Here is a 57,671-nt window from a genome sequence, read left to right as displayed (position 1 = left end):
AACTAACTCTGTCACGAATACAAAAGAAAATATCAACAATATAGTGATAAATGCTGACTGAAAAATTCGGGATATATTTTTTCGTTTTTCATCAGTAAAATCTGTTGTGATAAATTTGATTCGTGTTCGCAAATTAGATGGACTCTTTCCAACAAAGTTCATGGATAATGCATGGTGTGCACATTGCCTGTAATGTACAGTCTTTGCAGTGGACACAATTAAATTGGCATATTGGATATGTTCTTTTCGGCTGCTGTTCTGCAGGATTGCCTGATCGTTGGAAACTTCCATAAAGAGTGTATACTCTTTTTTTAGAAGATAGATCAATGGATTCCACCAGTGAATACAGCAGACGACATCTACCAGTAACGTGATCCATAGATCATGTTTTTTATAATGCATGAGTTCGTGTTTGAAAACATATTCCAGTTCTGTGTCGGTAAAAGAAATATCCGGTAATAGTAATGTTGGTGTGCAAAGTCCGGTAATAGCCGGAGAAATAGTATCCGGCAGCACGGCAATGCGGATATTGTCAGTTGTATAGTGCGATGCCAGTTCATATAAGTGATGATACTCGGCAGTGTCTTTTACTTCAAATCCCTTTATATAGTTATTCAATCTTATCTTGCTGATCAATAGCCGGATTAATTGAATAACAGCACCAATAAAAACAATGCGATATAGGATATCTAAAATACTCCATCCATGAAATGGTGTGGTATCATATAGAAATCCGATTAACGTTGGCAAAATATGTTCTGATCGAAGTGTGTAAGTAAAAGGAAAATTCAAGGGAACTGCCATGCGCAGAAGAATCAATATGATTCCAATAAATACAAAGCGTTTTCCCTGTGCAAAAAATGTCTTTTTCCTATATAAAACATAATAAAAATACACGGTTAAAATCATACTTGTCGTCAGACAAGTAAGAAATGGTCCGAGAGAAAGTTCCATAAATTGCTTATTGCTCCTTTTTCAGTTCTTCTTTTTTCTTAGCAATTAACTGTTCTAATTGCTCTAATTCTTCGGCGTCCGTCTCCGCGTCTATCAATGAAGCGAAGAGAGCGAAGGGGGAAGATCCAACAATGTCTCTGAATGATTCATTGAAATATTCTTCTTTTGAAACACATGGTGTATAGCTTCGTGTCAATACGGTTCCGCTATATACAATATCTGCGACTTTGATATATTCTGCTTTCATCAGTGCCCGCAGACAAGCCTGTATGGTATTGATGTTCAAAGAAGGATTACTCTTTTCAATATCAGAGGCAATCATAGGGGTTGGACTGTTCCATAAGATCTTCATGATTTCCAGTTGCTTTTTAGTAAGCTTTTGCTTTTTAAATTTTTTCATCATGTCGTCCTCCTAAGTTGTTGCCTGTTCATACTATAACGCAAAAGAGAAATTAAGTCTATAGGTAAAAAGTAATAAAAATATAAAATAATAATTTATTGACAAATTAAAAAAAATAATGATACTGTAAACAAAACAAAAACGAATCCGAAAAATAAAGACAAAAGGAGAAAATGTTATGAAGAAAAGAATTGTATCGTTAGCATTAATTGGCGTATTGACAGGGGCATTAGTGTTTGGAGCATCTGTAAATTCCACAACGGTATATGCACAGGAATCAGATAATCAAGAAGTGCTTGAAAACGATAACGAAATATGTGACAATGAATCTGATGAAGATATTGTATTTAGCGCGGCTAAAGCTGCTGCAAATACATATACAAGAGAAGTATCAGAATACGATATGCTTAAAGCGGCTCAAAAAGCATCAAATGTTGAATTGAAAAATAATGGGTTTACAGAAGCGGATATTATAGCACTGAAAAAACCATTGAAAGGAAAAGAACACTATGGAAAAGTGACGTATACGATAAGCTGTTTAAAATTTACACCTAAAAAAGATCAAACGGATTTAAAAACAAAAATGACATGGTCATGGAGCAAGGAACCAGCGGCATTAGTAACAGATATTGCGGCTACGACAACCAGTGAAAATTTTACAAAGGATTCTTCAAGTGCTACGGTTAAATATTATAAATACGGACATAAAGACCAGGGGGTAACTTCTCAGAATGCAATTGTAAAAACTAAAGATGCTGGAAGAGGTGTATTTACACGAATTACAATGGGAAAAAACTGGGATACAGATAAAAAAAGATATAAAAATGTAGCTATGGCTGGCAGCATTACAACATCATGGAGTATTGGAAAAAAGGTAACACAGGTAGGTATTGCGTCAAATTATGGTCATATAGTTGTATCAGCTGCGCCAACTCCGTCAGTATCGTTCGGAGGAGGTGCGTCAATTAGTTTTGCTCCGAAATTGGTATGCAGAAGTGGAGATGAAGCATATAAAAAGGTAGTTCAAAAATAAAGAGGTGAAGAAAATGAAAGGATGGTTATTGCTAGTGGTATCGATTTTTACTGCTGGTATTGGAATGCTTGTAGTAGGACTCCCGGGTGGAGAATTAACAGATGCAGCATTGATGGGAGGCGCAATTATTGGTTTCTTGGCACCGTCAATTGTGTATTTGGGAAATCATCTGAAATAAAAATGTGCTATATTTATAATTTAATTGGTTATCACGTTAGCAGTGCTTTTGATCCTTGCTGGGATTAACCTGGCAAGAAACAGCACATTTCCATAATTATATAAAATGCACAAAAATCACAAAACTTCCCATTTTATGTCACAAAATGGGAAGTTTTGTGGTTACTATATATGTAGAGGTTATAAGCGGAGTATGCGCTGGGGAAACTAAGGTATGAAGAAGAATCGGAGGTACGTGTATATGTTAAAACCGGGATTAATACTTTTTTGTATAGCACTTATAACAGGAGGAATCGGATTCTTCATAGGAGGGGGAGCTTTCATGCTTCTTGGATATTTAACGCCGTTTTTGCTGTATATAGTTAATCATATAAAATAGTTGCAGTTGTGAGCTTTGGCATCACCTGCTTTTGTGCTGGATACACATTCGGCAAGGATAATCATAAACCACAAAAATAACCGCCCCAGTCTGACAAACTAAGCGGTTACTTTTGTAATCATAAGTATGCGGACTAACCGTCTATCGGGAGTCCACTTAAATATCCTGCCTCAAATGAGCGACAAACTGCTCGGTGAAACTCTGAATATATGGAACAGCAGCGCCGATTGCGACGGCGTCTTTTTTGCATTTGCCGGAGAGAATGTAAGTAACATTGCTGTCAAATGTGGAGCGTGCGGCTACCTTTTTGCGGATCAGGTCAAGGTCTTCATCGGTGAAATAAGATGCAATGTGTCCGCCCAGAATCACCGGCGTTTCCAGTACCATATGCAGGTTGTTGATCAGCACGGCAACGTCGGAGAGATAATGATCCAGACGAGTCAGGCAGTCGGTATCCCCGGCTGCTTTTTTCTCAAAAAAGTTATCCAGTTCCTGGTGAATGTCGTCGGCATCGGAGCCTAACAGAGCATGTCCGGAACAGTAACATTCGGCGCAGCCTTTCTTGCCACAGTAACAGGTAAGTCCATCCGGAACGAGTGTCATATGCTCGAAAGTACCACTTTTTCCTGTGGCGCCAACCTGCAGTTTTCCGTCAATCAGCACGGCGCCGCCCAGATGCTGCCCAAGAGAAATGTAGATGGCATCGCTCAGGTCGCGCTGCTCCCACAGCTCGCTGTAGCAGGCACATTCCGCATCATGGATCAGCTTACATGGGAAACGGAATGCATTTGCAAAAGTATCCAGACGTAACCCGGTACTGTTCAAAATTTCGCCGTAAGTAAAGCTTTTCCCGTCCGGGGAAATCAGTCCCTGTACACCAAGCCCAATGCCAAGCACCGTGTCTTCTTTGTAGTGATTGGTATTCATAAAGTTCCGCACGGTATCCTTCAGAGAAATGAAATAATCATCTGTCGGTGCAAAATCCAGAGAAATCTTCTCGCGTGCAATCACCTTTCCATATAAATTAAGTGCAACAATCGTCGCCCGGTGCGGCAGCAGTTCGATCCCGATCGCAATACGCGCAAGCGCTTCTACCTGATAGGCAACCGCACGGCGTCCGACCGTGGAATCCAGCCTTCCGCATGTCTTAATAAGAGAAGCATCCAGAAGTGTATTCAGATGCTGTGATACCGTTGGCAGGCTGATGCCAAGCTCATTTGCGATCATCTGCTTCGGGCAGGACGGATGCTGGTAAATAAATGAGTACACGTCCGACAAATTCTTTAATTTTATATCTGTAAGTGTGAAAAAATCCATAATCTAGTCCCCTATTCATCTGCAACTGTTTAAAACCTTTTACCCCAGCAATTCGCAAAATACACATAAATGTGTTCTTTCGCAGCTACGCAGCTATTTTACAAAATCAATTAATAAAAAGATATAAGATAAGTATACATAATAAAAGTACAATCGTCCAGAGACAGATTGAGATTGTAAGTGTTTCACAAATTCGAGGGTAAAAGATTGTGAAGTTTACAGTATTGTATATTTTCTTTAAATAGGCTATTCTATAAATACATTATATAAAATGATTTTATAAAATAAAATTATAAAATGATTCAAAACGTAAAAACACACTATAAATTAGGAGGAATCATCATGGGAATTATTGAGAAAATGAGACTGGATGGAAAGAAAGGTTTTGTAACAGGAGCAGCAAGAGGAATTGGTAAATGTACCGCAACTGCATTTGCAGAGGCAGGAGCTGATGTGGCAATCGTTGACCTTGATATCGAGGAAGCAAAGAAGACAGCGGCAGAACTGGCTGAGAAGACAGGTAGAAAAGTCATTGCGATCCAGACAGACTGCACGAACAAAGAGCAGGTTGACGAGATGGTAGAGACAGTTGTAAAGGAACTTGGCGGACTGGATTTCTGTCATAACAACGCAGGTATTTGCATCAACGCTCCGGCAGAAGAGATGACTTATGAGCAGTGGTCAAAGGTTATTAACATCAACCTGAACGGTATTTTCTTAACAGATATCGCAGCAGGAAAATATATGCTGGCTCACGGCGGCGGATCTATCATCAATACTGCATCCATGTCTGCACATATTGTTAATGTCCCACAGCCACAGTGTGCATACAATGCATCTAAAGCAGGTGTGATCCAGTTAACAAAATCTCTCGCGATCGAGTGGGCTAAACGTGGTGTGCGTGTGAACTGTATCAGCCCTGGATATATCGGCACAGAACTGACACTGAACTCTCCGACACTGATTCCGCTGATCGAGAAATGGAACGAGATGGCACCGCTTGGAAGAATGGGAAAACCGGAAGAATTAGAATCCATCTGTGTATATCTGGCAGGCGATACAAGCACATTTACAACCGGATCTGATTTCGTGATCGACGGAGCATTTACATGTTTCTAAACATAGAATATAGGAGAATACAGATATGAGTGGCACAAATAGCAGAGAAATTGACTTGTTTTTATAAGTCAGTTTCTCTGCCTATTTGCTCGTTTCAGATGATTTCGGCAGGGAGAAGATAAATTCTGTTCCGACACCTTCTGTGCTGATAACGTTGATATTTTCTCCATGAGCCTGTATGGCTTCTTTGACGATGGCAAGACCGAGTCCGGTTCCTTTCTTATCTTTGCCACGGGAAAGATCCGTTTTGTAAAAACGTTCCCAGATCTTATTCAGTGCATTTCGCGGAATACCGATACCGTAATCCTTGACAGACGTGTAAACTTTATCGCCACGCTCGGTTGTCTCGATCGTAATGGAAGAATCCTGATCACTGAATTTGATCGCATTATCGATCAGATTATAAAGAACCTGTTGGATCTTCCTCTTGTCGGCAAAGATATAGAGATGTTTGGTTGCAAAAAGAAGTTCAATCGAAATCTTTTTCTGGGTGCAGCGCCCTTCAAAGGATGCGGCTACGTTTTTGATTATCTCATGAATATCGAATGACACTTTATCTAACAGAAGATGTTCCGTATCAAATTCATTCAATGTCAGAAGATCGTGTGTCAAATCCGTCAGACGCTCTGTCTCAAATAAAATGATTTTCAGATATTTTCCCTGTAATTCCGGCGGGATCGTACCATCTGCCATCGCTTCCACATAGCCTTTGATGGAGGTCAGCGGAGAACGGAAATCATGGGAGACATTTGCAACAAATTTCTTCTGGTAGTCTTCCATATCACGGAGTTGGGAAGACATATAGTTGAGGGATGCGGAAAGGTATCCCATCTCGTCTTCGGTGTTGACAGGTATCTCGTAATCCAGATTGCCGGAAGCATACTGCTTGGCGGCTTCCGTGATCTTGCTGAGCGGCCGGTAAACGAAAAACTGGAACGCCAGCAGAATCATAAAGGACAGAATGTAGATGACGAGAAAGCACGTATAAGCTGCATTCAGAAGATAATGCTGTGTCTCGGAAACACTGCTCAAGTCTTTGTGGATGATCAAATATCCCTGAGAAGTATAGTTACTGTTCACCGGTGCAATGACCGTGAGTACATCTTCATTAAAGTAACCGTGGTAATCACTGACCTCATATTGGTTATTGCCAATTTCTGCCGGATCAAAGTTCGCAATTCTGGTCGGAGCGGAAGGAAAATCACCGGAGGATGCCGAGGTCAGCACTTTGCCGTTGCGGTCAACAAACCAGCATGCAGCATTCAGATGCGATTCGATACCGGACAGTTGCAGATGAACATCGTTGAGCGTAATATTTCCATAAAAATATTGCGGCAGGTAATTCGTTGCAATGATATTCGCTTCCTGATGAACGGAAGAACCGGTGCTGGCTGTCAGCGGATCACTGACTAAGCCAGAGCCGAGCGTTGCGATCGTAAAAAGGCTCAGGAAACCGAAAATGATATATACAATAACAAATTTCAAATATAATGTACTTTTCATGTAGTGCCTCTGTGGTTTATTTCTTATTTTACTTCAAATTTGTAACCAATACCCCAGACGGTAGCAAGTCCCCATGTAGCATGATCTTTGATCTTCTCGCGGAGACGTTTGATATGTACGTCTACTGTACGGGTATCGCCAATGTATTCATATCCCCAGATCTGATCCAGAAGCTGCTCTCTTGTGAACACCTGATTCGGAGAAGCAGCAAGGAAATAGAGAAGTTCCAGTTCCTTTGGCGGCATATCGACAGTCTGACCATCCACAATAACCGAATAGTTGGTAAGGTTAATGGAAATGCCCGGATATTCGACACGCTTACTTTTGTCTTCCACCGGAGATTCCATCTTCTGCCCCGGTTGGTAGCGACGGAGAACAGCTTTTACACGGGCAACCATTTCTTTGGAATCAAATGGTTTCATAATATAATCATCAGCGCCCATTTCCAGCCCAAGTACTTTGTCAAAAACCTCACCTTTGGCAGACAGCATAATGATCGGTGTGTTCGATCTTGCGCGGATCTCACGGCAGACCTGATAGCCGTCAATGCCCGGAAGCATGAGATCCAGAAGCATCAGATTCGGCTGGTAAGTGTCAAATGCGACAAGTGCTTCTTCACCGTCATGGACCATCATCGTGTCAAAACATTCTTTTGTTAAATATAAGGAAATCAGTTCGGCGATATTTTCATCATCGTCTACGATTAAAATTTTCTGTTTATTTACCATATAAAATAGTCTCCCTTCGTTCGCAGTGTTCTATCTGAGTTCTGCGATTGTAACTCCGGCGTCACCTTCTCCGAAAGCACCGAGCCGGAAGGATTTTACATGTTTTTGGCGCTTCAGGTATTTGTGGATGCCCTGACGCAGTGCACCGGTTCCTTTTCCGTGGACAATGCGGACAGAGCTTAAATGTGCAAGGCTCGCGTCATCCAGATATTTGTCCAGTTCAGCGACCGCTTCATCGACTGTCTTACCGAGTAAATTGATCTCAGTAGCAACGGTAAGTGATTTGTTCATCTTGATCTTGCCTTTGCCGGTACGCTTCGCTGTCTTTTGAAGATAGTTCGGCTTCTCATCGATGATCTCCAAATCGGAAATGTTTACTTTGGAGCGTAAAATTCCCATCTGTACATCCAGATTGCCCTTTGCATCCGGAAGAGATACAACCGAACCGGTAAGATTCATGCTCAGAACCTTAACCGATTCGCCAAGTTTGAAATCTGACGGTTTGTATTGTTTCTTCGGTTTCGCTGGTTCTGGTGTCATGCCGGAACGGGTTTTCGCCATCTTCTTGCGGAGACGTTCACGTTCTTTCTCCATCTCGGCGGCAGAAATATTCGCCTTGCCGAATTTGTGGAAATTTCGCATTGTCTCATCGGCAGTCTCTTTGGCATCTTCCAGAATAGCATGTGCTTTTTCATTTGCCTCACGTAAAATACGGTCTCGCTGGGCTTCTAACTTCTCCTGCTTCTGGGAGGTTTCCATTTTCAGACGTTCGATCTCACGCTTGTAAGCAGCGATCGTCTCACGCTCTTTGTCCAATGTCTTACGGCTCGTCTCCAGATTTGTCAGAATGTCCTCGAAAGATTCATCCTGTTCGGTCAGATGTGTCTTCGCATCTTCGATGATGTAATCCGGAATCCCCAGTCTGGAAGCGATAGCAAAAGCGTTACTCTTTCCAGGAATGCCGATCAGAAGCCTGTAGGTCGGGCGGAGCGTCTCAACGTCGAACTCACAGGACGCATTTTCCACGCCCGGCGTAGACAGTGCATAGACTTTCAGTTCGCTGTAATGCGTTGTTGCCATCGTGCGGATGCCGCGGCTGTGAAGATGATTCAAAATAGAAGTCGCAAGTGCTGCACCTTCGGTCGGATCGGTTCCGGCACCCAGCTCATCAAAAAGAACGAGAGAGTGTTCGTCTACCTGTTTTAAAAAGGAAACGATATTCGTCATATGAGAAGAGAATGTACTGAGGCTTTGCTCAATGCTCTGCTCGTCTCCGATATCGGCATATACATCATGAAATACAGCAAGCTCGGAACGGTCCAGTGCCGGAATGTGAAGCCCCGCCTGCCCCATCAGAGTAAAAAGTCCAACGGTCTTAAGCGAAACCGTCTTACCACCGGTATTCGGTCCGGTGACAATGAGGAGATCAAATGTATCCCCCAATGTAAGCGTGATCGGAACGACATTTTTCTTATCTAAAAGGGGATGTCTTCCTTCCCGGATGTGGATTCTTCCTTCCGTGTTAAAAATCGGCTGGCTCGCATTCATATCAAGTGCAAGTGCACCCTTTGCGAAAATAAAATCAAGCTGACGCAGGATTGTATAACAGGTGTGGATTTCCGTTGTATATTCGGCAGCGTCGGCACTCAGACGTGCCAGAACCTTCTGAATTTCTTCCTGCTCCTGCCCATATAATTCTTTTAAATCGTTATTCAGTTTTACGACAGCCATCGGTTCAATGAAAAGTGTAGAACCGGTTGCAGACTGATCGTGGATCATACCGGAAACCTGGCTGCGGTACTCGGCTTTGACCGGGATGCAATAGCGGTCGCCACGCATCGTAATGATCGGATCCTGTAAATAAGTGCGGAGAGATCCATTTACCATATTGGAAAGAGTGGCGTGTACTTTGTCATTGATTTGGTTCATTGCCCGGCGGACATGTTTTAATCCCGGACTGGCATCGTCACTGATTTCATCCTCGTCGATAACGCAGCGGCGGATCTCATTTACCAGAATGGTTACCGGATTGAGCTGTTCAAAATAGCCGTCCAGACAATCTTCCATCTCATCGGCATTGTCATGTCTGCCATAAGCTCTTGCACGACCGGCGGTCTCTAATAATTTGCAGATGCGGAGAAGTTCCCCGCTTCCGAGCACGCCGCCGATCTCTAGTCGGCGGATGGAATCGTTGACCGGATTGCAACCGCTAAAAGACGGGCGTCCCTTCTTCACGATCCTTGTAAAAGCGGCCGCAGTCTCATCCTGCGCGCTCCTGATGGCAGAAATGTCTGTCATCGGTTTCAGTCTTCTGCACAGTTCTTTTCCACTGAAAGAAGAGGCATGTTCTATTAATTGTTCGATAATTTTGTTATATTCCAGTTTTGCTAATGTTTTCTTATTCATAATTCTCACCTGGATATATTCTACCTTATTTGCAGGATAAAGAAAAGGATAAATATTGAACATTTGCAGGTGATACGCTATACTAGAAAAAGGATTGCGAAGGAGACGCGAGGACCTATGGATGAGCAAAAAAGACAGCAAGAAGAATCAGAAATGAACGAGACTCCGGAGTATTCTTTTTTACAGGAAGTCATCAAAGATGAAGTGGGTGGCACAGGAAAGCGGAAGAAGAGAATCCTGCGTAAGATAGGCGTGGGAATTTTTATCGGACTGGTTGCCTGCTTTACTTTTAGTGTGTTCAAACCATGGGTAGAGAGCAGAATATCTGGCAATCCGGATGAAGTGACGATTCCAAGAGACACGAAGCAGACTGCAGAAAATGAAGCAGACAGATCCGGGAAAGATGGAAACGGACAGAAGAAAGATAATTACAGCAAGTCTGTGAAGTCATTAAGTGATGTTGCGAAGAAAGGAAAGAGAAGTGTAGTATCGCTTCTTGTACTGACGGGTGCAACGATTGGCAATAAAGAGTTTGTCAGTGAGAGTCAGTCGGTATCCGGTGTCCTGATCGCAGACAACGGGCAGGAACTTCTGATTCTGGGACCGACGATGGAAGTGGGAGAAACACAGCAGATCCAGGCAACATTCTGTGATGGAAAAAAATATCAGGTTACAGAGAAGAAGAGCGATGCGAACCTAGAACTGACGATTTACGCAGTGAAGGAATCACAGCTGGAAGAAAAGACGGCAAAGAGCATCCGGCTTGCAGCGCTTGGCAGTTCCTATGAGGTGAAGAAGGGTGATACCACCGTATTGCTTGGTATGCTTTTCGGGCAGGGAGATGCAGTGGGATATGGTGTGCTGAGATCCAGTACCGAGAAAGCAGAGCGGGCTGATGGCACATATCATATTCTGGGAGCAGAGCTTGCCGGATTTACGGGAGGCAGTGGTATTATGTTTAACCGGCAGGAAGAAGTGATTGGAATTATCTGTGATGCGGCAGGCGAAGATGCGAAAGAAGAACTGATGCATGCATATGCGATTTCAGACATCAAAGATGTTATGCAGTTTCTGGCGAACGGAGAGAGCGTTCCGTACATCGGAATCCATGCAACGGATGTGTCCGAGAATATAGCGGAAGATCGCAGGATTCCAAGAGGAATCTATGTAGATAAAGTAGAAGCAGATTCTCCGGCGATGCGTGCCGGTATCCAGAGCGGGGATGTGCTGACTGCGATAGGAGGAACAGATATAGAGAATTTTGAACAGTATCATGAACTTTTGATGGAAGAAAAAGAAGGCACACATTTGTTGATCAAAGGTTACAGACGCGGTGCGAAAGATCAGTATGTTGCTGTGCATTTTAATGCTACAGTGGGAAATAAATAATAGAAAGAGGCTATAAAATATGAGATATATCAACACATTAGTAGAAGGCGAAACCATCCGAAATATTTATCTGTGCAAAGGAAAAAGAAGCGCAGAGACAAGAAACGGGAAGCCATATGACAATCTGATCCTGCAGGATAAGACAGGAACACTGGACGGAAAGGTCTGGGATCCGAATTCTAATGGAATCGCAGACTATGATGAGATGGATTTTATCGAAGTATTTGGCGATGTGATCAGTTATAATAACAATCTGCAGCTCAATATCCGTCAGATCCGTAAGGCGTATGAAGATGAGTATGTGGCAGCAGACTACATGCCGACAACCGAGAAAAGCACAGACAGTATGTTTGAAGAACTGATCGGATATGTGAAGAAGATCGATAATGACTATCTGCGTCAGGCGGTAGAGTATTATTTTGTAAATGATGAAGCATTTATCAAGACATTTGTCGGACATTCTGCAGCAAAGACCGTTCATCATGGATTTGCCGGAGGACTTCTGGAACATACATTAAGCGTCGTGAAAATGTGCGAATACATGGTGAGTGCATATCCGATTCTCAACAAAGATCTGCTATATGCTGCAGCCATTTGTCACGATATCGGAAAGACAAAAGAATTGTCACCGTTCCCGACAAATGATTATACAGACGATGGACAGCTGCTTGGACATATCGTGATCGGTGTGGAGATGATCTCTGATGCAGTCAGAAGTATTCCGGGATTTCCGGAGCAGCTGGCAAGTGAATTAAAGCACTGTATCGTTGCGCATCATGGAGAATTAGAGTATGGTTCACCGAAGAAACCTGCGCTGGCAGAGGCACTGGCACTGAATTTCGCAGATGCAACCGATGCGAAGATGCAGACACTGACGGAACTTTTCAAAGACAAGAAGAACAATGACTGGCTTGGATACAACCGGTTATTTGAATCCAATCTGAGAAAGACGATTGTGTAGGAAAATAAAATTACAAAGATGCAGCGATAAGATTCAATTTAAGTGGAGAAAGATATGCAAAAAAACAATGTTGTAACAGTTACAATTGAAGATATCGGCGTAAATGGAGAGGGCATAGGCAAAGTTGATGGCTATACCCTCTTTATTAAAGATGCCATGATCGGAGATGTGATCGAAGCGAAAGTCATGAAAGCGAAGAAGCACTATGGCTATGCGAGATTACAGAAGATCCTGACGTCGTCCGAGGCGAGAGTGAAGACACCGGCATGTCCGATGGCGAGAAAATGTGGTGGCTGTCAGATTCAGGAAATGAAATATTCGGCGCAGCTTGCATTTAAAGAGGGAAAAGTGTGCGGCAATCTGGAACGGATCGGTGGTGTGCCAACGGAGCTTTTAGATGAGATCATGGAGCCGGTTGTTGGGATGGAACGCGGCGAAACCGCAGAAGTTGCGGCTGCTGCGGATACTGAAAAGGCAGGTGCAGCGGACTATCAGCCGTTCTGTTACAGGAATAAGGCACAGTTCCCAATCGGCACAGATAAAGAAGGACATGTGATTGCCGGATTTTATGCCGGAAGAACGCACAATATTATTTCAAATACAGACTGCATTCTTGGTGTTCCGGTAAATAAAGAGATTCTGGAGTGTATTCTTGCGTTTATGGAAGAATACAAGATTCTATCTTATAATGAAGAAAAGCATACCGGTCTTGTGCGCCATGTGCTGATTCGTTACGGCTTCACAACCGATGAGATCATGGTCTGTCTGATCTTAAATGGAGAAGAACTGCCGTACGCAGAAGTTCTTGTGGAGCGTCTGCGAAAAATTCCGGGAATGACAAGTATTACTGTTAATGTGAATCGCGCAAAGACGAATGTTATTATGGGAGATAAGATTAAACTTCTGTGGGGACAGACATTTATCACAGACTATATCGGAAATGTAAAGTATCAGATTTCACCACTGTCATTTTATCAGGTGAATCCGGTGCAGACAAAGAAATTATATGAGCTGGCGTTGGATTATGCAGACCTGACCGGTGAGGAAACGGTGTGGGATCTGTACTGCGGAATCGGAACAATTTCCCTGTTCCTTGCTCAGAAGGCAAAGCAGGTGTACGGTGTGGAGATCGTGCCGCAGGCGATTGATGATGCGAAAAATAATGCTAAGATTAACGGAATTAAAAATGCAGAATTTTATGTCGGAAAAGCCGAGGAAGTTCTGCCGGATTATTATAAAGAATATGCGAAGACGCACAATGGTGAGAAAGCGCACGCAGATGTGATTGTTGTCGATCCGCCGCGCAAAGGCTGCGAGGAATCGCTACTTCAGACGATTGTTGACATGCAGCCGGAGCGTGTTGTGTATGTCAGCTGCGACAGCGCAACACTCGCAAGGGATGTGAAGTTCCTGCGCGAGAAAGGCTACGAGCTTGCGAAGGTGCGCGCGGTGGATCAGTTTCCTCATACGGTGCATGTGGAGACTGCGGTGTTGCTACAAAGGAAAAATATGTAGAAATCCTTGAATTTACGCACTTTGTGGAGTTTTTCAGTTTCAGAAAAATAGGTGAAAATCACAAAGAAAAGAGCCTTGTGAAGAAAGTAACCGTTGTTGTTGCGTTAGACCTCGGGACGGGGAACACAAAGAATCTTGAATATGAAAATGAATAGAGAGCTATCAGATTATTGATAGATTATAGGGATACTTGTCAAAAGCGGGTGTCCCTATTTTTTATAGGGCATTCCAGAAATGGAGTGTCTTTTTTATACCAAAATATTAAAAATTCAGGAGGAAAACGAAAATGACAAACACAGCGTTAAGAGCAGAGAATAGCAATTCTCGCACAATTACTTTCAAGAGTAGGGAACACGAAAAATTTTATGAGGAATATCTGAAAAAATGCAGATATCAGGATGTCTACCATCGGGCTTTGATTTATTGCCTGGGTATCGACAGAGACACAAGAGATAATGTGAATAAAATCTATAATTTTAAAACTGGATGTGTAAAAACGGAATGCCTGCAGGAAGGGTGGCAGACCAGTGGAAGTTTACGAATTGTCCGTATGGCATTTAACCTGTATTGTAATGGAACACCAAGCGTCGGAGATTACGAAGCAGAAGAAGATCAGTTGAAAGAATGTCAGTGTTATACCGTAGAGGATCTGTTTTGCTGTGGATATGCCCGGTATTTCTGGGAAGCTATTAAAATCCGTTATCCAGAGTATTGCTTTTACAAAGACTGGGAGGATATATATGCTGAAAATTAGATTACAGGGTACTTTGAGGGACATTCAATGGTTTCGACGTATTTTGGAAAATCATAAGGAATTGGATGTCCTGGAAGTATCTGATGCTTATGCAAATAAAGGAACAAGTAAATATTTTCGTGTTTATGTAGAAGTAGAAGAAAAACAGTAAATCGGAGGAAGGTATATGTGTAAAGTAATTGCTGTTGCAAATCAGAAGGGCGGAGTAGCCAAAACAACGACAACCATCAATCTGGGAGCCGGACTGACAAAGAATGGGAAAAAAGTAGTGCTGGTAGATGCAGATCCGCAGGGACATCTGACAATGGGAATGGGATTTCCCAAAAATCTCAAAGTGACTTTAAAGAGTATGATGGAAAATATCATCATGGGACTGGAGTTTGATCCAAAGGAAGCAATCTTGCACCATGAAGAAGGGATGGATCTGATTCCGTCCAATAAATTGCTTGCCGGAATGGATATGTCCTTATTTACTGTTGAGGATAGGGAAAAAGTACTGAAAGAGTATCTGGAACTATTGAAAGATGAATATGATTATATTCTGATTGACTGTATGCCATCATTGGGAATGCTGACAATCAATGCGTTGAGTGCAGCGGACAGCGTTCTGATTCCGGTACAGCCACAATATTATGCGGCGGATGGACTTATGGAATTACTGAAAGTGGTAAAAGGAATCCATCAGAGGTTTAATCCGGAATTGCAGATAGAAGGTATTTTGTTCACAATGGATAATTGCCGTTACAATAATGCAAAGAGAAACAAACAGGCAATTAAAACTACATATGGAAATGACATTAAGATTTTTGAGCAGACGATTCCGAGAACGGAAAGTCTTGCAGAAACAGCATCTGAAGGTGTAAGTATATTTGCTTATGATGGAAAAAGCAAAGGGGCAGACAGTTACAGAGAACTGGTTCAGGAGGTGTTGAAACATGCGTAGACCGAAAAAAGAGATTCAGCTTACCTCTTATGATGAGTTACTGGGATTAGAAGAATCACCGGAAAAGAGTATGAACCAGGTTGTGGAAATAGAACTGGAAAAGCTCTATCCTTTCAAAAATCATCCATTTCATGTAAGCGATGATGAAAAAATGGCTGAGACAGTAGAGAGTATTAAAAACTACGGTGTTTTAAATCCTGCTCTGGTAAGACCCCGATCAGAAGGTGGATATGAACTGATTTCAGGTCACAGGAGAAAAAGAGGCTGTGAACTGTGTGGCAAAACAACTATGCCGGTCCTTGTCCGAAACTATACAGATGATGAAGCTGTCATAATTATGGTCGATTCCAACATTCAGCGTGAAAATATTCTGCCAAGTGAAAAGGCCCATGCCTATAAGATGAAATATGATGCTATGAAACACCAGGGAAGTAAAGGCGAAAAATATACGGCAGATATGGTTGGTGAAACAGCCGGGGACAGTGGAAGAACTGTGCAGAGATATATCCGTCTGGCTTCATTATCAGATGGACTGTTGGAGTATGTGGATGAGAATAAAATCCCTATGATAGTGGGAGAAAAATTGTCTTATCTGAAACCACAGGAACAGGAATGGCTTTTGGAAGGAATTGTCAACAGTAATATCTTTCCGACAAAACAACAGGCAGAACAATTAAAGGAATGCAGTGCAAATGGAAAATTAACTCAGGGTTATATCTATGCCGTTTTATTGAAAAAAGAAAACAGTAAAATCAATGTAACAATTCCGGCAAAAAAAATCGGCAATTATTTTCCAGAGACATATTCTAAAGAACAGATAGAAGAAGTCATTTTTATGCTTTTGGATAAGTGGAAAGAAAACAGAGAAGGAGTAGCAGATGCAGAAGATACAGTTTGATTATTTTACGGGAATGGAAGCGGAACAATACAGCTTTTATCGTGTCCCGAAAGTGCTGTTTACAGAACCATGCTTTAAAGCTCTTTCTTGTGAAGCAAAGGTATTATACGGTCTGATGCTGGACCGTATGAGCCTGAGCATTAAGAACCGATGGCTGGATTCAGAGGACAGAGTATATATTATTTTCACTGTGGAAGAAATTGCAGAGCTGATGAACTGTGGAACCCAAAAGGCAGTGAAACTGGTAAAAGAGCTGGACAGTAATAATGGGATAGGACTGATTGAAAAGAAACGTCTGGGACTGGGAAAGCCTAATGTCATTTATGTGAAAAATTTTATGATCAGAGAAGTGCCAGACCAAAAGCCAACGGATAGCTGTGCAGATTTGCAATCAGAGCAGAAAAATCATGGAAAATGTGCAGATCTGCAATCTGAGCAGGGAAACCATGAAGAATGTGCAAATCTGCAATCAGAAGCTGAGAACAGGGAAAAAACAGGCACTTTTCTGAATTGTGAAAATCATCATTCAGGAGTAGTGAAATCCACAATTCAGGATTGTGTGGAATCACAATTACAGAATGGTGAAAATCACAATTCAGGAATGATGAAAACCACAAATCAAGAATTTCCAGAATCACAATTCCAAAATGGTGAAAATCATCATTCAAGAATAGTGGAAATCACAAAACCAGAATATCCGAAATCACAATCTAATAATACTGATATTAACAAGACTGATATTAGTGAAACTGAGATAAATCAATCCTATCCAATCATATCAGGCAATCTGAAAAAGAAAAGGGATGTGATGGAGGAGATGCGGGCATATCGTGAAGTGATTCATGAAAACATAGATTATCAATATCATGCAAAAGAAGATGTGGATGAACTGGTAGAACTGATGATTGAAGTTATGATGATGCCGGAGGACAGTATGATTCGAATCGCAGGGACAGAAAAGCCAGTTGCTTTGGTGAAAAGCAGGTTTATGAAGCTGAATTATTCACATATCGAATATGTGCTGTTTTGTCTGAATCGAAATACGACCAAGGTTGGAAACATTAAAGCATATCTTTTGACTGCCCTGTATAATGCCCCGACAACGATAAACAGCTATTATCAGGCAGAGGTTAATCACGATATGTATGGAGGATAAAGGAACATGAGAAATATGATAAAAAAAGTTATTGTGCCAGCATTGGTGATTATTGTCTTGTTTGCAGTACTGAGACCGCTTTGTATCCAGGATGGGAAGTGCAATTATTTATTGCTGTTGCTTCTGATGGGGATACCATTCGGAATTGGAAAAATGTGTGTCTGGATGGTTCCAAGAGGTTTTGATCTTGGAGGAACACTGGCAGTATGGACAATGAATTTTCTGATCGGAGGATTGATAGGAAGTGTCGTTCTTCTGGCAATGATTGGACAGGCAATCATTTATCTTAGTGTTTTCCTGCTTACAGTTATTACAGGAATACATAAAATACCGAGAATAAAATGAAATAGATCTTTCGAAAAGCAGCTAAGACAAAATTAGCTGCTTTTTTTCTGGAAACTTTGCGACAAAATGTCGTAAAGCCGGGATAAATTGCAGGAAAGGAGACACCGTATTGAGCAATCGTGCAATTTCCACAGAACTTATTGAATTGGGAGAACGGATCAGAAAACGCAGGCAGGAAATGAAGTTGTCACAGGAATCTTTTGCGGAAAAAGCAGGTATCAGTGTCAATACGGTCAGCAGGATAGAAGGAGGGCAAACGGCAATGTCTGTTGAGATTTTCAGGAAGATGATTGAGATCCTGGAAACAGATGCCAATATCCTGATGGGAAAAGAGGGGGACGATGCAGAAAAAAGAAAGCAGTTTGAGGAAGTATTTTATCGTATTCAGAAGATGGAATGGAAAGAGCAGAAAATTATTATGCAGACAATAGATTCGCTGATAGACAGTTTTAATGAGTACAGGTGAAATTTCACCATATATGGGGTGTAAAACAAAAAAACTCCCCATATATGCTAAGGATAATAGTTTTTTGTGCTGTTAAAATAGCAAACAGAGAGAAAGAGACAGAAACAAGGAAGGGAGACAGGATTGATGACCAGACAAGAAAATTTAATCTATCGGAAGCAGTGTCCCTATGATGCAATGGGAGACTATTCTGTTTTGATGGAAAATGAAAAGAACATAAAAACGGAAAGAAATGCAAAGAAGTCTGACCGGGACATCAGACGGAAAATAAAATAGAGGATGCTGTAAATTAGCAGAAAGGGCAGTAAGGAAGTTTCAGGCTCTCGTTAAAAAAAACGGGTGTGCCGGAAGCTGTTTTTTACTGCCCTTTTGCCAGTAAATCAGTAATAATCCTATCCTTTCTGCTGATGGGCTCCTGTTGCCAGTAGGCAGAAAGGTGGTAATTATGCTGACATTGCAGGAATTGAAACAGGTTGTAGGTAACAGGAAAGAAAAAAGAAAGGTTCCGTCCGCCAGGTATTTGAGAGAAAACGATGTGGCAGTTGTAAAGCATAGACTGATAGATGGTGCGGAAATTATTGCGTATCAGACAGGATATGTTTTCTATTGTGCAGGTGATTATGGAACGGTTTTTCCTTTATTTACCTGTCGAGATTATGTATATGAAGCAGGAAGAAAAATAACAGTTGTTAAGGAAGATTTTTTTGATAATCAGCCCTGGTATGTGCGGTTGATATTAGAAGGTGAAGATCGGCTGTGCAGGAACAGGGAGGTACGAGAACATAATAATTGCATTTCATACAGCCATATTTCAGAAGGCTGGTGCGAATTGGTGGATAAAAGGCAGAATGTACTTGAAAAACTGATCATAGAAGAAGCTATTGGAGAATTTATGAATCTGCTGACTGATCGGCAGAGACAGGTGATCCATCAAATTTATTTTCAGCAGCGTACACAAAGAGAAGTGTCACGGGTGTTTGGAATTACAGAACCGGCAGTATCAAAATGTATTTCACAGGCAAAGCAGAAAATGAGAAGAAATGCAGGCAGACTGATCGGAGTGCTTCAGAAGGGAGAATAAAAGATGCGTGGTAAAAAACCAAAGGAAAGACAACGGTATGTGCTGCGTGTAAATGAAACTCTCGTAGAAGTTACCAGAGACGTATATCTGGCATGGTACCAGTCAAGAAGAAAAGAAAGATACCAGCTTGAAAAAATGCAGAAAAATGGTGTATGCGGAATAGAAAAAGTAGGAGAAACGAGTTACAACAGTTATTTGCATATATTATCACCAGAAGAAATAGTCATCAGGGTGTCAGAAATACAAGAGCTGCAGGAAGCACTGAAATATTTGTCTGAAGAAGAAATGGAATTGATAAGACTATTATTTTTTGAAGAGTACACAGTTAAAAAAACAGCACAGTATTTCGGGTGTTGTACAAAGACAATCAGAAACAGGAAAAACAAAGTATTGCAGAAACTAAAAGATAGGCTGGAAACTTTGTAAGTTTTTGCTGTTTCAAAAAATTTTCTAAAAAAATTTCAAACAGGTTAATTTTTGCCCTTTCACACATGCGGTTAGTGGAGGGGCAAATGTCTATTTTAATTCAAAACAATAAATTCCCCCCTAAAAGTGAACCTTGACAATTTCATATCAGCAGCAAGAGGATACCTGAATTTCCCAGCTACGCATTTGGCGGCGGGTATTCGGTGACAACGTGAAGGGCAATGGATGAGAGGCACCCTTGGCAGGAATGATTACGAATTACCTCTTGCGGCTTAAATAGCTCAATCCTGTTTTTATTTAAAAGTCAATCCAAGACACAAGGGAGGTGGTTCCTATGATTGATTCATGCAGGTGTAAGCCTGAACGAAAGTGGAGTAAATTATCGAAGAAAGAGAGGACTCAGTCAAAATGAAAATGCGATTTAAAAGATTCTTGTCGGGATTTATGGCAGTTGCAACTTTGGCGTCTGTTATCGTTCAACCAGTCACGGTTTCTGCTTCTGAATTAGAACCAGAGCCAACTTCATTTGAACAGCAATATCCGGAACTGCAGGATGTGCAGGATACTCTTGATGAAGATGAAATTGTGAAAGCAAAGGATATTGAGATTCCCTATGGAGAAGAATTTGAAGTGGAAGTCGATCTGTCCGGTATAGAGGGCGTGAATGAAAAAAAGGTGAAAGTTTTATTCCATGAAGCAAAGAGTGAAGCCGGTACAGATTTTGACGCACATACACCGGATACCTACAAAGCTGTCTATGCAGTAGAGCCAGTCAGCGGTCACCCAGCTTACAGAGTAAGCAGAAACATTACGGTAAAAGAGCCGGAAACAGAAGCACAGACAAAGAGTTCTTCTGAAAATACAGCTGGTGAAGGAAATGCCGGTGAAACAGAAGATTCCGGTAATGCGGATGAAGATGCTGATTCGGACGGGTCAAAAGAAATTGTAACTGATCTTACAGATGAGCAGGAAGTGACGACAGATGAAGAATCCGGTCTGGCTGTTTCAGAAGTAATGGATCAGGCAGCGGAGAACGGTATCGACCTTTATTCTATGGAAGAAGGAGAAGTGGTTACTTTCATGGCAACAGACATTGCAACACAGAGTACCAAGAAAGTTACAGTAACAAGAGGAACCTGTTATCAGTATTCGGATTACGGGTATGGAAGTTATCTGACTTACAAATATACGGTTCAGTTTGGTAATGTTTCTGCAACAGCATATTGCGTGGAGCCTTCTAAATCCAGTCCGGGAAGTGGTACTTATGATATTACAAAGCTCAGTGATGGTAAGAAGCTGGCAAAGGTTTGTTACTATGGCACAAAGGCTTCCGGTGATGAAGGATTTTTCACAGAGGAAAATGGATATGGAAACCTAAGTGCAGGTGCCAGATTTATTCTGGTACATCTGGCAGCATCTTATGCTAATGGTGGAGATTCTGCCTTTTCCGGTGCAAGCGGTACAGCAAAGACACTTGCAATGAAACTGTATAATTACTGTATTTCACAGCCGGAGATTCCAGATGTAGATATGAGTTTTTCTGATGCAGATGTGACAGCCTATGTAGATGGCAATAGCCAGAGAACAAAGGAGATCACCTTTAAAGCGGATGAACTTCAGAGTATCACAATGAAACTCCCAAGTGGTGTGAAACTCCATAACGTGACAACCGGAAAGACAAGCAAAGCTGGTGAAGCAGTAGAAATCAGTGGTGGAACTAAGTTTTACTTATCTGCACCTCTTACACAGGTACAGGATGTCGCAGGAAGCTGGTCTGCAACGATGAAGGGCAGTGTAACAAAAGATTATTCTGCGTATAAGATCAGTACCGGCTCTGGTTCACAGGACCTGGCACTGGTATTTGGTGAAGGTGTTGATGATGAAAAATATGTGGACTTCAAAGTAACATGGGTACAGTACGCAAGTGTTAAGGTGATTAAAAAAGATGCAAAAGCAGACGCAAAGCTGGCGGGTGCTGTGTTTGGTTTATACAGTGATACAAACTGTACAAAGCTGATCACAAAGTTACCGGCAACCGATGCGAATGGGGAAGCGTCCGTACAGATCATTAAGACACAGGATACCGTATATCTGAAAGAGATTACAGCTCCGACAGGATACCGTATCAATGCAACTGCCTACAACGTAAAACTGGAAGTCAGCAAAACAACAACTGTGACTGTTCCGGATGAAGAACAGATGGGACAGCTGACTGTTTATAAAGAAGGTCAGGTTCTGACAGGTGCAGATGTTACCGAGAATGGAACAACATTTAAGTATGAGAAACGCAGACAGAAAGGTGCGATTTATGATGTGTATGCCGGGGGAGATATTAAAACTGCTTATGGTGCCAAGGTTTACAGCAAGGGTGATCTGGTCAAAGAGAATCTGACAACAGACTCGAATGGGGCAGTCATTCTGAAAAATCTGCATCTTGGTACATATATCGTCAAAGAAAAACAGGCTCCGACCGGATTTTATAATGCCGGGGAAGAAAAGTCTGTCACTCTTTCTTATGCAGGACAGAATGTAGATGTTGTTTTTTCTGAGACAACCTTTACGAATGACAGACAGAAAGCAGAAGTGATTGTGACAAAGCAGGATAAGGATACAGAAAATCCTCTGGATGGAGGAATTTTTGGACTTTATGCAGCCAGTGACATTAAAAATGCAGATGAAACGGTTGTCGTAAAGAAAGGCACTCTGATTGAGAAAGTGACAACTGGCAATGATGGAACAGCGAAGTTTACCGCAGACCTGCCGCTGGGATTTTCTTATGATGTAAAAGAAGTACAGGCTCCGGAAGGTTATCTGAGAAATGCGGATGATGTTTATACGTTTGCTTTTTCTTATACAAACGATAAGGAAGCAAAACTGACATTTAAGCATACCTTCAAAAACGAGCGTGTGACAGCAAAGATTTCTTTACAGAAGCAGGACAAAGAAACAAAGAAGGCAGTTCCACAGGGAGACGCTACTTTAGAAAAGGCGGTCTATGGACTGTATGCCCGTGAAGATATTGTCCATCCGGATGGAGCAACTGGCGTGATCTACAAAGCAGGCGAGCAGGTTGCCACTCTTACAACGGATAAGAATGGACAGGCTTCCGTAGATGGATTATACCTTGGTAATTATTATGTAAAAGAGATTACTCCGCCAACGGGTTACCTGGCAGATGAAGAAGAACATGAGCTGGTCTGCAACTACGAGGGTGATCTTGTAGCGGAAGTGAAGCGTGACTGTCTGTCTCTGGAACAGGTGATGAAGCAGCCATTTGAAATCATCAAGGCAGCGAACAACGGAAAGACAGATGCCGATTTACTGAAAGGTGCAGGATTTACCGCTTATCTGGTATCATCCCTGACAGTAAAAAAAGATGGCAGCTATGACTTTGATTCTGCCAAGCCGGTAGTGATCGGAGAAAATGGTGCAACAGAGATCTTTACAGATGAGAAAGGGTATGCCCGCAGTATTGCGATTCCTTATGGAACATACATTGTCCGTGAAACAACCACACCACATAATTATACTCCGGTCAATGATTTCATCGTACAGATTACAGAGAATCATCCGACTACACCGCAGGTATGGAGATTGCTGCTTGACAAAGAGTTTGAAGCAAAGCTGAAGATCATCAAACAGGACGATGAGACAAAGAAAGCAGTCCTTCAGAAAAATACGGAGTTTAAGATTTTTAACCTGGATACAGAAAAGTATGTGGAGCAGGTAACAACGTATCCGACGACAGTAAAACATAAATCTTATTTTACAGATGAGCAGGGATACTTAATCCTTCCACAGAATCTGAAGATTGGACATTACCGCATTGAGGAAGTGAACGCACCTTATGGATATACGCTCAATGAGAATTACTATGAGGTGGATGTAGATTCCAATACAGCATATCAGATGGACGGAACTTCTGGCGATGTGATCATTGAGATCGCATACGAGAATCATCCGGTTAAGGGAGAACTGAACATCGTCAAACAGGGTGAGGTCTTAAATAGTTACAAAGATGACTTTACTTATCAGAAGGAAACTTTGGAGGGAGCAGTTTTTGAGGTATATGCTGCCGAAGATATTTATACAGCAGACTTCCAGAAAGATGATAACGGAAACCGTATCCTGGAGTATGCTTCCGGGGAACTGGTAGGAACTGTTACCACGGATAAGGATGGAAAGGCACAGATCACCGACCTTCCACTTGGAACCTATAAGATTGTTGAAAAGACAGCACCAGAGGGCTTTGTGTTAAACGAAGAAGCACAGACAGTAACATTTGAATACAAAGACCAGAAAACACCAGTCATCGAGCAGACAGCAACTTTTGAGAATGACCGTCAGAAAGTGGAAGTGTCCGTAGTAAAACAGGATGCAGAGACAGAAACGGTTGTGGCAGGTGCAGAGTTTGGCATCTATGCAAAAGAAGATATTCTGGCACATGAAGAAGTAATTGTGAAGGCAGATACCTTACTTGGAAAAGCAGTCAGTGGGGAAGATGGAAGGGCAGTATTTGACGTTGACCTTCCATTTGGTACTTACTATATCAAAGAACTTGCAGCTCCGGCAGGGTATGTCTCTTCTTTTGAGACTTTGGAAGTGACTGCCAAATATCAGGGACAGGATGTGAAAGTGGTAGAGCTGGAATCTGTATTTAAGAACCAGCCGACAAAAGTAACCTTTACGAAGTCCGATATTACGACAGGCGTGGAACTTTCCGGGGCAACGCTTACGGTGCTTGATAAGGATGGAAATGTGGTAGATACATGGAAGTCTGTAAAGGGTGAGGAACATCTGATTGAAAGACTCACAGCCGGGGAGACGTATACCCTTCGTGAAGAAATGGCTCCTTATGGCTATCTGATGGCGGAAGAAGTTTCTTTTACTGTGGACGATACTGCCGAGATCCAGAAGGTAGAGATGAAAGATGCAGTGCCAACCGGAACACTTATCATCAATAAAAAAGGTGAGTTCCTGGAGAAAGTATCTGCACTGGATTCCATTGGCGGATGGATGAAGCATCTGTTTGAATATCTTTCCGGTTCCCTGAAAGAGGTTACTTTTGAGGTTTATGCCTTAGAAGATATAAAAGCAGCGGATGGCGAGAGTGAAGATTACTACAAGAAAGATGCACTGGTAGCAACGATCACGACGGATGAAACAGGCGTGGCAAAACTGACAGACCTTCCTCTTGGCAAATACTATGTCAAAGAGAAAGAGACAGCAAGTGGATATGTCTTGGATGGAGAAACTCGTGAAGTAGATTTGACTTACCGTGACCAGAATACCGCAGTTGTTACTTATTCCGCTGACTGGCAGAACAAACGTCAGAAGGCAGAAGTGAACGTGCTAAAGAAAGAAAAAGATTCCGACCGTGTACTGGAAGGGGCTGTATTTGCCCTGTGCAATAAAGAAGATATTGTCAATGCAAAAGGCGATGTGATCCTGAAAGCAAATACGGTTATTGAGGAGCAGGCTACGGATAAGGAAGGAAAACTGACCTTTACGGCAGATCTGCCACTTGGCTATACCTACTATGTGAAAGAAACTTCCCCGGCACCGGGATTTGCGACAACAGACCAGGTACAGGAATTTACTTTTGAATATGGTGGGGCAGATAAGGAAACACTGTCTTATGCGTTCACTTTTGAAGATGAGCCGACAACCGTAGAGTTTACCAAAACATCCCTGACAGACGGAAAGGAGATTGAGGGAGCAAAACTAAAAGTCACAGATGAGAGTGGAAACACTGTGGATGAATGGACTTCCGGTAAAGAAGCACATATCATCAAAGAACTGACCGCTGGCAAGAAGTACACCATGACAGAAACACTTCCTGCGGACGGTTATGTGACAGCAGAGAGCATCACTTTTACGGTGGAAGATACCAGTGAAGTACAGAAAGTGGAAATGAAGGATGATGTGACAAAAGTGCAGATTTCCAAGACCGATATTTCTGGTAAGGAGCTGCCAGGAGCGAAACTGACAATCCTTGACAAAGATGGAAAGACCGTAGAAAGCTGGACATCTGAAGAAAAACCACACTATATTGAGATGCTTCCAATCGGGGAATATACCCTTCGTGAAGAAACTGCACCGGACGGTTATCTGGTTGCAGAGGATGTAAAGTTTACGGTCAAAGATACTGGAGAAATCCAGAAGGTTGTGATGAAGGATGAGGCGAAACCGGAGGAAACTCCAACAGAGACACCGACGGAAACACCAGAAACCACACCAACGCCGGAGACGAAAACCACAGAAGAAACAAAGAAATCGACTTCACCAAAGACAGGAGATAATACTCCGATTCTGTTCTGGATTCTGCTTGCAGGGGCTGGAATGGCTGGTCTTGGTGGCACAGTGATTCTTCGCAAAAAGAAAAAATAAGAGATCATAGGATTTTTCAGTAATGGATGAGGGCATTTATGGACACAGGATTCATAGATGCCCTTTTGAAAAATTTCAAGAGATGTGAAGGGAGAAAAGAAGATGACAAAAACAGTATTGATCGTTGCTGCGGCTGCAGTATTTCTGGTATATGGATTTGTCCTTTGGTGCTGTATCAAAGTGGGGGCGGAATCAGAAAAAGAATATATGAAACTGGCAGAAAAGAGAGGAAAGGAGCAGCAATGTGATAAATGAGGATAAGACAGCAGTGAGAGAAGAAAGGGCGTGGTGTGATTGCAGGATGAAGTGAATGAGAAAACAGTCTCACTTTGTATCCGCTGTGGCAAGGTCACTGCCAACTTGCTGAAAGCTGCCATGGTAAAGGCTCTTGCAAAGATGGAGCAGGAGAAAAAACAGCAGGGACAGAAAACAAACCAGAAGCAGCCCCAGAAGGAAAAGGAGGATAAGACCTACAAGGGAAAACAGAGCCTTGATAAGCTGATGAAGCAGAATGTACAGCTGTCCAACATTGAGATCACAGATGGAAACATCAAGTCTTTTGAACGGGTAGCAAAGAAGTACAGCATTGATTTCAGCCTGAAAAAAGATGTGACTGCGGACCCGCCAAGATACTATGTGTTCTTTAAGGCAAGGGATGCTGATGTGATGACTGCCGCTTTTAAGGAATACACGGGCAAGTCTCTGAATAAGGACAAAAAACCATCTGTGAGGAAGAAGTTACAGCAGGCAATCACCAAATCGCTTGCAAAGCACAGGGAACTGGAGAAAACAAAAGGAAAGGAGAAGGAGCCGTCATTATGAGCAGATTACAGAAATTGCTTGGTGTAGGAAAAGGATACCTGGAGAGGTTACCGCCGGTGGATGTACATAAGCTGCTTCGGATTGTTCTGATGAATCTTCCGTATATCGTGATCTTTTATGTGGGAAATAAGCTGGCATGGTTATATCAATACTGTGTGGGTGATTCCATGATAGAAAGACTGATGGTACTGGTCTTAAATTTCCAGATGGCATTCAGCAGGATTCTTCCAAGTATGCATAAAAATGAATTGCTGGTTGGGATTACAGGAGCCGTGGCGGTGAAGCTCTTGGTCTATATGAAAGGGAAAAATGCCAAAAAGTTCCGGCAGGGAGTGGAGTATGGTTCGGCAAGATGGGGGACGGCAAAAGACATTGCACCCTTTATCGACCCGGTATTTGAGAACAATATCCTGCTGACCATGACGGAACGGCTGACCATGAATGGCAGACCAAAGAATCCGAAATTTGCGAGGAACAAGAACGTGATCGTGATTGGCGGATCTGGCTCAGGAAAGACACGTTTTTATGTAAAACCCAACTTGATGCAGATGGGAAAATACATCAGTTATGTGGTCACGGACCCGAAAGGGACGATCATCATTGAGTGCGGAAAGATGCTGGTACGGCATGGATATAAAGTGAAAGTATTGAATACGATCAATTTTTCCAAGAGTATGCACTATAACCCCTTCCACTATATCCATTCAGAAAAGGATATTTTGAAACTGGTAAATACGATTATGGTGAACACGAAAGGGGAAGGCGAGAAGTCCAGTGAGGATTTCTGGACGAAAGCAGAGAGGCTTTTGTACTGTGCCCTGATCGGCTATATCTGGTATGAAGCACCGGAAGAAGAACAGAACTTTGCGACCCTGCTTGAGTTTATCAACGCTTCGGAAACAAGGGAAGATGATGAGACATTTAAAAATGCAGTAGATATGCTGTTTGAGGAACTGGAAAAGGAAGAACCGGAGCATTTTGCAGTGCGTCAGTATAAGAAATATAAACTGGCGGCAGGAAAAACAGCAAAGAGTATTTTGATTTCCTGTGGTGCAAGGCTTGCACCGTTTGACATTGCAGAGCTTCGTGAGATCATGAGCTATGATGAGATGGAACTGGATATGGTAGGTGACCAGAGGACAGCACTGTTTATTATCATTTCTGATACGGATGATACCTTTAACTTTGTTGTGGCGATGATGTACAGCCAGTTATTCAACCTGTTATGTGACAGAGCGGACGATGTACATCATGGAAGATTGCCATATCATGTCAGAATCCTCTGTGACGAGTTCGCAAATATCGGTCAGATTCCAAAGTTTGACAAGCTGATTGCCACCATTCGTAGCAGGGAAATCTCTGCATCCATTATCCTCCAGTCGCAGTCCCAGTTAAAGACAATCTACAAAGATGCAGCTGAAACAATCTTAGGCAACTGTGACACGATGTTATTCCTTGGCGGTAAGGAAAGTTCGACCTTAAAGGAGATTTCCGAGACGCTGGGAAAAGAAACGATTGATTTATATAACACTTCGGACACCCGTGGACAGAGCCGTTCTTACGGGATGAACTATCAAAAAACAGGAAAGGAATTGATGAGCCGGGACGAACTTGCGGTCATGGATGGCAGCAAATGTATCTTGCAGCTTCGAGGTGTAAGACCATTTTTCAGTGACAAGTTCGATATTACCAAACACAAACGGTATAAGGAGCTGTCAGACTACGATAAGAAAAATGAGTTTGATGTGGAAGCGTATATGCGGCATCGGATGGAAGTGAAACTGACGAGGACACAGGAATTTGACCTGTATGAGTTTTCGGAAGAGAGTCTGGCAGGAGAATTAAATACAGAAAACAAGGAAGCAGAGCATGTGAAAGATTCGGACACATAGCTCTTTTTTCTTTGCCCTTTTGGGAGGTGATGGATTTGAGAGATCATGAAAGGCCACCCGTAAGGGCAGAGCCGGAAAAGACTTCTTAAAGATAGAAAACAGAGAAATACAGAGATTTGAAAGGAGACAACGAATATGGCGTTTTTTAATCAGGCAATCAATATTTTGCAGACACTTGTGGTGGCGATTGGAGCCGGACTTGCAGTATGGGGTGTTATTAACCTGTTAGAAGGATATGGAAACGACAACCCAGGTGCAAAGTCCCAGGGAATCAAGCAGCTGATGGCAGGAGGCGGTGTCGTTCTGATCGGCACCCAGCTGGTACCGTTACTGTCCGGATTGTTCAGCTGAGAGAAGCAGGAGGGAGATGACTCATGGATCGGATATTTGAAGCGATTGAAGAATGGATGAGGAATCTTCTGACAGGCATGGTAAGTTCCAACCTGACAACAATGTATACCGATGTCAATGAAAAGACCGGTCAGATTGCTGCTCAGGTTGGGCAGACACCGCAGGGCTGGAATGGCAGCATTTACAGCATGATACAGAATCTTTCCGAGTCGGTCATTGTACCGATTGCCGGTATGATTATCACATTTGTACTTTGTTATGAGCTGATCTCCATGTTGACGGAAAAGAACAACATGCACGACATCGACACCTGGATGTTCTTTAAATACTTTTTCAAGATGTGGGTGGCAGTCTGGATTGTCAGCCATACCTTTACGATCACGATGGCGGTATTTGATGTCGGGCAGTCCGTAGTCAGCCGGGCAGCTGGGGTTATCAGTTCTGATACAGCGATCAATATAGATACGATGATCTCCACGATGGAGACGGCGATGGAATCTATGGAGATCGGTGAACTTGTCATACTGGCACTGGAAACGATGCTTGTAAGCCTGTGTATGAAGATTATCTCAGTCTTTATTACAGTGATTTTGTATGGACGTATGATTGAGATTTATCTCTATTCGTCCGTTGGAGCGATCCCGTTCGCAACCATGTCCAACCGGGAATGGGGGCAGATCGGGAACAACTATCTTCGTGGATTGTTTGCACTGGCATTCCAGGGATTTTTTATGATGGTCTGCGTGGGAATCTATGCGGTCCTGGTCGCAAACATCCAGATGTCAGATAACATACATTCTGCATTGTTCGGCGTGATGGCATACACGGTGATCCTGTGTTTCAGTCTGATGAAAACAGGAAACTTCGCCCGCAGTATCTTTAACGCCCATTAAGAAAGGAGGAACTGGCAATGGCATTTGTATCTGTGCCTAAAGACTTAACCAAGGTCAAGAATAAGATCATTTTCAATCTGACGAAACGGCAGCTGATCTGCTTTGGGATTGCGGCGGCGGTAGGGCTTCCGTTTTATTTCTTAAGCAGGGGAATTATTGGTTCCAGTAACGCAGCGACCGGGATGTGCCTTCTGATGCTTCCGGCATTTTTGTTTGCCATGTATGAGAAGGATGGACTCCCGTTAGAAAAGGTCTTAAAAAATATGATCACCGTAAAATTTATCCGTCCTCCGGTACGCAAGTACCAGATGGAAAATATGTACGAGAAAAAGGTATACCGTGGTCAAAAAGAAGAAAGGGGAACGAAGGGTGTTAAAAAGAAAAAACGATAGACAGCCGCCACAGAGCTTAGACGAATTATATCCGGATGATTACTGGCTGGATGAGGAGGATGGAGAAGAAGAACTTCCAGACCCCGCAATGAAAAGAAAACCAGTAAGCGGCAGACTGCATGATGAGCCTATGGTGACAGGGTATGAAGCACTGGAACGGCAAAGAGGTGTCCGCAGACCGAACCGGAAACTGACACGCAGGGAAAAGAAAGCCCTCAAAAGGGCACAGAAATATGAAGAAAAACTGCATAAGGAACATGAAAAAGCGGATAAGAAAAATGCAAAAAGGGAAGCAAAGCTGGCAGCCAGAGCAGAAAAGCAGGCAGTGCGTGACGCAAAGAAAAACGCAAAAAAGAAAAAGAGCAGATCTGTCGCAGCACCGTCGGGGCAGCGTCCGGCAGGAAAAGTGGTTTCCGGAACGAAAGGCAGTGGGACAGGAAAGAAAACACCGGATAGTGCCAGAGATAAGAGGATCACTGCACAGCAGTCGATTCCATACCATGAGATGGGAAGGGACGGTATCTGCCGGGTGCAGGACAAGTTTTATTCCAAGACGATCCGTTTTTATGACATCAACTATCAGTTGGCACAGAATGAAGATAAGAACGCCATCTTTGAAAACTGGTGTGATTTCCTGAATTACTTTGACAGCACAATTCATTTTCAGCTGTCTTTTATCAACCAGCACAGCAACATGGCAGAGTATGAGAAGGTCATCCATATCAATCCGCAGGAGGATGAATTTGATGACCTACGTATGGAGTTTGCCCAGATGCTCAATAACCAGCTGGCAAAAGGAAATAACGGGCTGATGCGTACCAAATATATCACATTTGGGATTGAAGCGGAGAATATCCGGGAAGCACGGCCAAAACTGGAACGTATCGAGTCGGATATTCTGAATAACTTTAAGATCCTTGGGGTATCTGCCTATCCGCTGAACGGAGAGGAACGGTTACAGATCATGTATGAAACCTTTAACCAGGACAGCAAAGTTCCGTTCCATTTCTCTTATGACGATGTACTTCGGACAGGGCTTAGTACCAAGGATTATGTCGCACCGACCAGTTTTGTATTTAAGAATGGAAAAGATTTTGAGATGGGCGGCACGATGGGAGCTGTTTCCTATTTACAGATCCTTGCACCGGAACTTACCGACAAGATGCTGGCAGAGTTTTTGGAGATGGACAGCAACCTGATGGTGAATTTCCATATCCAGTCCATCGACCAGATGAAGGCAATCAAGCTGGTAAAAAGCAAGGTGACGGATATTAACCGTATGAAGATCGAGGAACAGAAAAAAGCAGTCCGGGCAGGCTATGACATGGACATTATCCCTTCGGACTTAAATACATACGGTGGGGAAGCAAAAAGGCTTCTGGAAGATCTACAGTCCAGAAATGAGCGAATGTTCCTTGTAACAGCATTGTTCTTAAATACTGCACCGACCAAACAGGAACTGGAAAATGTGGTGTTCCAGACTGCCGGTATCGCACAGAAATATAACTGTGCATTGAAACGGCTGGATTACCAGCAGGAGCCGGGACTGATGAGCTGCCTGCCGCTTGCGGTGAATTTTGTACCGATCAAACGGGCACTGACAACGACATCCACGGCAATTTTTGTCCCGTTTACCACACAGGAATTATTTATGGCTGGGGAATCTATTTATTATGGATTAAATGCCCTGTCCAATAACCTTATCATGGCAGACAGGAAGAAACTGAAGAACCCGAACGGACTGATTCTTGGTACACCGGGTTCCGGTAAGTCGTTTGCGGCAAAACGAGAGATTGCAAATGCATTTATCGTGACGAAAGATGACATTATCGTCTGTGACCCGGAGGGGGAGTATTATCCGTTAGTCCGGGCATTTCATGGACAGGTGATCCGTATTTCCCCGACCAGCCACGATTATATCAATCCGATGGATATTAACCTGGATTACGCTGACGATGATGACCCGCTTTCCTTAAAATCGGACTTCATCCTGTCTCTTTGTGAGCTGGTAGTAGGCGGAAAGAACGGACTGGAGCCGGTTGAAAAGACCGTCATTGACCGATGCGTAAGGCTGGTCTATCAGGATTTCCTTTCTGACCCGGTACCGGAAAAAATGCCGATTTTAGAGGATTTATATAATCTTCTCCGTAATCAGAAAGAGCAGGAAGCACAGCGTCTGGCAACGGCACTGGAGATTTACGTCAATGGTTCCTTAAAAGTGTTTAACCATAGAACCAACGTGGAACTGAGTAACCGTATCGTATGTTTTGACATTAAGGATCTGGGAAAACAGCTGAAAAAACTGGGTATGCTGATCGTGCAGGACCAGGTGTGGAACAGGGTAACGGTCAACCGTTCTGCGAATAAGAGTACCAGATATTACATTGATGAGTTCCATCTGCTCTTAAAAGAGGAGCAGACGGCAGCATACAGTGTGGAGATCTGGAAGCGTTTCCGTAAATGGGGTGGTATCCCTACGGGTATCACACAGAACGTAAAAGACCTGTTAGCCAGCCGGGAGATTGAGAACATCTTTGAAAACTCGGACTTTATCCTGATGCTCAACCAGGCATCTGGTGACAGACAGATCCTTGCAAAACAGCTCAACATTTCCCCTCACCAGCTTTCTTATGTAACGAACAGCGGGGAAGGTGAGGGACTGGTCTTTTATGGCAGCACCATTATCCCGTTCAAGGATAAGTTTGATAATTCCCTGATGCTGTATGCCCTGATGACTTCTAAGCCGGATGAGGTGGAAAAGCGTAAGAAACTTGGTATCGGAGAACGGGACGATTAAAGAAATAAACGAAACAAAATAAAACAGAGTAGAGGATGAGCCGGAGGAATACTTCCGGCAATTTTTCTGCCCGGAAATCATGGAGGATTACAAGATGGAAGATTACAGAAACATGGAGAGATGCAGCGGCGAACCTTGCTGCATATTTGCAGAAAGAATCTGTGCAGACAATGAAAAGGAGATTTTGAAAATGGAAAAGGACACAAAGGAAAAAGTGACGGCTGATGAAATGATGGATGACCTTATCTATCTGGCGGAACTGATTGATTTCATGGGAATTACATCTTGTCTGGCTGTAAGGGGAACTTTAAGTGAGCGAATGACAGACAAGCTGACGGATTCCATTGCAGGGATGGCAGATGAAGTGTTGGAGAAATGGGAGGACTATCAGGATAAGACAGAATAACCGGGACAAAGCAGTAAAGGGGATGGTCAAAGTTGCAGGAGCATGAGTATAAGGCGAGAGATAAAACCGTCCAGAAGATGAGCCGGGATGGACTGCGGGAAGAAAACCTCCGGAACAAGGAAGAAAAAAGGATCACCGGGCGGGATATGGATACCGAGATTTCCCGCAGTGAGAAGAAAGAGGAACTGGATTTTAGTAAACGCAGACATGAACGGCTGAAAGAAGAACGGGAGATGGAACAGCCGGAGCAGAGTTCCAGAAAACCCAGATATAGTAGGGAACATGCAGATATATTGGATGATGAACAAGATATAGCAACTGATGCGGATGTAGAAGAGGGGCTTACAGACGATAGCAGCGAGAACCCCAAATCTGCCTTTCGCACAGAGAGTATCCGTGGACAGCCAAGAGGGGAACGGGCATATCTGGAGACAGTTGCAGACAGCCGGGATCTTCGGAAGAAAAAGATGGTCAGGGATTATGCTGCAAAGGAAAGAAGGAAGGAAAAGGAGACTTCCAGAGAAGAAAAAGCAGCCAAAAGAGAATCTGCCCGTTACCGGGAAACTTCCGAAGTGATGGAAGATTCCCTGGATAAGTTCCACGAGGAGATCAAAGGCAAGTCCAAAAGGGAACGGGTGCTGAAGGAACAGCGGAAAAAAGTTTCCCGTCTGTCTTTTGGTGATGAGGGTGACGGCATGGTACATGGTGCCGGGATCGGTATCCGGAATCCGGCATCGGCAGTCAAAGATGCGGCAGTCACAGCAGCACACTGGAAAACGCACGAAGAAGAGGATGAAAATGCGGCAGTGGAAGGGGCACACCGGGCAGAGCTTGTCGGGGAAAGCCTTGCAAGGAAATCCATCTACATGCGGGAACGGCTGAAAGGGCGGAGGGAAGAATCCCGGAGATTAAAAGAAAGCGTCCTGGATGAAGCAGAAAGGAGCAGGCTGATATTTGAGACTGCCTATGGAAATGAAGCGAAGGACGCAGTGAAAAGAGAAGCAGAGAAGAAAAAGAAATCTGCCCTGCAGAAACTCTTTCAGAAGAAGCGTTACCAGAAGCAGTATCAGGCAGCCAGACAGAGTAAAAAAGTAAAGGATGCAGCGATCACTTCCGCACAGAAGTTTACGGAAAAAGTGAAAGATGCCGTCAAGATGGTGGCGGCACAGAACCGGGGGATTTTTGCCACGGTAGCTGTCTTTGCTCTGATCTTTGTGCTGATCGCAGCCAGTTTTACCAGCTGTACGGCATCTTTGCAGGGAGCTTCTTCAGCAATCATCTCTACCAGCTATTCCAGTACGGATGAAGATATTTATGCCGCTGAAAATGCGTACCGTGCCTTGGAAGAAGCACTGAATACACAGATTAATCAGATGGAATCCACCCATCCGGATTATGACGAATACCGGTACCAGATTGATGAGATCGGTCATAACCCATATCAGTTGATCTCTTATCTTACGGTAAAATACGGCGGCTTCACTTACGATGAAGTGGCAGATGAGATTAAGGAGATCTTCCGACAGCAGTATGGAATCACCACAGACTCTACCAGAGAAACAGTTACAGAAACCAAGACTGTCCGGGTAGGGGAGTCCTTGGGACTGGTTGTGACAAGTGGGTACTGTAACTGCCCGATCTGCTGTGGCCAGTGGAGTGGCGGACCGACAGCCAGTGGGGCAATGCCGACAGCAAACCATACGATTGCCGTGGATGCGGCGAATCCATTTGTGCCGATCGGGACCCATGTCGTCATGAACGGTGTGGAATATGTAGTAGAAGATACCGGAGCGTTCGCAAGATATGGGGTACAGTTCGATGTTTACTATGACAATCATGCGGCGGCATCCGCACATGGACACCAGACATGGGAAGCCTACATAGCAGACAGCAATGGAAACCAGGAAGTGCAGGTCACGACTACAAAAGAGGTGAACCGTCTGGATGTGACGATGACAAACCACAGCCTGGATGCCGTGTTAAGGAGCCGTATGACAGAGGAAGAACAGGAACGCTACGATGCGTATAACAAATATTACGGCAACCGTGATTATCTGTTTGATCTAAACAGCATACCCACCGGAAGCAGTGGATTTGGTTATGACATACCGGCAGATGCTTTATCTGATCCACAGTTTGCAAAAATGATACAGGAAGCAGAAAAATATCTGGGTGTTCCATATGTATGGGGCGGTTATTCCCCAAGTGGTTTTGACTGTTCCGGTTTTGTGAGCTGGGTTATCAATAACTGTGGAAATGGATGGAATGTCGGAAGATGTACTGCAGATGAGCTGCGGTCACACTGTTCGCAGGTATCTCCATCGGAGGCAAAACCGGGAGATCTGATCTTCTTCCAGGGAACCTATGACACACCGGGAGCAAGCCATGTGGGAATCTATGTCGGCAATAACATGATGATCCACTGTGGCAAGCCTGTCCAGTATACCAGCATTGCAAGTGCTTACTGGCAGGAACATTTTATGGCGTTTGGTCGTCTGCATTAAAGGAGGTGACAGGGCAGATGAACATGAAATTAAAAAAACTTCTGAATGATATTCAGAAAACGGAGGATAAGATTGCTGAATTACAGGAACACCTGAAGCGGCAGAATACATTGAGACAGCAGATGGAAGATATAGAGATCGTTAAGTCGTTCCGTTCCATGAAGCTGGACAGCCGCAGCCTGCTTGTCCTGCTTGACGGGATTCAGAAAGGAACCGTTACGATCCAGATGGATGAGGACGGTGGTATCACGGTGGAGGATGCAAAAGCTCCGCAGAAAAAGGAAAACAACACAGAAGTTCACAGACCACCTGTTGGTCAGATGACAGAAAGAGAGGTTTTAGACGATGAGGAATAAAGTGGTAAAGAAACTGCTTATGATTGCCATGGCAGTCACCATGATCTCCGGGACATCCATTGCTACGGTTTATGCAAATGCAAACCCACCGGCAGAGGAGACAACGACACAGGTAGTAGAAGAAACGGCAACAGAATCAACAGAAGATACGGAGAAGAAAGAGGATACCGGAAGGGTCACCGGGGAAGGGGATAATTCTGCTTTTTCTACTCCGGGAAATGCCCAGCTGGTGGATGATAAGGAAAATGATGATACGAAACAGTTCCTTACCATCCAGACCAAGAAGGGAAATACATTTTACATGGTCATTGACCGTTCCAGCAATACAGAAAATGTATATATGATGTCCCTGGTCGATGAGAATGACCTGGCAGAATTTCTGGATGAGACAGAAAAGAGCAAAGAAACCGAAGAATCAACCGTAGTGATCCAGGAAACCACACCGGAAACTACCCCGGTAGCAGAGGAGGAAACCGAAGTGAAGAAAGAAGAAAAGACAGAAGAAAAGACAGGAATGAATGTAAAAGGACTTGGAGCAATCGTACTTGCAGCGATTCTTGGAGTGGCAGGTATCGCCGTTTATAAAAAGCATGGACGTGGCAAAGAGGAGGACTATGTAAGCGAACAGCTGGAGTTCTCTGACGGACCGTATGTAAATGAAGAAGAGGATGAGGAAGAAGAATAAACTTCCATCTCCAAAGAAGCAACCAAAATAAGGACAGGGGCAGCCAGAGCAGTTTGGCTGCCCTTTTTTCAGAAAGGACAAAAAAAGCGTATGTCAAAATTTTTAGTGATCGCAGAGAAACCAAGTGTGGCACAGAGTTATGCCAAAAATCTGTCAGCTTATAAAAAAGAGGACGGATATTTAGAAGGGGAGAGCTGTATTGTCAGCTGGTGCCTTGGGCATCTGGCAGAGTATGCACAGCCGGAGGAATATGACCCGAAATATGAGAAATGGCAGTTTGATGACCTTCCGATTCTCCCGCAGGTCTGGAAGTTGAAAGTTTCCAGAGATAAAAAGAAACAGTTTGATGTGTTAAAAAGCCTGATGAACCGGGCAGATGTGGACTATCTGGTAAATGGCTGTGATGCAGGAAGGGAAGGGGAACTGATCTTCCAGAGAGTGTATGACCTTGCCGGATGCAGGAAACCGGTGAAGCGTTTATGGATCAGTTCCATGGAAGATACGGCAATCCGGACAGGTTTTCAGACAATGAAAGGAGCAGAGGAATACCGGAATATCTGCATGGCTGCGGTATGCAGGGCACAGGCAGACTGGCTGATCGGAATGAACGGAACTAGGGCATATACGACCTGTTATTTTAAACGTCTGGTTGTGGGCAGGGTGCAGACGCCAACGCTTGCCATGCTTGCGGAACGTCAGGATAAGATTGAGCATTTTCAGAAAGAAGCCTTTTATAAAGTAGCACTGACAGACGGAAGGCTTACGGTAGTTTCTGAAAATATTGCAAATGAGGAAGCAGCCGATCTCCTTGCTTCCTTATGTATGGATTCGGAAGCAGTGATTACACAGATAAAGAGGGAACAAAAGAAAGCGTTTCCTCCCAAACTTTATGATCTGACCAGTCTGCAAAGGGAAGCAAACCGTTACTTTGGCTATACGGCAAAGAAAACACTGGATATGCTGCAGGAATTATATGAAGAAAAGCTGGTCACTTATCCAAGAACGGACAGCCAGTTCGTGACGGAGGATATGAGGGATACCGTAGAGGAACTGGTAGGGAAAATGCCAGTCTTACTTCCGTTCTTGGATTATGGACAGCTGGGACATAACATCACCAGAGTGATTAACAATGCAAAAGTATCCGACCATCATGCGATTCTTCCAACAAAAGAAGCCGTAGAAAAAGGAATCTCTGATCTGACAGCGGACAAAAAGAACCTGATGATGCTGGTCTGCCAGCAGCTGGTGCAGGCAACAGGGGAAGAGTATCAGTATGAGCAGACGGATATTATAGTCAAATGTCAGGGACATGATTTTACCGCCAGAGGAAAAGTGCCGGTGCAGATGGGATTTAAAGCGGCGGGGAATGCCTTTAAGAACCAGTGCGTGAAAGCCAAGCCGGAAGAAGAAACGGAAAAAGAAACGGAAAAAGAAACTTCCATCCCATATGGATATGAAGAAGGAATGACGCTTTCTCCGGTAAAGGCAGAAAAGACAGTGCATTTTACTTCCCCGCCAAAACCATTCAATGAAGATACCCTCCTTGCCGCTATGGAAACCGCAGGGAATAAAGACTTTGATTCGGAGACAGAGAAGAAAGGACTGGGGACTCCGGCAACCAGGGCAGGTATCATTGAAAAACTGGTTTCTTCCGGCTATGCAGTCAGAAAAGGAAAGCAGATCTTGCCAAGCACAGAGGGCAGGGAACTGGTGAATGTCATGCCGGCTTATCTGAAATCTGCCGCAATGACTGCCGAATGGGAAAATCAGCTTTTAATGATGGAAAAAGGGCAGATCACCGATACACAGTTTATGGGTGAGATCACTTCTTTAGTCGGTAAGATTCTTTCTGTGTGCAGGGAAATACCGGAAACGGAAAGGAGAAGGTTCCAGAAAGTAAGGGAAGTGATCGGTAAGTGTCCGGTCTGCGGCTCTGATGTCTACGAAGGAAAGCAAAATTTTTACTGCTCCAACAGGCAGTGTGATTTTGCCCTTTGGAAAGAAAACCGTTTCTTAGGAAGCATGGAGAAAACACTGGATAAAAAGATGGCAGTGGAGCTTCTTGATAAAGCCTGCACCCATGTAAAAGGGCTGTATTCCAGAAAAAAAGATATAAAGTTTGACGCAGATCTTTTACTGACACTGGAGGACGGAAAGCCAAGGTTCCATCTGGAATTTCCAAAGAAGAAAAAGAAATAAGGCAAGGAGGTAGGCAGTATGTCGAAATTACAGGACATCCGGGAACTGGCACAGGAACATGCGGTATCAGTGAGCAGTTCACCCAGAGACTGGATGGATTATATGGACACAGCATCAAGGTTATATCGTTATTCTTTTTCAGACCAGCTTCTGATCCATGCACAGCATCCGGAAGCAACGGCTTGTGCATCACTGGAATTATGGAATGAAAAGATGTTCCGATGGGTGAACCGTGGTGCAAGGGGGATCGCCCTGCTTGACGAGAATGGTCATAATACCAGACTCCGGTATGTGTTTGATATTTCAGATACGCACATGGTGGCAGGCGGAAGAAGCCCTTACCTGTGGCAGATGCAGGAACATCAGCAGGAAGAGATCCTTACCCATCTGGCAGAAGCGTATGGTCTGGAAGAAAAAGATACAGGGACTTTATCGGATGCGTTGATGGCGGTTGCAAGGGAAATGGTCGCAGACAGTCTGGAAGAATATCTGGACGGCTTGGAATATGCAGCGGAAGGAACGTATCTGGAAGATCTGGATGAAGTTACGATCCGCAGTGATTTCCGCCAGCTTGCAACGGACAGTGTATATTACATGCTTTGCAGACGGTGTGGTCTGGAACCGATGGAGCTTCTGGAAGAAGAGGATTTTATGCATATCACAGATTATAACCGTCTGTCAGTTCTCACCTTCCTTGGAAATGCGGCAAGCCAGCTCAGTGAGAGTATTCTGATTGATATTGGAAAGACCGTACATAAAATTTCTCTGGAAGAAGCCAGAAAAGAGGTTGAAATTTCCAATGAAAGGAATTATAATAACTTTAACACGTTAATGCGTGAAAATAAAAATCAGGACGTAGAAAACAACAAAGAGGAAAATATCGAGAATGAAGGAGGAACCGACTATGGAACTGACATATCATCGCAAGGGGGATTACCTATTCCCGAACCTGACCGTCGAGGAGGAAGAAGTGACGATAGGGAAATACGGGATGCTTCGGAGGAGATTCCTGAAGGAACACAAGAACAGCCTGTATCAGAGCCTGTTCCTGACAGGAAAGCTGAACAGCCATCTGGCAGAGATCGAGAAGGCAGCACAAGAGAGGATGGACAGCCAGATGGAGAAATTGCTGAAGAACCATCCGGCACCGGACAAGGAAGCAGACCCGATGGCTTGGACAGCACATATGAACGCACTGATGGCAACAGCGGAAGAGAGCATCTTGACGGAATTGGTATACAGCTAGTTGAAGATACAAGAGAAGATGGACTGAGTAAAGCAGAGGAAGAAATCGCCTCTGCTTTATCTTTGCCCGAATATCCCACAGCAAATGAACAGAAAAGGCAGATTGGAGAAAGGGTAGCTGCTTTATATGCCGGGGAAATCTCCATCCCGGAAAGTGTGGTGGATGATATTTTACGGACAGGCGGAAACCGGACAGGAAGCCAGCTGCGTATCATCTATAACTTTATGAGTGAACAGTCACCGGGAGAATATACGGAGTTTGTAAAGCGTGAGTATGGAAAAGGCGGCAAAGGTTTTCAGATGGACGGAAGGGAATATTCCGTCTGGTTTGATGAAACTGGGATGCAGATCGCAGTCGGGCATACGGTGGCAGACCAGATTCTGGATAAAGCCTTTTTATCCTGGAAAGATGTCAGCAGACGTATCCATCAGCTTTTAAATCAGGGAGAATATGCCCCGCAGTCTGTATTGGATGTGGCAAGGGACAACGCATTGAAGGAACACGCACAGGCACTTGCTTATATGAAAGGGGATATGGCAGAAGGTGTGGCAGAGATTATCTTTGATGAAGCAGATCTGCCGCATCTTCGTAGTATTTATCCGGAAATCACGGATTATCTTACTGAAAAACTGCAAGATCCAGGGTGGCTTTCGGATTTGAATGAAAGACTGGAAGCACTGGCAGAAGCCTATGAGACGGACAACTCTCTTATGCGTTTCCATCATTATAATCCGGTCAATATCTCCAGACAGTTCCAGAAGTTTGCAGATGAAGTGATCCCATACCAGGCAAGAGAGGGATTTGCATGGAAAGAACAGCAGATGTTCATTACACAAGACGAGATCGACGCATTTCTTGTCAGAGGTGGGGCGTATTCCGAAGGCAGACTCAGGACATATTCCTTTTATCTGCTGCATGAGGATGAAAGATCGAGGACAGGTTTTATCAAGAAACAGTATGGGATCGGTGGAAGCAGTCATGCACTGTCTGGGGCGGATGATTCACACGCAAATTATGATGGAAAAGGATTGTTTCTTGCAAGAGGTACTTATGGAAATCCATATACATCAGTTTTATTATCCTGGAATAAAGTTGCAAATAGAGTAGCTTATCTGATAAAGAATGACCAGTTTCTGCAGGCAGAAGATTATGCTCGTATGCCGGAATATGAACGGGAACAGATGGCGAACAAGGTACTCCGCTTTTATGACCGTCTTCCGGAAGAGATAGACAGACCATTTACGGATGATTTCTTCTGGGAAAAACCAGGAAAAGAAATGGTGACAGTTTTAGAGAATCCAGAGCAGACAGAAGAACTGTTACAGAAGATGGATGCAGCATTGGCAGTTCTGCCATTAGATTTTGAGGCATATGGGACAAACTACCAGCAGAAAACAGAACTTCTTTCAGAACTTCACCAGTATGCAGAAGGAACCTATACGATTTTCCCGACACCGGAAGCAGAACCGTCTTTTGCGGAACCATCCGGGCACCAGATGACCATGTTTGATTTCTTGGATACGAAGGTAGTGACAGAACCGACCGTAGTAGATATGTCAGATGTGGAGGAAATAGAAGAGGAAGAGGTTACTGCCGAAGAATCTATTCTGGAAAGTCAGGAACAGGAAACAACGAAAGATTCTGAGGGACAGGAACCAACTGAACCAGAAGAAGAGACAACAGCTAAAACAGCAGAAGAACTGGCAGAGTCCTGGGATGAGGGTGTTTTTGAGTATCAGGGGTATCACTTTGAAGCAGTAGGGGTATTGCCGGAAGGACTAGAGGGAAAAGATCTGGTTGCACAGACCCGTTCCAATACAGAACTTCATCTGTCGACCTATCATACAGAAGATTTCCCTAAATATTCGTATGATGAGTTTTATGCAGTCAGCAATGCACCAACTGCCGATGTGTTCCGGTGCCTGGAAACCGGACGCAATTATATTCCCGGAGAAAATGAACTGTTTGGATATGAAGGAGAATTCCAGCCATATTTGAAACCGGAAGCAGAAAAGATTGTAACAGAACCGCATAACTTTCGGATTCAGGATAATGACCTTGGAGCAGGCGGTCCGAAAGCAAAGTATAAAGCAAATATGGAAGCCATCCATTTGTTACAGACTTTGGAGAAAGAAGAACGTCTGGCAACACCCGAAGAACAGGAAATCTTATCCCGTTATGTTGGCTGGGGTGGTATCCCACAGGCATTTGAGGAGAGTAACAGCAGCTGGGCGAATGAGTATCTGGAATTAAAGAATACTTTATCGCCGGAAGAATACAGTGCAGCAAGGGCATCGACCTTAAATGCTTTTTATACGTCCCCGACCGTGATCCGAAGTATGTATGAAGTACTGGAAAATATGGGACTGAAACAGGGAAATATTCTGGAGCCGTCCTGTGGTGTCGGTAACTTTATGGGACTGATCCCGGAGAGTATGGGCAAAGCCAATATGTACGGTGTGGAACTCGACCCGGTTTCGGGAAGAATCGCAAAACAGCTTTACCAGAAAAACAAGATTGCAGTACAGGGATTTGAGGAAACCAGTTATCCGGACAGCTTTTTTGACTGTGTGATAGGCAATGTTCCATTTGGGGCGTATCAGGTCAGTGACCGCAGATATGACCGGCATCATTTTATGATCCATGATTATTTTATTGCAAAATCCCTTGATCTGGTCCGTCCGGGCGGTGTAGTTGCAGTGGTAACTTCCAGTGGAACGATGGATAAGCAGAACCCGGCAGTGAGACAGTATATCGCAAACCGGGCAGAACTGCTTGGAGCCATCCGATTACCGAATAATGCGTTCCAGAGAAATGCCAATACCAGCGTTGTTTCTGATATTCTGTTTTTCCAGAAAAGGGACAGGGCATCCATTGAGGAACCGGAATGGTTAAATTTAAAGGAAACACCGGAAGGCTATTCAGTCAATGCTTATTTTGCAGAGCATCCGGAAATGGTGCTTGGTGAGTTTACTACAGAAAGTACCCAGTATGGAAAGCAGGAAGTGACCGTAAAACCAAAAGAAGGAATTACCTTAGAAGAACAATTAAAGGAAGCTGTCCAGAATATCCATGGTACGATCACGGAACTGGAACTTTCGGATACAGAGCTGGAAGAGGATGTTGTCTCTATTCCGGCAGACCCGGAGGTAAAGAATTTTAGTTTTACTGTGGTAGATGATGAAGTTTATTACCGGGAAAACTCTGTGATGAACCGCATGGAGCTTCCGGCAATGACAGCGGAACGTGTCAAAGGGATGGTGAAGATTCGTGATATTACGAATGAACTGATCCAGTGCCAGATGGAAGAGGGAAGCGATGAACAGATCACAAAGCTGCAGGAAAAACTTAATGAAGAATATGATACTTTTACAGCAAAGTATGGTCTGCTTAGCAGTAATGCCAATAAGCGGGCATTTAGCCAGGACAGCAGCTATTGTCTTTTGACTTCTCTGGAATTTCTGGATGATAAGGGAGAACTGAAACGGAAAGCGGATATTTTTACCAAAAGGACAATCCGCAGGGCAGAAACGGTAACTTCCGTGGATACTGCCAGTGAAGCACTTGCGGTTTCCATTGGTGAGAGGGCAGGCGTTGACCTTTCCTATATGGCACAGCTTTCCGGGAAAACAGAAGCAGAACTTACCGAAGAACTGGCAGGGGTGATCTTTAAGAATCCGATCAGTGAAAAATGGGAGCCGTCGGACGAATATCTTTCTGGAAATGTGAGGGAGAAACTGCAGATCGCAAAACAGTTTGCAGAAGATCATCCGGAATATCAGGTGAACGTGCAGTATTTGGAGCAGGTACAGCCAAAAGATCTGGATGCGTCAGAGATTGAGGCAAGACTTGGGGCAACCTGGATCTCCGAGGATTACATTACACGGTTCATGGCAGAAACATTCCATACACCAAGATATTATGTAGGGAGCAAGGTCAAAGTCCAGTATGCCGAAGTGACCGGACAGTGGAATGTTATGGGAAAAAATGTGGACAGCTACGGAAATGCCCTTGTTACTTCCACATATGGAACACAGAGAGCCAATGCCTACCGCCTTTTGGAAGATGCCTTAAACCTTAGAGATACCAAGATTTATGACACGGTACAGGATGCCGATGGGGAACACCGGGAATTAAATCGGAAGGAAACGATGCTGGCACAGCAGAAGCAGGAGCTGATCAAAGAGGAATTTAAGGAGTGGATATTTAAAGACCTGCACCGACGGGAAGATCTCTGTAAAATTTATAATGAACGATTTAACAGCATCCGTCCACGGGAATATGATGGAAGCCATATTCAGTTTGTCGGCATGAACCCGGAGATCACCTTGATGCCGCATCAGAAAAACGCAGTGGCTCATGTGCTGTATGGAAATAATACGTTACTGGCTCATTGCGTAGGAGCAGGAAAGACGTTCCAGATGATCGCAGCCGGTATGGAATCAAAACGGCTGGGACTCTCACAAAAGAATCTTTATGTTGTGCCAAACCATCTGACCGAGCAGTGGGGCAGTGATTTCCTACGTCTCTATCCGGGAGCAAATATCCTGGTGGCAACGAAGAAAGACTTTGAACCGGCAAACCGAAAACGGTTCTGTTCCCGTATTGCGACAGGGGATTATGATGCCGTGATCATCGGCCATACGCAGTTTGAGAAAATCCCTCTTTCAAGAGAACGGCAGATTGCCATGCTGGAAGATCAGATCGCAGATATTACGTTTTCCATTGAAGAAGCGGCACATCAGGCAGGGCAGAATTATACCATCAAGCAGTTGGAAAAAACAAAGAAGAGTCTGCAGGCGAGGATGAAGAAACTCAATGACCAGACCAGAAAGGATGATGTAGTAACTTTTGAGCAGTTGGGTGTAGACCGGCTGTTTGTGGATGAGAGCCATAGTTTTAAGAACCTTTTTTTGTATACAAAAATGCGGAATGTGGCGGGTATCTCACAGACGGATGCACAGAAAAGTTCGGATATGTTTATGAAATGCCGGTATATGGATGAACTGACAGGCGGCAGAGGAATCACCTTTGCTACAGGTACTCCTGTATCAAATAGTATGACCGAGCTTTACACTATCATGCGTTATCTCCAGTATGACACACTCATGCGTATGGGTATGGGACACTTTGATTCCTGGGCGGCAACGTTTGGGGAGACAGTAACCGCAATCGAATTATCACCGGAAGGAACGGGCTATCGTGCGAAAACACGGTTTGCCCGTTTTTTTAATCTTCCAGAGCTGATCTCTATTTTTAAGGAAGCTGCGGATATTCAGACATCGGATATGCTGAATCTTCCTGTACCGGAAGCAGAGTTTATCAATGAAGTCTTAAAACCAAGTGAAGAACAGCAGGAAATGGTCAGTGCCTTTTCGGAACGTGCGGAAGAAGTAAGAGCCGGTCTTGTGAATCCAACGGTGGACAACATGCTCAAGATTACCAATGACGGAAGAAAATGTGCATTGGATCAGAGGCTATTAAATGAACTCCTTCCGGATGCAGAAAAAAGCAAGGTCAATACCTGTGTGGAAAATGCTTTTCAGGTATGGGACGAGGGAAAAGCAGATCGGACAACACAGCTGATCTTCTGTGACTTGTCTACTCCAAAAGGGGATGGGACTTTCAATGTATATGATGATGTCCGAAACAAACTGGTTGCCAGGGGAATCCCGAAAGAAGAGATTGCGTTTATCCATGAATACAACACGGAGACAAAGAAAGCAGATTTGTTTGCAAAGGTACGGGCCGGGCAGGTGAGAATCCTTATGGGTTCCACTCCAAAACTCGGTGCTGGTACCAACGTACAGGACAGGCTCATTGCCCTCCATCACCTTGACTGTCCGTGGAAGCCGTCTGATCTGGAACAGCAGGAAGGACGTATCTTAAGACAGGGAAACCAGAATGACAAAGTAAAGATATTCCGGTATGTGACGGAGAACACTTTTGATGCGTATATGTGGCAGATTTTGGAGAATAAGCAGAAGTTCATCAGCCAGATCATGACCAGTAAATCCCCGGTCAGGGCTTGTGAAGATGTGGATGATACGGCACTGTCCTATGCGGAAATAAAGGCACTTGCCACAGGCAATCCGTACATTAAAGAAAAAATGGATCTGGATGTGCAGGTGAGTAAGCTAAAACTTCTAAAGGCAAACCATACCAGTCAGATTTACCGTCTGGAATCCGATATTGCAAAGAATTTCCCGGTACAGATCAGTGCATTGAAAGAGCGGATTGCCGGAATGCAGGTGGATTCGCAGGTAGTAAAAAGTGTGGATTTACAGGATAATGACACGTTTGCCATGACAGTAGGGAATGTCCTTTATGAAGATAAGAAAGAAGCAGGCGAAGCGTTGATCGCTGCTTGTGCAGGGTTAAAAACCGTCAGCACCGGCGGAAAGGTCGGGGAATATCATGGGTTCACGTTATCTGCTTCCTATAATATGTTCTCCAATGCGTTTGAACTGACGATCAAAGGAAAATGTTCTTATAAGCTGGAGATCGGAAAAGACCCGGTAGGAAATATGCAGCGTATCCATAACACGCTTTCTTCTATCGACAGGAAGCTGACGGAAAGTGAGCAGAAATTGGAAACCGTACAACAGCAGCTTGCTACTGCGCAGGAAGAGGTAAAGAAACCATTTCCGAAAGAAGCAGAGCTGAATGAAAAGATAGAACGGTTATCCGAGTTAAATGCCTTGCTGAACATGGATGAAAAGGGCAATGAGACGATTATGGCAGATGAGGATATTGGCAGAGAAGGAAGTAACACAGACAGTAGGGATGCCGTAGAAGAAAAAGAACTTCCGGAAACAGCAGACAGAATTCATAAGCCATCTATTCTGGAACGCTTAAAGCAGGAGAAGGCACAGCAGAATACAGCGGAACTGACCGTTACACAGAAAACTGCAAAGAAAAAACACGAACAGGAGTTATAAAAGATTTCCCGTCAGAGTTTTCTCTGGCGGGGACATAAAATGGAGGGTTTGTTTATGGCAAATAATATAGAAAAACAGTTAAAAGAAATATCGGAACGGCTGGAGCAGGGAGTAAAGGAAATCTTTACATCGGAGCGATATACCGAATATCTGAATACCATGTCAAAGTTCCATAATTACAGCTTTAATAACACGCTGCTGCTCACCATGCAGAAACCGGAAGCAACACTGGTGGCAGGGTATCAGGCATGGCAGAAGAAGTTTAACCGCCATGTAAAACGTGGAGAGAAAGGAATCCAGATCATTGCACCAGCACCGATCCGGGAGAAACAGGAGATTGAAAAGATCGACCCGGTAACAAAAGAGCCTGTGATCGGGGATGATGGACAGCCGGAAACAGAGATTGTGGAGATGGTGATACCGAGATTCCGCATAACGACAGTGTTTGATGTTAGCCAGACAGAGGGAGAACCGATCGCAGAACTGGAGGTGCCGGAGCTTACCGGAAGTGTACAGTTTTATGATACGTTCATGCAGGCATTGCAGAATATTTCTCCTGTACCGATCCGCATGATGAATGTGGAAGGGGAAGCAAAAGGCTATTATCACCAGACAGAAAAATATATTGCGATAAAGGAAGATATGAGTAATGTCCAGACGATGAAAACCGGAGTCCATGAAGTGAGCCACGCATTGCTGCATGACCGGGAAGTAATGGATGCGGAAGGCGTCTTAAAAGACCAGACAACAAAGGAAGTGGAAGCAGAAAGTATCGCTTACATAGTCTGCAACCATTTTGGTCTGGATACTTCAGAATATTCGTTTACCTATATCGCCAGCTGGTGCGAGAGCAGGGATATGAAGGCGTTGAAAGCATCTATGGATACCATCCGAAAAACATCGGCAGAGATCATTGAGAATATCGAGGCACAGATGTACGAGTTGGAAATGGAAAGACCAATCCGGGATACCTTCCATAAGGAAGATTTGATTCTGCATCTTTCGGGCAGCATGGGTTCCGAGTTTACTTATGATCTGATCGAAAATATGAGCAGGGAACAGTTAGAACAGAATGTGGAAGAATACGTCAGCCTTCTGGAAAGTGGTGAGATAGAGGAGAATGAGAAACCTCTGGAAAGTTTTCTGGAAGAAAAAGGTGCTGCCGTCACACCACTGTATGACAGCAGTGGGCACGGAGAGAACTATCCGATTGATTTTTATGATGTGGAGTATGATGCTGACATAGGAGTTATTTCTTTTTCTGATCTTTCTCCGAAAGAGCAGGCAGAGATGATCGTGCAAAAAGCAGAGTTCCCAAGAAATATTTTTTCAGAAGAAGAAAAGGCATTTGTAAATGAATATGCGGAAACTTTCCCCGGACAGGTGGAAAGACTGAATGACCTGGTATGGGACATGAGGGAATCTTACGATGAAGCTGGTTCAAAGCTGGTGTATGAAGTGATTCAGGCAGCAAGGGCAAACTTCCCAGCCAAGGAACCAGAGATTGCAGAAGAAACAGCCATGCAGTATGCTCACCGTCTGATTGAAACGGCAGAAGCTGCCAATACGGGAAACTTCACAGATTCCCAGAGAAATCTTATTGTGAATTTTGCATATAAGATGGATGACAAAGACGAAGTGCTTGGACTGGTGAACCGTATGATGACTGCAATCCGCAGACCGGGAAGTGAATATACGAGAAGCCTTATGAATGAAACACAGGCACAGATTGACAATTTCCCAGATGGCATGATTGGTTTTATGGAAATGCACGAAGCAGGAATCCGACTGGAACACATGTATCCTCTTGAAAAAAACAGGGCAGTAGAATTGTATCGTGAGGGTGCGGAAGTTTTTCTCTTACATGGAAATCCAGACAATCCAGAGCAGGCAGGACAGATTCTTGCAGAAACAGAAAATGCAATCCTGGGACATGACGGTATTTTTGGTATCACGGAAGCAGAATGGGAAGTACATAAAGAAAGAGAAGCAACTGCCGCCAGACAGGAAAAACTGGAACAGGACAGTGCGGAAAAGATTGATGAGACACTTCTTCTGCATGGAGAAAGCAGAAGGTTTGCCATTTATCAGATGGATAGTGGAGATGAGCATACTTATCAGTTTATGGGAATAGAATCCGCAAAGAGTCTGGGCTATACCATTGATGGAAAGGATTACCGGATGGTTTATGCAGCACCATGGATGCCAACGATCACGTTAGACAATATATTTGAACGCTTTAACATTGACCGACCGGAAGATTTCCGTGGTCATTCCTTATCGGTAAGTGATGTGATCGTGATAAACAGGGGTGCAGAGATTACAGCCTATTATGTAGATTCTTTTGGATTTCAGGAACTTCCGGAGTTTGTCCAGCAGAGAATGAACATGCTGGAACATAATTCCGTCAGGGCATATCCGCCAGTTTATAAAGGAACATTGGAACAGGCAATGAGAGAACGGGATGTGGATGCTTATCTGGATTCCAGAAAGTTAAACCTGGACTGTAAGAAAGCCATCGAAGAAGCCATCCGGGAGAATTTTGACGGGCTACACTTAAAGCAGGATGCGGCAAAAGAAGTCGTGGAACGCTTCGGAGAAGAACGTATGACGTTTGTTATGGCAAATACCATCCGTGAACTTTCTTATGACGGCAGATTTTCCAGACAGAACAAAGACTGGGCGGAGCATATCGAAGTCCCGGAAAATATCAGCCGGGGCAGAAATCTGAACCTGGATTATGTGATCGAAAGCCACCCGGCAGTTTTAGATGGGTTTATCGACAGGGCAAGAGCTGAGATCCGGATGCAGAGGATAGAACAGGCGATAGGAGAAAACAAAGTGACAATCACGACAGAGACAAGAGGATATGAAGCAGAAGGACATAACGGGACATGGCATACGGTTGATGAAAAGGAATATGCGGGGGAGAAGTTCTTCTTAATGGAACATGATGAATTTGGCTCCGATGTGGCAGGCATTATCGTAGCAGAAAATGGACAGCTTGTAGCGGAGGACTTATGGAATGGGTTTGATGCAGGAGCGTTAGAAGCTGTATCAGAATATTTGCAGGAAAATGGAACAACACTTTATGACTTGACGGAATTCCCGAAAGATTCTGTTATAACCCTGCGGAGTGGACAGTTACTTACAATCGAAGAAATACAGGCAGTACAGAAAGATACCTGGGAAGAAACAATGGCAGGAAAAAATGAATCTGGAACGAATGTACGGTTTAATTTCCATGCAGTCAGTGAGGTGCAGCTGCCGGAAGGCATAAAGTTAAAAATGCCAGAAATCCATTACATTGATAATTTTTATGTGATGGAAGATGTAAATGCAGAGGGTGTAGTAAAAGTAAAACGGTATGAATCACTGGATGAAGCGATGCAGGAATATTTACGTCTGCCAAATCATCAGAAAAAAGTGCTTGGTATCCAGAATACGGAAACGATGCAGGAAAGCATGGATTTTATCCGATGTGAAAACGGGATAGATCGGCTGACCCATGCGTATGAACAGATCGGAGGGTGGCTGAATCCAGAAATATATGAAGCGGTAAATAAAATGGAAAACATGCTGGACTGGAATGAGGTACAGATCGCATATCAGATCGGAAAACAATACTTTACAATCCAGACCGCAGAAGATGGCTATGACTATACATTTTACAATGAAGATTATCAGGAGGATGATGGAGGAATCTATGACAATCCGACAATCTATGTAGATGAAGCTGCCAGTGATATTTTAGAAGATAAAGGGTACTCTCTGGAAGATGCAAAAGTAGTGGATTATGAAGAACTGATGGCAGATGTGGAAGAAGTTCAGGAAGAACAGATGCAGCGGATACAATTAGAAAAGAACTACCCGGCAAGTATTTTTGAAGGATTTCGCAGGGAAGAAGCAATGCAAACCTATGAAGGAATTGCAATGCAGTTTACCAGGAGTAAAGGGTATCTGACCATACAGGCAACAGAAGAAGGATATGCGTTTATTTTTTATGACTCTGACCTGCATGAAATCCAGGGTGGTGATTACGATAATCCAGACGCATCCATTCAGGAAGCCGCTTATGAAATTCTTAAAAGTGAGAGAATGGATGACATGGAATGTGTCAAAGTGGATTATAAAGAATTTGAAGAAATGACGATCCAGCACTCTAAAGATTTATTGCAGGAAGGGGAACTTCGTGCGACTTCTGAGATTGGAAGAAATGAACTGGCATTAAATAGCCTGAGCAGGGCAGAAGTTGAAAGAGGGGTTCTGTATCATGCACAGTCAGTATTAGAAGATATGGGAATGGAACAGGAGGTAGAGCTGCTTGCTGCAAGAGTGTATGGTTCCAGAAGCAGACAAGACCTTTACCGGGAAGATTCTGACCTTGATGTAGTGCTTTCTTATCGTGGCAATATCTGTGAAGACAGTTTCTTCAATGAATTAAATGCTCATGGTATAGCAATGGCAGGTATTAAGGTGGACATCAATCCTATCGCAGAAGAAAGAATCACTCTGGCAGAATATATGAAGGAAGCAGATGTTTACCTTGATCAGCAGGAGATTAAAAAGCTGGCGGTGGATTTAGATAATTTCAGCTATGAATATGACACTTACGAATATAAGGATACCGTTGAGAACAGGGAAGAACAGGTGGAGAAAATCACAGAGGACATTCTGAATAAGAAAACAGGGTGTTTAAAGGACTGGCTCGTTGAAGTATCGGAAGAGTCTGATATAGACAGTGATGTGATAACTGCCCGTTCTTTACTTTCCCGTCTGGAGGACGCAGAGAGATTTTCTATCTTTGACAAACAGCCAGAGCAGGAACAGCCAGAAGCCACGATCAGTTTTTATGTCGCAGAGTGCATGGAGTTTCCGGTCATGGGAGAGTACCATAACAACCTTACTTTAGAAGAAGCCATTAAAATATATGAGAGTATCCCAGCAGAGAGACTGCATGGGATTAAAGGAATCGGATTTGATCTGCAAGATGGTGATGAAGATTATTCCGGAGAATATGAGTTGATGAGTGCAGACCGGATACGGCGTGATCTGATAGATATGATTCCACACTATAAAGAAAGCCCTCTGGTGCAGAAAGCAATCACAGACATGGAAAAGTATCTGGATGAAAAGCATGGAAGGGTGCAGGAAACGGAACATGCGGCAGAAACAGCAATAGGAAGTGAACAGAAACCTTCTGCGGTTGCGGCAGACAGAAGGTCAGAGCAGGAACCGGTATCTGTAAGTCAGAGTCAGCCACAAAAGGTAGAACTTGTAAGCAGAGCAAAAGGTGAAGTGAAGAAATCTGTGCTGCAGTCTTTAAAAGATTTTCAGGCAAGGGCAAAAGCACAGGAGCAAAACAAGGCAACGGAGAAATCCAAGGCACATAAGAAGGGAGAGGTGGAATTATGATGGATCTGGCAATGAACTTTGACGCAGATGAATGTTTAGTAACGGCAATGTTTGATAAAGGAAACCGAAATGACACGATGGAGGCAATCGACCATATCATTCCTTTTCTGAAAGGCGATGCAGATATGATTGGGCTTGTCTGCAATACCATAAGAAAACTGTTCTGTATGAGTGATGAAGGTTATGAAGTTTTTCTTATGGATCTGGAAGAATATAAAATGAAACTGAAAGAGGAGGAAGAAGAATGAGTACAAGTCAGTGTGCAGTATATCAGGTAAAAGATACCCCTGAGTACCGGGATGTCCGTTTCCGTTCTTACGAGAAACTGAAAAGCGAAGGAAAAACAGTCCAGATAGAAAACTATCATCAGGTGTATATTGGAAGAATCCAGCCGGGGGAAACTCCGGCTGACATTAAAACACGCTTGCAGAAGCAGCGACCGAAAAACTTCAAAGGTCATTCCATCGGTTGCAGCGATGTGATTGTCATTACCGATGATGGAAAAACCACAGCTTACTATGTAAATAAAGATGGTTTTATCATCATTCCGGAATTTCTCACAATCAAAAGTTCTTCCGATACCAGACTTTCCATTGATACGACCGGATATGAAATCGAAGGAAAGAAAGGAACATGGCTTGCACAGGATTATATTCTGATGAACGAAAAGAAATGGTTTCTGATGGAACATGAGGAGTATGGGACAAGAGCAGCCTATGTGATTCTCAGTGAAGAAGGTGCCGTAGTTATGAATGACTGTTACAATGGTTTTGATGAAGAAGTCAGACGGAACATTCAGAACTTCATGCAGCAACAGGTAGAGCAGGCACAGGAACAGAAGAAACAACAGGAAATGCAGGCACAAGCCCAGACCGGACAGACACAATCCGGAGAAACACAAAAGAAGAAACCAGAGCTGGCAAACTGGCAGAAGGTTATGGATAATGGAGAATACCTTCGCAGTGCAGAGATGACAGAAGAAGCCAACTATAATATGATTGACGGACTGATGAACAACACTCCAAAGAAAAAGGATAAGAACGCTCCACGGAGATCGGTACTGAAACGACTTCATAATCATCAGAAGAAGATAGCCAGTCAAGGCAAAGGACAGCCACAGCAACAGAAGGCAATGGAAGAAGAGATGGAAAGAAAGAAGAAGTAAAAAAATTTTGCCGGAATTTTTGATGATAAAATAAAAAAAATGGTTGATTTTTTCTCTCAAATATCATATCATAATATTAACAGGACTCCCCGCACCTCTCACGCAAGTGATGTGTCCCATGGGGAGACATTTTATTTTTGGAGAAATAATGGTGAATACAAGTGAAACTAAAAATGAAAAGTTGAAAAATAATGAAGCAACTGTACAGGTAATGAAAAAACCGAAAACCTTTGCTCAACAAGTTGAAATTATTAAAGAAAAGGGTTTTATTATAGATAATGATACAGAATGTATCGGATTTTTAAAACAGGCGAATTATTATAGATTATCTGCTTATTTCCTTCCGTTTAGGAAAAAGGATGGGACGTATTTTTCAAATATAAACTTTCACAGAATTCAAAGAATCTATGAATTTGACAGTAGATTGCGTGGTGTATTGTTTAATTATATAGAAAAAGTTGAATTATACTTAAGAACGCAATTAGCTTATTACAGTGGACATGTTCATGGGGCTTTAGGATATATGGATGGGGTTATTTACAATGATAGGCACAATCATGAAAAGTTCGTGAAACTGTTAAATGTATGTATAGAGGAAAATAAAAGTAAGACAGCATTCCCATTGAAAAAAATTCAACAATAACCCATATAGGAAAATTTCCACCATACTTTTCTTTATGATGCTGAACTACTGATGTACTTTTATGCAGATTTACAGTCTGGTGACCAGAAATATTTAGCAAAAGAATTATATGGTACATCAGTGGCCTGTTTAAAAAGCTGGTTACGCTGTATCACGGATTTGAGAAACCGCTGCGCACATTATTCAAGGCTGTATTATTGGTCATTTCCCGCATTACCCAAAATGCCAAGGGAATTAGAAACATCACCAAACAGAAAATTGTTTTCACAAATACTTGTATTAAAATTATTATATCCAGACAAAAAAGAATGGCTCAACAAAGTCTTGATAGAATTAAAAGCTATTGTAGAAGAATATGAGAATGATATATCATTGAGACATATAGGGTTTCCAGAAGATTGGTATGAGCAGTTAGAAAAATAGAGATATATTATAAGGGACAGAGAAGTAATCTGTCCCTTTTTAATATGAACTATAAATTTGGCTCTTTTCTATCCTGTAGTTGCTGCTCACGATTTTTCCCAAGAATCATATCAATATTCGCAGACACAGTGCGAAGTTCCCGTTCATAATCCCGGTGATTAGAAAAATCTTCACGCTGTCTATCCCTCAATTCAACAAGCCGGTCCTTTTCGGCATAGAGAGATTTCATGGAAGGCAATTTATGCCCGCTAGATTTTTCTTTGAGTGTTCGGAGGGCTGTGTTATATAGGGAAAGTTCTGTCCGGTGTTCGTCATAAAATTTGTCCTTATTGCGGCTCCTACGATAATCGGCGTACACATTTTTATATGCCAGATATTGTCCGGTAAAATGAATCTGCTCATTTACATCTTTAAGTTGCTGTTCAGTATCTTTTAAAGATTTTCTGGAAGCACTGGTCTGGTCTGATGCCTGATTGAGTGTTGCATGGAAATCATCAAGAGAATCATAGCCATGTTCCTGTATGTAGGCAACAGTCTGAGCCATCTGCTTCAATTTGGTGAGCTTTACTTTTTGAGCATAGGCTTCGCTCTGCTGTGCTTTAATACAGGTTTGCAGATCTATGACAAGTCGGAGATCTGATTTTATGAAAATGAATGGTGCTGGTATAGCAGAAGTATCGGAGAAAGGAACAGTTGGTAAATCTGTGGAAGTATTTGGAGCCTGCTGTTCCAGAATTCCTTTTTTCGGTTCTCTATGGGATTTCGTATTTTCCTCAAATGCTTTCAAGAGAAAATCTTCTGTGTATCTGGTCCCAAGAGTTCTTCCAGTGATATATTTTTTTCTGCCAGGGTGAAGGTAGCTGTACCGGTTTCGACTGATCTTGAAGATGATGTGATATTTTTCATCAAGGATTTTTGAAAATTCTTCTGGTGATCGGGCGATACTTGCAGCATCATCAATAGCGTCACGGAGAAATTGTTTCTCTGTCTGGTAACGAGTTTCTTTCGGTGTGATTCCATCTTCTTTCATTTTCTGATTTAGCTTATCTAATTTTTCTTGTCCCCGGCGTTGTGCCCAGTATTCTTTTTCGGTGATTTTTCTTTCAGCAGGAGTGAGCAGATTAACTTGGTGCAGCCCTTCTTTTTTGCACATATCCATGACTTCCTGTTTTAGATGGGCAAGATAGGCAGCACTTAGATGATGCTTATAACCGGCTTTTGCTTCACAGTCAAATTCCATATAGGGTTCTTGTGGTATATCATATTTACGGAGACTGTTAATTACGATATGCACATGGATGTTTCCACTTTTGTTATGACCGTCGGTATGAGTACAGACTAAAGCCTGATGACCGGGAAAGTTTTTCTTTGCAAAAGTCAATCCGAGTTGCTGGGCACGTTCACCGGTCAATCCACATTCATCCCTGTCTTTTGGGTCGAAGCTGATGATATAGTGATGGGATTTTATTTCATTGAAGTTTTTGTTCTTGTGATAGTAGCTGTTCAGTTCCTGACATTCAGATGCAAAAGAGAATGGATCACAGTTCAGACCGTCCAGATAATATTCTTCTCTCAGTATCATATGCCCTTCTTCATCAAGAATCGGTTTTGGTGTATACTCGTTGTGCTGGAAGATAAGATACCGTTCCGATTCTCCATAGTCAGAGTTTTTGTTTGCGATATGTTTAATTACTGCCACGAAAATCACCTGCCATTTTCATCACTTTATATTTCATTTCATAAATATCCCGGAGAGACTTTCGGATTTCATTTCTCATTTCAGAAGAGAGGATTCCACCCTGATTAAAATATCGAGCAATCTGATTTAGGTTGCTGCCAATTTTACCAAACTCGCTAATAAGTTTTTTTATTTCGGGAACATCTGCGGTAATTTCGTATTTGATGATGACTTTCTGGTTGACCAAGGCATTTCGGATAAAATCAGAAACCGTCATGCTGTTAGCCTTGGCTCTTTCTGCAAGAAGATCATATTCAGTTTCATTCATGCGTAAATGCACATCTTTAGTTTTTGCAAGAGTTTCCTCTTTCTTAGGTCTTGTCATTGATAACTTCCTTTCTTCGTGGTAGTGGTTTCATAAGAAAATCCAAATTTTGCGGCCTGCTGGGAAAGTAAGTGATGAAAAATTATCGCACTGTGACCATGTAAATGGAAACTAATACACATATCTGTGATTGTGGTC

The 57,671-nt window shown here is 43.3% G+C and carries 44 protein-coding genes (1 of these 44 running past the window's edge); 35 read left to right on the top strand and 9 right to left on the bottom strand.

Translation table 11 applies throughout. The features are described from left to right. Positions 1–804, bottom strand: partial view of a M56 family metallopeptidase gene (locus H8S07_RS04750; RefSeq protein ID WP_158549933.1) — the 5' portion only. It extends 162 nt beyond the left edge of the window; 804 of the gene's 966 nt are visible here — the first part of the coding sequence; the start codon lies at positions 802–804; its stop codon lies beyond the left edge, outside the window. A gap of 157 nt (positions 805–961) precedes the next feature. Further along, positions 962–1,357, bottom strand: a complete 396-nt coding sequence (locus H8S07_RS04745) for a BlaI/MecI/CopY family transcriptional regulator (protein WP_242993006.1) — start codon at positions 1,355–1,357, stop codon at positions 962–964. A 175-nt stretch (positions 1,358–1,532) separates the two neighbouring features. On the opposite strand from H8S07_RS04745, the gene H8S07_RS04740 reads away from it, so the two are divergent. Continuing rightward, the gene (locus tag H8S07_RS04740; protein WP_117538513.1) at positions 1,533–2,387 is read left to right on the top strand and encodes a hypothetical protein; all 855 of its coding nucleotides are present in this window, start codon (positions 1,533–1,535) and stop codon (positions 2,385–2,387) included. A gap of 13 nt (positions 2,388–2,400) precedes the next feature. Next, positions 2,401–2,565, top strand: coding sequence for a hypothetical protein (locus H8S07_RS04735; protein ID WP_021860271.1), 165 nt, complete (start codon positions 2,401–2,403; stop codon positions 2,563–2,565). Positions 2,566–3,099: 534 nt separating this feature from the next. Here the strand turns inward: H8S07_RS04735 and H8S07_RS04730 are convergent. Next, entirely contained in the window at positions 3,100–4,260 is a 1,161-nt protein-coding gene (locus H8S07_RS04730) for an ROK family transcriptional regulator (RefSeq protein ID WP_186855545.1), read from the bottom strand. A 342-nt stretch (positions 4,261–4,602) separates the two neighbouring features. On the opposite strand from H8S07_RS04730, the gene H8S07_RS04725 reads away from it, so the two are divergent. Next, positions 4,603–5,379, top strand: coding sequence for an SDR family oxidoreductase (locus H8S07_RS04725; protein WP_021860268.1), 777 nt, complete (start codon positions 4,603–4,605; stop codon positions 5,377–5,379). Positions 5,380–5,460: 81 nt separating this feature from the next. Here the strand turns inward: H8S07_RS04725 and H8S07_RS04720 are convergent, their stop codons facing one another. The 3 genes from H8S07_RS04720 to H8S07_RS04710 are packed head-to-tail and all read right to left on the bottom strand — an operon-like array spanning position 5,461 to position 10,016. Continuing rightward, a complete protein-coding gene (locus H8S07_RS04720; protein WP_118288675.1) occupies positions 5,461–6,882 on the bottom strand; it encodes a HAMP domain-containing sensor histidine kinase in 1,422 nt (473 codons plus the stop codon). A 23-nt stretch (positions 6,883–6,905) separates the two neighbouring features. Further along, positions 6,906–7,610, bottom strand: coding sequence for a response regulator transcription factor (locus H8S07_RS04715; RefSeq protein ID WP_021860266.1), 705 nt, complete (start codon positions 7,608–7,610; stop codon positions 6,906–6,908). 30 nt (positions 7,611–7,640) lie between these two features. Further along, entirely contained in the window at positions 7,641–10,016 is a 2,376-nt protein-coding gene (locus H8S07_RS04710) for an endonuclease MutS2 (protein ID WP_186855544.1), read from the bottom strand. Between the two features lie 117 nt (positions 10,017–10,133). Between H8S07_RS04710 and H8S07_RS04705 the strand changes: the two genes are divergently transcribed. The 31 genes from H8S07_RS04705 to H8S07_RS14890 all read left to right on the top strand — a co-directional run bounded on the left by H8S07_RS04705 (position 10,134) and on the right by H8S07_RS14890 (position 55,047). Beyond that, on the top strand, positions 10,134–11,405 hold the full coding sequence (locus tag H8S07_RS04705) for a S1C family serine protease (RefSeq protein WP_117538517.1): 1,272 nt from the start codon (positions 10,134–10,136) through the stop codon (positions 11,403–11,405). A 19-nt stretch (positions 11,406–11,424) separates the two neighbouring features. Further along, positions 11,425–12,366 carry a 3'-5' exoribonuclease YhaM family protein gene (locus tag H8S07_RS04700; protein ID WP_021860263.1) on the top strand — a complete coding sequence of 314 codons (942 nt, stop codon included), beginning with the start codon at positions 11,425–11,427 and terminating at the stop codon, positions 12,364–12,366. Positions 12,367–12,420: 54 nt separating this feature from the next. Continuing rightward, a complete protein-coding gene (gene rlmD / locus H8S07_RS04695; protein WP_186855543.1) occupies positions 12,421–13,881 on the top strand; it encodes a 23S rRNA (uracil(1939)-C(5))-methyltransferase RlmD in 1,461 nt (486 codons plus the stop codon). Between the two features lie 286 nt (positions 13,882–14,167). Beyond that, positions 14,168–14,635 carry a DUF6075 family protein gene (locus tag H8S07_RS04690; RefSeq protein WP_117548357.1) on the top strand — a complete coding sequence of 156 codons (468 nt, stop codon included), beginning with the start codon at positions 14,168–14,170 and terminating at the stop codon, positions 14,633–14,635. Next, a complete protein-coding gene (locus tag H8S07_RS04685; RefSeq protein WP_166462287.1) occupies positions 14,622–14,786 on the top strand; it encodes a hypothetical protein in 165 nt (54 codons plus the stop codon). The genes H8S07_RS04690 and H8S07_RS04685 overlap by 14 nt, the downstream gene beginning before the upstream one ends. A 15-nt stretch (positions 14,787–14,801) precedes the next feature. After that, positions 14,802–15,578, top strand: a complete 777-nt coding sequence (locus H8S07_RS04680) for a ParA family protein (protein ID WP_186855542.1) — start codon at positions 14,802–14,804, stop codon at positions 15,576–15,578. After that, entirely contained in the window at positions 15,571–16,476 is a 906-nt protein-coding gene (locus tag H8S07_RS04675; protein WP_186855541.1) for a ParB/RepB/Spo0J family partition protein, read from the top strand. Before H8S07_RS04680 ends, H8S07_RS04675 begins: the two co-directional genes overlap by 8 nt. Continuing rightward, on the top strand, positions 16,457–17,632 hold the full coding sequence (locus H8S07_RS04670; RefSeq protein ID WP_186855540.1) for a DUF6017 domain-containing protein: 1,176 nt from the start codon (positions 16,457–16,459) through the stop codon (positions 17,630–17,632). Before H8S07_RS04675 ends, H8S07_RS04670 begins: the two co-directional genes overlap by 20 nt. 6 nt (positions 17,633–17,638) lie before the next feature. Next, positions 17,639–17,977 (top strand): DUF6050 family protein, encoded by a 339-nt coding sequence (locus H8S07_RS04665; RefSeq protein WP_186855539.1) that lies wholly within the window; start codon positions 17,639–17,641, stop codon positions 17,975–17,977. A 109-nt stretch (positions 17,978–18,086) separates the two neighbouring features. Beyond that, positions 18,087–18,443 (top strand): helix-turn-helix domain-containing protein, encoded by a 357-nt coding sequence (locus H8S07_RS04660; RefSeq protein ID WP_005338503.1) that lies wholly within the window; start codon positions 18,087–18,089, stop codon positions 18,441–18,443. A 126-nt stretch (positions 18,444–18,569) separates the two neighbouring features. Next, positions 18,570–18,719, top strand: coding sequence for a hypothetical protein (locus tag H8S07_RS04655; RefSeq protein WP_004612798.1), 150 nt, complete (start codon positions 18,570–18,572; stop codon positions 18,717–18,719). A 169-nt stretch (positions 18,720–18,888) separates the two neighbouring features. Then, on the top strand, positions 18,889–19,524 hold the full coding sequence (locus tag H8S07_RS04650; RefSeq protein WP_186855538.1) for a sigma-70 family RNA polymerase sigma factor: 636 nt from the start codon (positions 18,889–18,891) through the stop codon (positions 19,522–19,524). A gap of 3 nt (positions 19,525–19,527) precedes the next feature. Then, on the top strand, positions 19,528–19,950 hold the full coding sequence (locus H8S07_RS04645) for an RNA polymerase sigma factor (protein WP_005338497.1): 423 nt from the start codon (positions 19,528–19,530) through the stop codon (positions 19,948–19,950). Positions 19,951–20,358: 408 nt separating this feature from the next. Then, on the top strand, positions 20,359–26,340 hold the full coding sequence (locus H8S07_RS04640; RefSeq protein ID WP_186855537.1) for a SpaA isopeptide-forming pilin-related protein: 5,982 nt from the start codon (positions 20,359–20,361) through the stop codon (positions 26,338–26,340). Between the two features lie 102 nt (positions 26,341–26,442). Further along, complete coding sequence (locus H8S07_RS04635) at positions 26,443–26,595, top strand: hypothetical protein (RefSeq protein WP_004612794.1); 153 nt, start codon at positions 26,443–26,445, stop codon at positions 26,593–26,595. A gap of 39 nt (positions 26,596–26,634) precedes the next feature. Next, a complete protein-coding gene (locus H8S07_RS04630) occupies positions 26,635–27,162 on the top strand; it encodes a PcfB family protein (RefSeq protein ID WP_004612793.1) in 528 nt (175 codons plus the stop codon). Next, positions 27,159–29,054: a VirD4-like conjugal transfer protein, CD1115 family gene (locus tag H8S07_RS04625; protein WP_118408422.1), complete on the top strand. Its 1,896-nt coding sequence runs from the start codon at positions 27,159–27,161 to the stop codon at positions 29,052–29,054. The genes H8S07_RS04630 and H8S07_RS04625 overlap by 4 nt, the downstream gene beginning before the upstream one ends. A 135-nt stretch (positions 29,055–29,189) precedes the next feature. Then, positions 29,190–29,405, top strand: coding sequence for a Maff2 family mobile element protein (locus H8S07_RS04620; protein WP_005338487.1), 216 nt, complete (start codon positions 29,190–29,192; stop codon positions 29,403–29,405). A 23-nt stretch (positions 29,406–29,428) separates the two neighbouring features. Further along, the gene (locus tag H8S07_RS04615) at positions 29,429–30,298 is read left to right on the top strand and encodes a VirB6/TrbL-like conjugal transfer protein, CD1112 family (protein ID WP_004612759.1); all 870 of its coding nucleotides are present in this window, start codon (positions 29,429–29,431) and stop codon (positions 30,296–30,298) included. 17 nt (positions 30,299–30,315) lie between these two features. Then, positions 30,316–30,690 (top strand): PrgI family protein, encoded by a 375-nt coding sequence (locus H8S07_RS04610; RefSeq protein ID WP_186855536.1) that lies wholly within the window; start codon positions 30,316–30,318, stop codon positions 30,688–30,690. After that, positions 30,668–33,487 carry a VirB4-like conjugal transfer ATPase, CD1110 family gene (locus H8S07_RS04605; protein ID WP_173772483.1) on the top strand — a complete coding sequence of 940 codons (2,820 nt, stop codon included), beginning with the start codon at positions 30,668–30,670 and terminating at the stop codon, positions 33,485–33,487. Before H8S07_RS04610 ends, H8S07_RS04605 begins: the two co-directional genes overlap by 23 nt. A 94-nt stretch (positions 33,488–33,581) precedes the next feature. Further along, positions 33,582–33,893: a hypothetical protein gene (locus tag H8S07_RS04600; RefSeq protein ID WP_005338478.1), complete on the top strand. Its 312-nt coding sequence runs from the start codon at positions 33,582–33,584 to the stop codon at positions 33,891–33,893. A gap of 32 nt (positions 33,894–33,925) precedes the next feature. Further along, on the top strand, positions 33,926–36,397 hold the full coding sequence (locus H8S07_RS04595) for a C40 family peptidase (RefSeq protein WP_186855535.1): 2,472 nt from the start codon (positions 33,926–33,928) through the stop codon (positions 36,395–36,397). Between the two features lie 17 nt (positions 36,398–36,414). Next, a complete protein-coding gene (locus H8S07_RS04590; RefSeq protein ID WP_117944175.1) occupies positions 36,415–36,753 on the top strand; it encodes a DUF4315 family protein in 339 nt (112 codons plus the stop codon). Next, positions 36,743–37,438 (top strand): CD1107 family mobile element protein, encoded by a 696-nt coding sequence (locus H8S07_RS04585; RefSeq protein WP_186855534.1) that lies wholly within the window; start codon positions 36,743–36,745, stop codon positions 37,436–37,438. Before H8S07_RS04590 ends, H8S07_RS04585 begins: the two co-directional genes overlap by 11 nt. Positions 37,439–37,528: 90 nt before the next feature. Then, positions 37,529–39,637: a DNA topoisomerase 3 gene (locus H8S07_RS04580; protein WP_186855533.1), complete on the top strand. Its 2,109-nt coding sequence runs from the start codon at positions 37,529–37,531 to the stop codon at positions 39,635–39,637. Positions 39,638–39,655: 18 nt separating this feature from the next. Next, the gene (locus H8S07_RS14895) at positions 39,656–47,824 is read left to right on the top strand and encodes a DEAD/DEAH box helicase family protein (RefSeq protein ID WP_186855532.1); all 8,169 of its coding nucleotides are present in this window, start codon (positions 39,656–39,658) and stop codon (positions 47,822–47,824) included. Positions 47,825–47,878: 54 nt separating this feature from the next. After that, on the top strand, positions 47,879–53,239 hold the full coding sequence (locus tag H8S07_RS04570) for a DUF3849 domain-containing protein (RefSeq protein WP_186855531.1): 5,361 nt from the start codon (positions 47,879–47,881) through the stop codon (positions 53,237–53,239). Then, positions 53,236–53,487: a transposon-transfer assisting family protein gene (locus tag H8S07_RS04565; protein ID WP_186855530.1), complete on the top strand. Its 252-nt coding sequence runs from the start codon at positions 53,236–53,238 to the stop codon at positions 53,485–53,487. Before H8S07_RS04570 ends, H8S07_RS04565 begins: the two co-directional genes overlap by 4 nt. Then, positions 53,484–54,404 (top strand): YodL domain-containing protein, encoded by a 921-nt coding sequence (locus H8S07_RS04560; protein ID WP_186855529.1) that lies wholly within the window; start codon positions 53,484–53,486, stop codon positions 54,402–54,404. The genes H8S07_RS04565 and H8S07_RS04560 overlap by 4 nt, the downstream gene beginning before the upstream one ends. Before the next feature lie 151 nt (positions 54,405–54,555). Beyond that, a complete protein-coding gene (locus H8S07_RS14890) occupies positions 54,556–55,047 on the top strand; it encodes an Abi family protein (RefSeq protein ID WP_186855528.1) in 492 nt (163 codons plus the stop codon). Here H8S07_RS14890 and H8S07_RS14885 read toward each other — a convergent pair. Then, complete coding sequence (locus H8S07_RS14885) at positions 54,938–55,165, bottom strand: Abi family protein (RefSeq protein WP_243175966.1); 228 nt, start codon at positions 55,163–55,165, stop codon at positions 54,938–54,940. The genes H8S07_RS14890 and H8S07_RS14885 overlap by 110 nt on opposite strands. Here H8S07_RS14885 and H8S07_RS14880 point away from each other — a divergent pair. Further along, positions 55,099–55,470, top strand: a complete 372-nt coding sequence (locus H8S07_RS14880; protein WP_186855527.1) for an Abi family protein — start codon at positions 55,099–55,101, stop codon at positions 55,468–55,470. The two genes, H8S07_RS14885 and H8S07_RS14880, sit on opposite strands and share 67 nt — an antisense overlap. A 49-nt stretch (positions 55,471–55,519) precedes the next feature. Here H8S07_RS14880 and H8S07_RS04540 read toward each other — a convergent pair whose 3' ends face one another. Together H8S07_RS04540 and H8S07_RS04535 are read right to left on the bottom strand one after the other, a co-directional pair. After that, positions 55,520–57,052 carry a relaxase/mobilization nuclease domain-containing protein gene (locus H8S07_RS04540; protein WP_207722390.1) on the bottom strand — a complete coding sequence of 511 codons (1,533 nt, stop codon included), beginning with the start codon at positions 57,050–57,052 and terminating at the stop codon, positions 55,520–55,522. A 103-nt stretch (positions 57,053–57,155) separates the two neighbouring features. Beyond that, on the bottom strand, positions 57,156–57,533 hold the full coding sequence (locus H8S07_RS04535) for a plasmid mobilization protein (RefSeq protein ID WP_015540969.1): 378 nt from the start codon (positions 57,531–57,533) through the stop codon (positions 57,156–57,158). Between the last annotated feature and the right edge of the window lie 138 nt (positions 57,534–57,671).

It is taken from the genome of Dorea hominis (assembly GCF_014287705.1).
In the GTDB taxonomy this organism is placed as follows: Bacteria; Bacillota; Clostridia; order Lachnospirales; family Lachnospiraceae; genus Dorea_D; species Dorea_D hominis.
The sequence above is the reverse complement of the archived record's forward strand: the minus strand, read 5'-3'. Positions and strand labels throughout refer to the sequence as shown.

Coding starts and splice junctions, on each gene's coding strand:
- H8S07_RS04610 (WP_186855536.1), top strand. CDS start 30,316: ATGGCATTTGTATCTGTGCCTAAAGACTTAACCAAGGTCAAGAATAAG.
- H8S07_RS04720 (WP_118288675.1), bottom strand. CDS start 6,882: ATGAAAAGTACATTATATTTGAAATTTGTTATTGTATATATCATTTTC.
- H8S07_RS04730 (WP_186855545.1), bottom strand. CDS start 4,260: ATGGATTTTTTCACACTTACAGATATAAAATTAAAGAATTTGTCGGAC.
- H8S07_RS04615 (WP_004612759.1), top strand. CDS start 29,429: ATGGATCGGATATTTGAAGCGATTGAAGAATGGATGAGGAATCTTCTG.
- H8S07_RS04650 (WP_186855538.1), top strand. CDS start 18,889: ATGCTGACATTGCAGGAATTGAAACAGGTTGTAGGTAACAGGAAAGAA.
- H8S07_RS04655 (WP_004612798.1), top strand. CDS start 18,570: ATGACCAGACAAGAAAATTTAATCTATCGGAAGCAGTGTCCCTATGAT.
- H8S07_RS04640 (WP_186855537.1), top strand. CDS start 20,359: ATGAAAATGCGATTTAAAAGATTCTTGTCGGGATTTATGGCAGTTGCA.
- H8S07_RS04740 (WP_117538513.1), top strand. CDS start 1,533: ATGAAGAAAAGAATTGTATCGTTAGCATTAATTGGCGTATTGACAGGG.
- H8S07_RS04590 (WP_117944175.1), top strand. CDS start 36,415: ATGAACATGAAATTAAAAAAACTTCTGAATGATATTCAGAAAACGGAG.
- rlmD (WP_186855543.1), top strand. CDS start 12,421: ATGCAAAAAAACAATGTTGTAACAGTTACAATTGAAGATATCGGCGTA.
- H8S07_RS14895 (WP_186855532.1), top strand. CDS start 39,656: ATGTCGAAATTACAGGACATCCGGGAACTGGCACAGGAACATGCGGTA.
- H8S07_RS04560 (WP_186855529.1), top strand. CDS start 53,484: ATGAGTACAAGTCAGTGTGCAGTATATCAGGTAAAAGATACCCCTGAG.
- H8S07_RS04715 (WP_021860266.1), bottom strand. CDS start 7,610: ATGGTAAATAAACAGAAAATTTTAATCGTAGACGATGATGAAAATATC.
- H8S07_RS04645 (WP_005338497.1), top strand. CDS start 19,528: ATGCGTGGTAAAAAACCAAAGGAAAGACAACGGTATGTGCTGCGTGTA.
- H8S07_RS04600 (WP_005338478.1), top strand. CDS start 33,582: ATGGAAGATTACAGAAACATGGAGAGATGCAGCGGCGAACCTTGCTGC.
- H8S07_RS04690 (WP_117548357.1), top strand. CDS start 14,168: ATGACAAACACAGCGTTAAGAGCAGAGAATAGCAATTCTCGCACAATT.
- H8S07_RS04585 (WP_186855534.1), top strand. CDS start 36,743: ATGAGGAATAAAGTGGTAAAGAAACTGCTTATGATTGCCATGGCAGTC.
- H8S07_RS04665 (WP_186855539.1), top strand. CDS start 17,639: ATGAGAAATATGATAAAAAAAGTTATTGTGCCAGCATTGGTGATTATT.
- H8S07_RS04700 (WP_021860263.1), top strand. CDS start 11,425: ATGAGATATATCAACACATTAGTAGAAGGCGAAACCATCCGAAATATT.
- H8S07_RS04725 (WP_021860268.1), top strand. CDS start 4,603: ATGGGAATTATTGAGAAAATGAGACTGGATGGAAAGAAAGGTTTTGTA.
- H8S07_RS04565 (WP_186855530.1), top strand. CDS start 53,236: ATGATGGATCTGGCAATGAACTTTGACGCAGATGAATGTTTAGTAACG.
- H8S07_RS14880 (WP_186855527.1), top strand. CDS start 55,099: ATGTACTTTTATGCAGATTTACAGTCTGGTGACCAGAAATATTTAGCA.
- H8S07_RS04680 (WP_186855542.1), top strand. CDS start 14,802: ATGTGTAAAGTAATTGCTGTTGCAAATCAGAAGGGCGGAGTAGCCAAA.
- H8S07_RS04685 (WP_166462287.1), top strand. CDS start 14,622: ATGCTGAAAATTAGATTACAGGGTACTTTGAGGGACATTCAATGGTTT.
- H8S07_RS04625 (WP_118408422.1), top strand. CDS start 27,159: ATGAGCAGATTACAGAAATTGCTTGGTGTAGGAAAAGGATACCTGGAG.
- H8S07_RS14885 (WP_243175966.1), bottom strand. CDS start 55,165: ATGTACCATATAATTCTTTTGCTAAATATTTCTGGTCACCAGACTGTA.
- H8S07_RS04540 (WP_207722390.1), bottom strand. CDS start 57,052: ATGATACTGAGAGAAGAATATTATCTGGACGGTCTGAACTGTGATCCA.
- H8S07_RS04705 (WP_117538517.1), top strand. CDS start 10,134: ATGGATGAGCAAAAAAGACAGCAAGAAGAATCAGAAATGAACGAGACT.
- H8S07_RS04675 (WP_186855541.1), top strand. CDS start 15,571: ATGCGTAGACCGAAAAAAGAGATTCAGCTTACCTCTTATGATGAGTTA.
- H8S07_RS04580 (WP_186855533.1), top strand. CDS start 37,529: ATGTCAAAATTTTTAGTGATCGCAGAGAAACCAAGTGTGGCACAGAGT.
- H8S07_RS04570 (WP_186855531.1), top strand. CDS start 47,879: ATGGCAAATAATATAGAAAAACAGTTAAAAGAAATATCGGAACGGCTG.
- H8S07_RS04670 (WP_186855540.1), top strand. CDS start 16,457: ATGCAGAAGATACAGTTTGATTATTTTACGGGAATGGAAGCGGAACAA.
- H8S07_RS04745 (WP_242993006.1), bottom strand. CDS start 1,357: ATGATGAAAAAATTTAAAAAGCAAAAGCTTACTAAAAAGCAACTGGAA.
- H8S07_RS04710 (WP_186855544.1), bottom strand. CDS start 10,016: ATGAATAAGAAAACATTAGCAAAACTGGAATATAACAAAATTATCGAA.
- H8S07_RS04735 (WP_021860271.1), top strand. CDS start 2,401: ATGAAAGGATGGTTATTGCTAGTGGTATCGATTTTTACTGCTGGTATT.
- H8S07_RS04535 (WP_015540969.1), bottom strand. CDS start 57,533: ATGACAAGACCTAAGAAAGAGGAAACTCTTGCAAAAACTAAAGATGTG.
- H8S07_RS04620 (WP_005338487.1), top strand. CDS start 29,190: ATGGCGTTTTTTAATCAGGCAATCAATATTTTGCAGACACTTGTGGTG.
- H8S07_RS04635 (WP_004612794.1), top strand. CDS start 26,443: ATGACAAAAACAGTATTGATCGTTGCTGCGGCTGCAGTATTTCTGGTA.